General features: G+C 70.5%; 50 protein-coding genes and 2 pseudogenes (2 of these 52 only partly in view). 18 read left to right on the forward strand and 34 right to left on the reverse strand.

Annotation, left to right across the window (positions count from 1 at the left end):
- Positions 1 to 2457, reverse strand: partial view of an alpha-L-arabinofuranosidase C-terminal domain-containing protein gene (locus AQJ67_RS31040; protein ID WP_062722658.1) — the 5' portion only. 24 nt of this gene lie to the left of the window's left edge; 2457 of the gene's 2481 nt are visible here — the first part of the coding sequence; its start codon is at positions 2455 to 2457; its stop codon lies beyond the left edge, outside the window.
- A 126-nt stretch (positions 2458 to 2583) separates the two neighbouring features.
- On the opposite strand from AQJ67_RS31040, the gene AQJ67_RS31045 reads away from it, so the two are divergent.
- Positions 2584 to 3027: a DUF6314 family protein gene (locus AQJ67_RS31045; protein WP_062722659.1), complete on the forward strand. Its 444-nt coding sequence runs from the start codon at positions 2584 to 2586 to the stop codon at positions 3025 to 3027.
- Here the strand turns inward: AQJ67_RS31045 and AQJ67_RS31050 are convergent.
- From AQJ67_RS31050 to AQJ67_RS31060, 3 genes are all read right to left on the reverse strand, one after another.
- Positions 3009 to 3602 (reverse strand): histidine phosphatase family protein, encoded by a 594-nt coding sequence (locus AQJ67_RS31050; RefSeq protein ID WP_062722660.1) that lies wholly within the window; start codon positions 3600 to 3602, stop codon positions 3009 to 3011. The two genes, AQJ67_RS31045 and AQJ67_RS31050, sit on opposite strands and share 19 nt — an antisense overlap.
- Before the next feature lie 73 nt (positions 3603 to 3675).
- Positions 3676 to 4119 carry a GNAT family N-acetyltransferase gene (locus AQJ67_RS31055; RefSeq protein ID WP_062722661.1) on the reverse strand — a complete coding sequence of 148 codons (444 nt, stop codon included), beginning with the start codon at positions 4117 to 4119 and terminating at the stop codon, positions 3676 to 3678.
- A 128-nt stretch (positions 4120 to 4247) separates the two neighbouring features.
- Positions 4248 to 5681 carry an aminotransferase-like domain-containing protein gene (locus tag AQJ67_RS31060; protein ID WP_062722662.1) on the reverse strand — a complete coding sequence of 478 codons (1434 nt, stop codon included), beginning with the start codon at positions 5679 to 5681 and terminating at the stop codon, positions 4248 to 4250.
- Here AQJ67_RS31060 and AQJ67_RS31065 point away from each other — a divergent pair.
- Both AQJ67_RS31065 and AQJ67_RS31070 read left to right on the forward strand, forming a co-directional pair.
- A complete protein-coding gene (locus AQJ67_RS31065) occupies positions 5680 to 6594 on the forward strand; it encodes a DMT family transporter (protein WP_062722663.1) in 915 nt (304 codons plus the stop codon). The genes AQJ67_RS31060 and AQJ67_RS31065 overlap by 2 nt on opposite strands.
- A 94-nt stretch (positions 6595 to 6688) precedes the next feature.
- Positions 6689 to 6883 (forward strand): DUF1918 domain-containing protein, encoded by a 195-nt coding sequence (locus AQJ67_RS31070; RefSeq protein ID WP_048581170.1) that lies wholly within the window; start codon positions 6689 to 6691, stop codon positions 6881 to 6883.
- A gap of 13 nt (positions 6884 to 6896) precedes the next feature.
- Here AQJ67_RS31070 and AQJ67_RS31075 read toward each other — a convergent pair.
- Positions 6897 to 7220 (reverse strand): annotated as a pseudogene (locus tag AQJ67_RS31075) (hypothetical protein); the annotation flags it as partial.
- Positions 7221 to 7251: 31 nt separating this feature from the next.
- Between AQJ67_RS31075 and AQJ67_RS31080 the strand changes: the two are divergent.
- Entirely contained in the window at positions 7252 to 8820 is a 1569-nt protein-coding gene (locus AQJ67_RS31080) for a recombinase family protein (RefSeq protein ID WP_062722665.1), read from the forward strand.
- Positions 8821 to 9014: 194 nt separating this feature from the next.
- Here the strand turns inward: AQJ67_RS31080 and AQJ67_RS31085 are convergent, their stop codons facing one another.
- The 7 genes from AQJ67_RS31085 to AQJ67_RS31110 all read right to left on the reverse strand — a co-directional run bounded on the left by AQJ67_RS31085 (position 9015) and on the right by AQJ67_RS31110 (position 15665).
- Entirely contained in the window at positions 9015 to 10400 is a 1386-nt protein-coding gene (locus tag AQJ67_RS31085) for a replication initiator (RefSeq protein ID WP_062722785.1), read from the reverse strand.
- A 540-nt stretch (positions 10401 to 10940) separates the two neighbouring features.
- Positions 10941 to 11264, reverse strand: coding sequence for a hypothetical protein (locus AQJ67_RS31090; RefSeq protein ID WP_159058855.1), 324 nt, complete (start codon positions 11262 to 11264; stop codon positions 10941 to 10943).
- Between the two features lie 419 nt (positions 11265 to 11683).
- Positions 11684 to 12082: a hypothetical protein gene (locus AQJ67_RS31095; protein ID WP_244190636.1), complete on the reverse strand. Its 399-nt coding sequence runs from the start codon at positions 12080 to 12082 to the stop codon at positions 11684 to 11686.
- A gap of 11 nt (positions 12083 to 12093) precedes the next feature.
- Positions 12094 to 12318, reverse strand: a complete 225-nt coding sequence (locus tag AQJ67_RS50980) for a DUF7848 domain-containing protein (RefSeq protein ID WP_079056269.1) — start codon at positions 12316 to 12318, stop codon at positions 12094 to 12096.
- Entirely contained in the window at positions 12315 to 12569 is a 255-nt protein-coding gene (locus AQJ67_RS31100; RefSeq protein WP_062722668.1) for a hypothetical protein, read from the reverse strand. Before AQJ67_RS31100 ends, AQJ67_RS50980 begins: the two co-directional genes overlap by 4 nt.
- 376 nt (positions 12570 to 12945) lie before the next feature.
- Positions 12946 to 14115 carry a helix-turn-helix domain-containing protein gene (locus AQJ67_RS31105; RefSeq protein ID WP_062722669.1) on the reverse strand — a complete coding sequence of 390 codons (1170 nt, stop codon included), beginning with the start codon at positions 14113 to 14115 and terminating at the stop codon, positions 12946 to 12948.
- Between the two features lie 296 nt (positions 14116 to 14411).
- Complete coding sequence (locus tag AQJ67_RS31110) at positions 14412 to 15665, reverse strand: glycoside hydrolase family 10-like protein (RefSeq protein ID WP_062722786.1); 1254 nt, start codon at positions 15663 to 15665, stop codon at positions 14412 to 14414.
- A 217-nt stretch (positions 15666 to 15882) separates the two neighbouring features.
- On the opposite strand from AQJ67_RS31110, the gene AQJ67_RS31115 reads away from it, so the two are divergent.
- Complete coding sequence (locus AQJ67_RS31115) at positions 15883 to 16755, forward strand: 3-hydroxybutyryl-CoA dehydrogenase (RefSeq protein WP_079056271.1); 873 nt, start codon at positions 15883 to 15885, stop codon at positions 16753 to 16755.
- A gap of 193 nt (positions 16756 to 16948) precedes the next feature.
- Positions 16949 to 17206, forward strand: a complete 258-nt coding sequence (locus AQJ67_RS31120; RefSeq protein WP_062722671.1) for a hypothetical protein — start codon at positions 16949 to 16951, stop codon at positions 17204 to 17206.
- Here AQJ67_RS31120 and AQJ67_RS31125 read toward each other — a convergent pair.
- From AQJ67_RS31125 to infC, 10 genes and pseudogenes are all read right to left on the reverse strand, one after another.
- Complete coding sequence (locus tag AQJ67_RS31125) at positions 17203 to 17733, reverse strand: NUDIX hydrolase (RefSeq protein WP_079056272.1); 531 nt, start codon at positions 17731 to 17733, stop codon at positions 17203 to 17205. The two genes, AQJ67_RS31120 and AQJ67_RS31125, sit on opposite strands and share 4 nt — an antisense overlap.
- A 96-nt stretch (positions 17734 to 17829) precedes the next feature.
- A complete protein-coding gene (locus tag AQJ67_RS31130) occupies positions 17830 to 19170 on the reverse strand; it encodes an NsdA family TPR-like regulatory protein (RefSeq protein WP_062722673.1) in 1341 nt (446 codons plus the stop codon).
- A gap of 286 nt (positions 19171 to 19456) precedes the next feature.
- Positions 19457 to 20503 carry a PP2C family protein-serine/threonine phosphatase gene (locus AQJ67_RS31135; RefSeq protein ID WP_062722674.1) on the reverse strand — a complete coding sequence of 349 codons (1047 nt, stop codon included), beginning with the start codon at positions 20501 to 20503 and terminating at the stop codon, positions 19457 to 19459.
- A 217-nt stretch (positions 20504 to 20720) separates the two neighbouring features.
- Entirely contained in the window at positions 20721 to 23270 is a 2550-nt protein-coding gene (locus tag AQJ67_RS31140; protein WP_062722675.1) for a phenylalanine--tRNA ligase subunit beta, read from the reverse strand.
- Positions 23270 to 24391 (reverse strand): phenylalanine--tRNA ligase subunit alpha, encoded by a 1122-nt coding sequence (gene pheS / locus AQJ67_RS31145; RefSeq protein ID WP_062722676.1) that lies wholly within the window; start codon positions 24389 to 24391, stop codon positions 23270 to 23272. The genes AQJ67_RS31140 and pheS overlap by 1 nt, the downstream gene beginning before the upstream one ends.
- Positions 24392 to 24538: 147 nt before the next feature.
- Positions 24539 to 25675, reverse strand: a complete 1137-nt coding sequence (locus AQJ67_RS31150; protein WP_062722677.1) for a sensor histidine kinase — start codon at positions 25673 to 25675, stop codon at positions 24539 to 24541.
- 53 nt (positions 25676 to 25728) lie between these two features.
- On the reverse strand, positions 25729 to 26577 hold the full coding sequence (locus AQJ67_RS31155) for a TrmH family RNA methyltransferase (RefSeq protein WP_062722678.1): 849 nt from the start codon (positions 26575 to 26577) through the stop codon (positions 25729 to 25731).
- A gap of 228 nt (positions 26578 to 26805) precedes the next feature.
- The gene (rplT, locus tag AQJ67_RS31160; protein ID WP_006141703.1) at positions 26806 to 27189 is read right to left on the reverse strand and encodes a 50S ribosomal protein L20; all 384 of its coding nucleotides are present in this window, start codon (positions 27187 to 27189) and stop codon (positions 26806 to 26808) included.
- Positions 27190 to 27300: 111 nt separating this feature from the next.
- Positions 27301 to 27495: a 50S ribosomal protein L35 gene (gene rpmI / locus AQJ67_RS31165; protein WP_003977225.1), complete on the reverse strand. Its 195-nt coding sequence runs from the start codon at positions 27493 to 27495 to the stop codon at positions 27301 to 27303.
- A gap of 110 nt (positions 27496 to 27605) precedes the next feature.
- Positions 27606 to 28305: pseudogene (gene infC, locus AQJ67_RS31170) on the reverse strand (translation initiation factor IF-3).
- 335 nt (positions 28306 to 28640) lie between these two features.
- Between infC and AQJ67_RS31175 the strand changes: the two are divergent.
- Positions 28641 to 29015 carry a DUF1844 domain-containing protein gene (locus AQJ67_RS31175; protein WP_062722680.1) on the forward strand — a complete coding sequence of 125 codons (375 nt, stop codon included), beginning with the start codon at positions 28641 to 28643 and terminating at the stop codon, positions 29013 to 29015.
- Position 29016: 1 nt separating this feature from the next.
- On the opposite strand, the gene AQJ67_RS31180 is transcribed toward AQJ67_RS31175, so the two are convergent.
- Positions 29017 to 29748, reverse strand: coding sequence for an SseB family protein (locus AQJ67_RS31180; protein ID WP_062722787.1), 732 nt, complete (start codon positions 29746 to 29748; stop codon positions 29017 to 29019).
- 149 nt (positions 29749 to 29897) lie between these two features.
- Between AQJ67_RS31180 and AQJ67_RS31185 the strand changes: the two genes are divergently transcribed.
- Positions 29898 to 30896 (forward strand): serine hydrolase, encoded by a 999-nt coding sequence (locus tag AQJ67_RS31185; RefSeq protein ID WP_062722681.1) that lies wholly within the window; start codon positions 29898 to 29900, stop codon positions 30894 to 30896.
- Between the two features lie 146 nt (positions 30897 to 31042).
- On the opposite strand, the gene mycP is transcribed toward AQJ67_RS31185, so the two are convergent.
- Together mycP and AQJ67_RS49660 are read right to left on the reverse strand one after the other, a co-directional pair.
- Positions 31043 to 32206, reverse strand: coding sequence for a type VII secretion-associated serine protease mycosin (mycP, locus tag AQJ67_RS31190; RefSeq protein WP_062722788.1), 1164 nt, complete (start codon positions 32204 to 32206; stop codon positions 31043 to 31045).
- Between the two features lie 20 nt (positions 32207 to 32226).
- Positions 32227 to 33813, reverse strand: a complete 1587-nt coding sequence (locus tag AQJ67_RS49660; protein WP_244190637.1) for a hypothetical protein — start codon at positions 33811 to 33813, stop codon at positions 32227 to 32229.
- A 279-nt stretch (positions 33814 to 34092) separates the two neighbouring features.
- Here AQJ67_RS49660 and AQJ67_RS31200 point away from each other — a divergent pair, with 279 nt between their 5' ends.
- On the forward strand, positions 34093 to 35295 hold the full coding sequence (locus tag AQJ67_RS31200; protein ID WP_062722682.1) for an amino acid deaminase/aldolase: 1203 nt from the start codon (positions 34093 to 34095) through the stop codon (positions 35293 to 35295).
- 215 nt (positions 35296 to 35510) lie between these two features.
- Here the strand turns inward: AQJ67_RS31200 and AQJ67_RS31205 are convergent, their stop codons facing one another.
- From AQJ67_RS31205 to AQJ67_RS31215, 3 genes are read right to left on the reverse strand one after another with little or no spacing between them, the layout of a single operon-like run.
- Positions 35511 to 36293 carry a 3-oxoacyl-ACP reductase gene (locus AQJ67_RS31205; RefSeq protein WP_062722683.1) on the reverse strand — a complete coding sequence of 261 codons (783 nt, stop codon included), beginning with the start codon at positions 36291 to 36293 and terminating at the stop codon, positions 35511 to 35513.
- Positions 36290 to 37672 (reverse strand): aldehyde dehydrogenase family protein, encoded by a 1383-nt coding sequence (locus AQJ67_RS31210; protein ID WP_244190638.1) that lies wholly within the window; start codon positions 37670 to 37672, stop codon positions 36290 to 36292. The genes AQJ67_RS31205 and AQJ67_RS31210 overlap by 4 nt, the downstream gene beginning before the upstream one ends.
- Before the next feature lie 8 nt (positions 37673 to 37680).
- Positions 37681 to 39051 (reverse strand): glutamine synthetase family protein, encoded by a 1371-nt coding sequence (locus tag AQJ67_RS31215; RefSeq protein WP_062722684.1) that lies wholly within the window; start codon positions 39049 to 39051, stop codon positions 37681 to 37683.
- 86 nt (positions 39052 to 39137) lie between these two features.
- On the opposite strand from AQJ67_RS31215, the gene AQJ67_RS31220 reads away from it, so the two are divergent.
- The 3 genes from AQJ67_RS31220 to AQJ67_RS31230 all read left to right on the forward strand — a co-directional run bounded on the left by AQJ67_RS31220 (position 39138) and on the right by AQJ67_RS31230 (position 42296).
- A complete protein-coding gene (locus AQJ67_RS31220; RefSeq protein ID WP_244190639.1) occupies positions 39138 to 39929 on the forward strand; it encodes a FadR/GntR family transcriptional regulator in 792 nt (263 codons plus the stop codon).
- Between the two features lie 155 nt (positions 39930 to 40084).
- Entirely contained in the window at positions 40085 to 41572 is a 1488-nt protein-coding gene (eat, locus tag AQJ67_RS31225; protein WP_062722685.1) for an ethanolamine permease, read from the forward strand.
- A 52-nt stretch (positions 41573 to 41624) separates the two neighbouring features.
- The gene (locus AQJ67_RS31230; protein ID WP_208615077.1) at positions 41625 to 42296 is read left to right on the forward strand and encodes a gamma-glutamyl-gamma-aminobutyrate hydrolase family protein; all 672 of its coding nucleotides are present in this window, start codon (positions 41625 to 41627) and stop codon (positions 42294 to 42296) included.
- 317 nt (positions 42297 to 42613) lie between these two features.
- Here the strand turns inward: AQJ67_RS31230 and AQJ67_RS31235 are convergent, their stop codons facing one another.
- A complete protein-coding gene (locus AQJ67_RS31235) occupies positions 42614 to 43537 on the reverse strand; it encodes a LysR family transcriptional regulator (RefSeq protein ID WP_062722686.1) in 924 nt (307 codons plus the stop codon).
- A gap of 70 nt (positions 43538 to 43607) precedes the next feature.
- Between AQJ67_RS31235 and AQJ67_RS31240 the strand changes: the two genes are divergently transcribed.
- On the forward strand, positions 43608 to 44732 hold the full coding sequence (locus tag AQJ67_RS31240; RefSeq protein WP_062722687.1) for a TDT family transporter: 1125 nt from the start codon (positions 43608 to 43610) through the stop codon (positions 44730 to 44732).
- Here the strand turns inward: AQJ67_RS31240 and AQJ67_RS31245 are convergent.
- From AQJ67_RS31245 to AQJ67_RS31260, 4 genes are all read right to left on the reverse strand, one after another.
- Positions 44644 to 45363 (reverse strand): helical backbone metal receptor, encoded by a 720-nt coding sequence (locus AQJ67_RS31245; RefSeq protein WP_062722688.1) that lies wholly within the window; start codon positions 45361 to 45363, stop codon positions 44644 to 44646. The genes AQJ67_RS31240 and AQJ67_RS31245 overlap by 89 nt on opposite strands.
- On the reverse strand, positions 45363 to 45932 hold the full coding sequence (locus tag AQJ67_RS31250) for a helix-turn-helix domain-containing protein (protein ID WP_062722689.1): 570 nt from the start codon (positions 45930 to 45932) through the stop codon (positions 45363 to 45365). Before AQJ67_RS31250 ends, AQJ67_RS31245 begins: the two co-directional genes overlap by 1 nt.
- Before the next feature lie 525 nt (positions 45933 to 46457).
- Complete coding sequence (locus AQJ67_RS31255) at positions 46458 to 49082, reverse strand: ABC transporter permease/substrate binding protein (RefSeq protein WP_062722690.1); 2625 nt, start codon at positions 49080 to 49082, stop codon at positions 46458 to 46460.
- Entirely contained in the window at positions 49075 to 50163 is a 1089-nt protein-coding gene (locus tag AQJ67_RS31260; RefSeq protein WP_062722691.1) for a quaternary amine ABC transporter ATP-binding protein, read from the reverse strand. The genes AQJ67_RS31255 and AQJ67_RS31260 overlap by 8 nt, the downstream gene beginning before the upstream one ends.
- Positions 50164 to 50392: 229 nt before the next feature.
- Between AQJ67_RS31260 and AQJ67_RS31265 the strand changes: the two genes are divergently transcribed.
- From AQJ67_RS31265 to AQJ67_RS31285, 5 genes are all read left to right on the forward strand, one after another.
- Positions 50393 to 51322, forward strand: a complete 930-nt coding sequence (locus AQJ67_RS31265; RefSeq protein WP_062722793.1) for a 5'-3' exonuclease — start codon at positions 50393 to 50395, stop codon at positions 51320 to 51322.
- Positions 51323 to 51494: 172 nt separating this feature from the next.
- Positions 51495 to 52340, forward strand: coding sequence for a siderophore-interacting protein (locus AQJ67_RS31270; RefSeq protein WP_062722692.1), 846 nt, complete (start codon positions 51495 to 51497; stop codon positions 52338 to 52340).
- A 571-nt stretch (positions 52341 to 52911) separates the two neighbouring features.
- Positions 52912 to 53127, forward strand: coding sequence for a DUF6192 family protein (locus AQJ67_RS31275; protein ID WP_062722693.1), 216 nt, complete (start codon positions 52912 to 52914; stop codon positions 53125 to 53127).
- A gap of 199 nt (positions 53128 to 53326) precedes the next feature.
- Positions 53327 to 54400 carry a terpene synthase family protein gene (locus tag AQJ67_RS31280; RefSeq protein WP_159058856.1) on the forward strand — a complete coding sequence of 358 codons (1074 nt, stop codon included), beginning with the start codon at positions 53327 to 53329 and terminating at the stop codon, positions 54398 to 54400.
- A 53-nt stretch (positions 54401 to 54453) separates the two neighbouring features.
- The gene (locus AQJ67_RS31285) at positions 54454 to 55395 is read left to right on the forward strand and encodes an RluA family pseudouridine synthase (protein ID WP_062722794.1); all 942 of its coding nucleotides are present in this window, start codon (positions 54454 to 54456) and stop codon (positions 55393 to 55395) included.
- A gap of 18 nt (positions 55396 to 55413) precedes the next feature.
- On the opposite strand, the gene AQJ67_RS31290 is transcribed toward AQJ67_RS31285, so the two are convergent.
- Positions 55414 to 55731: the final stretch of a cytochrome P450 gene (locus AQJ67_RS31290; protein WP_062722695.1), read on the reverse strand. The gene runs 1164 nt beyond the window's last position; 318 of the gene's 1482 nt are visible here — the last part of the coding sequence; its start codon lies off the right edge, out of view; it ends in the stop codon at positions 55414 to 55416.

Genomic DNA, 55731 nt, shown 5'->3' on the forward strand with positions numbered 1-55731 from the left:
CGTGACGGAGTTCGCCGGGAAGGTGTACGTGAACTTGGCGGCCACGCCCCGGAAGGTGGACGTCACCGGGGTCACCGGCGTGTCCGTCTCGGTGTTCACGGCGTCCTGGTCGGCGGCCAGCGTGGTCACGCGGGCGGTGGAGGCGACCTTGGCGCCGCCGAGGTCGACGGCCGTACGGGCCTCGGCGGACTGGGCGTTGACGACCTTGACGATCAGGTCACCGGTCCTCGCGTCCTCGGTGACGACCTGGCGGAACGGCTCGGCCGGCTTGTCGTCGGTGAAGCTGCCCCACTCCTTGCCGTCGAGGAGCAGGGTGACCTGGCGGCCGCGCACCTTGATGTCGATGTCGTAGGCGCGGCCGGTCTCGATCGACCCGGGCTTCGTCATCAGGGTGCCCTTGCCGCCGTCGACGGCCTGCTCGATCGCGGACTGGGTGTTGTTCCAGCCGCCCAGGTTCCACCAGTAGTAGTTGCCGGTGTCCTTGACGCCGAAGGCGACGAGGAAGCCCTCCTTGCCGGACTTCTTGGTGGCCTTCACCTGCAGGTCGTAGTCCTTCCAGGCCGGGTCGCCCGCCGTGACCAGGGTGTTCTCGGCTGCGGCGTCGGTCTGCACGTACTGGCCGTCCTGGATGCTCCAGCTGCCCGCGCCACTGTGCGTCCACTTCGAGGCGTCACCGGAGAAGTCGTCGCTGAGCAGCGTCGAGCCGTCGGCCGAGGTGACCTTGACGTCGTCGTACGCGGCGCTGGTCGCCCATGTGGACAGGCCGACGGCGCCGGTGATGGGGCCGCTGACGTTCGGCGTCGTGGTGGCCTTCGAGGGGACGACACGGGCACCGACGTTGTTCATGAACAGCCTCTGGACCTCGTAGTTGGCCGAGTTCCAGGAGGCGCGGTTGTTGAACCAGATCATGTCCGGCCGCCACTGGACGTAATCCTCGTTGGCGAGCAGCGGGGCGTACGAGGCGAGCTTGACGACGTCCGCGTTGCGCTCCAGGCCGGTCATGAAGGCGGCTTCGGAGAGGCCGTTCTTCCAGGCGTTGCCCTGGGAGGCGTACTCGCCGAGGAAGACCTTGGGGCCGCTGCGGTCGTAGGAGTCGTAGCGGTCGTTGTTCTGGAGGAACCAGTTCGGGGTGTTGTAGTAGTGCTCGTCGACCATGTCGACGTTCGCCTCGCGGTTCAGCTTCCAGGCGGTGTCGAAGGTCGTGCCGGAGTCGTCGGGGCCGGAGTTGGAGACGACGGTGATGTCCGGGTACTTGGCCTTGATGGCGGCGCGGAACTGCTGGAACCGCGCGAAGAACTCGTTCGGGAGGTTCTCCTCGTTGCCGACCCCGAGGGTGGTCAGGTGGAAGGGCTTGGGGTGGCCCATCTGTGCGCGCACCTTGCCCCACTTGGAGGTCGCCGGGCCGTTGGCGAACTCGATGAGGTCGAGCGTGTCCTGGATGTGCCGCTTGAGCAGCGCCTCGTTGTCGGTGGCCTTGTTCTGGCCGCAGCCGGTCACCAGGGCGGGGACGACGGGCAGCGGCATGGCGCCGATGTCCTCGGAGAAGCGGAAGTACTCGTAGTAGCCGAGGCCGTAACTCTGGTTGTATCCCCAGAAGTTGGCGTTGGTGGCGCGCTGCTCGACCGGGCCGATGGTGTCCTTCCACTGGTAGCTGCGCTTGCGCTGCCAGCCGGAGGCCTCGCTGTAGTCCTCCATCGAGCCGGTGTTGACCAGGCAGCCGCCGGGGAAGCGCACGAAGCCCGGCTTCAGCGCGGCGATCTTCTCGGCGAGGTCCTTGCGCAGACCGTTCGGCTGGTTCTTGTAGGTGTCGCGCGGGAACAGCGACACCTCGTCGAACGCGGCGGCTCCGGTCGAGGCCACGGTGAGGCGGCCGCGGTTGCTGGTGCGGGTCGCGGTGAAGCTGGCCCTGTACTTGGCCCAGCCGCCCTTCACGGCCACCTGGCGGGCGGTGGCGAGCGTGCCGGCGGCGTCCTTCAGGGAGACGGTGAGCGTGGTGCCGCTCTCGGCGCGGGCCCATACGGAGAAGTCGTACTTCTTGCCCTGGTCGACCCGGATGCCGGTGTTGTATCCGGCGTTGGTGACGGCCGAACCGGCGCCCAGGGAGAGGTAGTTGCGGTTGCGTTCGTTGAGCCGGCCGGCGTCGTTCACGACCTGGGCCGTGCCGCCGACCGTCCAGGACGTCAGGGGCGTGTACGAGCCGTTGTCAGCGGTTGAGTACTCGAAGGACCGGTTCTGCACGAGCTCGGCGTACAGTCCGCCGTCCGCGGCCCGGTTGATGTCCTCGAAGAAGACGCCGTACATCGTGTCGTCGATCGTCGCGCCCTTGGCGGCCGGGTCGACGGTGATCGCGTAGTCGGTGACGTCCTCGGCGTGGGCGGGCGACGGGATGAGACCGGCTGCCACCAGGAAGGCGGTGGCTGCGAGGCCGAATCTCCAGCGGCTGGAATTGCGTGGCATGGATACTCCGCGGCTCGAAGTTCGAAATATCAAACGCTGATCAGCACTTCGAACGGCAAGATAGGGAGGGTGATCCGGAGCGTCAACGGGTCGCGCGGGAACGAAATTGCCGGAAGCGAGGAGCGGATGGGCGAGTTCTGGCCAGTACCGGATGCGCTGACGTATCTGGCCGGGGGCTGGCGGGTCGAGCGGTCGGTGCGGGATCTGGCGAGCGGGGAGGAGGGGGAGTTCTCCGGTACGACGGTTTTCGGCCCACTGGAGGACGGGGGCCTGCTGCACCACGAGTCAGGCACTTTCCGCTGGCGTGGAGTCCCGCGCCCCGCCGAGCGCACCCTGCGCTTCCTCCCGGGCGGCTCACCCGGCACGGCGGACGTCCACTTCGCCGACGGCCGCTTCTTCCACGACCTGAACCTGACGACCGGCTCTCACGTCACCGACCACCCGTGCTCGGCCGACCTCTACCGGGGCGAGTTCACCGTCCGGGACGAGAACCACTGGCGGACGGTGTGGCGGGTACGGGGGCCGGCGAAGGACCTCCTCCTCACCACGGACTACGCCCGCGAGGGCTGAGTGGGCGCCCCGTCGAGGCGGAGGTTCCAACGGCCCGCGTGGCCGGTCACGGTGGTGGTCGACAGGGGGCGTACGTCGATGTTCCAGTAGGTGGCGGGGGGTGCCTTCAGCGCGTAGACCAGGGCGGCCCGGATCACGGACGGCTCGGCCACGGCGACGATCCGGCCGCCGTCCTCCACGGGCCGCGTGTCGAGCCATCCGCCGACCCGGCCGATGAACGCGAGCAGGGACTCCCCGCCGTGCGGCGTGCCGCGCGGGTCGGCGAGCCAGGCGTCCACCGCGTCCGGTTCCCGGGCCATCGCCTCGCCCAGGGTGAGCCCGCGCCAGCGGCCCATGTCACAGTCGCGCAGGGCGAGTTGGACGAGCGGCGCGTAGCCGAGGGCGTCGCCGGTGGCGCGGCTGCGCGGGGTCGGCGAGCAGTAGCGCAGCTCGGCCGCCGCCAGCGGCAGCAGGTCGCGCGCGACGCGCTGGACCTCGTCCCAGCCGGCCTGGTCCAGCGGCCGGTCGTCCTCGAAGCGCTCGGCGAGCAGCGGGGAGCTGCGCGCGGCGGCGACGAACGTGACCCGAAGCGACATGCGGCGATGGTGTGTCGCGAAGGTGCGCAGGTCAAGAGGCGTTGTACAGGCGTGACCGAGGGTGGACGGAGCTTCACTGGAAGTAGAGCGCCATCCATTGGTCGGGGTTGTCCAGCCTTGCGAACCCGAGCTTCTCGTAGACCCCGTGCGCGTCCTGCGTCGCGAGCAGCATCCGCCGCAGGCCGTACGGCCGCAGATGCTCGCGCACCGCCGCGACGAGCGCCGTCCCGATGCCCTTGCCGCGCACCGACGGGTCGACGTACACGTCACACAGCCACGCGAACGTCACCCGGTCCGTGATGACCCGGGCATACGCCACCTGCTCCCCCGAAACCGCCTCGTACACCCCGAAGTTCAGCGACCCCTCGATCGCCCGGTCCTGCTTCTCCCGCGCCCGCCCCATCGCCCAGTACGCGTCGGTGGACAGCCACCGGTGCACTCGTTCGGCGTCGATGCGCCGGACGTCGGTCGAGATCTCGTAGCCGTCGGCGAGGGGCAGGGGCAGGGCGTCGGTCATGCGGCGAGATTCGCAGGCCGGGGCGGCGGGCGTCGAGCGGTTTTCACACCCGGTCGGGACGACGGCCGCGGACGTCGGCCGAGTTGCCCCGCAGCGCAGCCCTCGCCGCGCCCCGCCCCGCCCCGCGGCTAGCGCACCTCGTCCCACGCCCCCCGCAGTCGCCGCACCCCCTCCACGATCTCCCCGGCCCCGGCCACCGCCGCGAAGCTCAACCGCAGGTGCCCCGCCGGGGGCTCGGCGCTGAAGTACGGGCGGCCGGGGGTGATCGCGACGCCGGTGCGCAGGGCGGCCGAGGTCAGGGCGGGTTCGTCGGTGCCGTCGGGCAGGCGGAGCCAGAGGTGGTAGCCGCCGGACGGGATGTGCGGGAGGGAGAGCTCGGGCAGGTGCAGGCGCAGGCCCGCGGTCATGACGTCGCGGCGGGCCCGGAGTTCGGCCGACAGGGTCCGCAGATGGCGGGGCCAGGCGGGCGAGCCGACGAGTTCCAGGGCCGCCTCCTGGAGGGGGCGGGGCACGAAGAAGGTGTCGACGACCTGGATGGCCCGCAGCCGTTCCAGCACCGGTCCGCGCGCGGTGAGGGCACCGACCCGAAAGCTGGGCGAGGTGGCCTTGGTGAGCGAGCAGACATGGACGACGACGCCGTCGGGGTCGTCGGCGGCGAGCGGACGCGGCAGCGGACCCGCGTCCTCGTGCACCAGGCGCCGTACGAAGTCGTCCTCCACGACGAAGGCACCGGCCTCGCGCGCGATGCGCAGCACCTCCGGGCGGCGCTCGGGGGCGAGGACCGCGCCGGTCGGGTTCTGGAAGAGCGGCTGGCAGACGAAGACGCGGGCGCCGGTGGCGCGGAACGCGTCGGCGAGCAGGGCCGGCTTCACCCCGTCCGAGTCCACCGGTACGGGCACCGGGCGCAGTCCGGCCGCGCGGGCGATGGCCAGCATGCCGGGGTAGGTGGGCGACTCGACCAGTACCGGCGCGCCGGGCGGGGCGAGCGCACGCAGTGCGGTGGTCAGCGCGGACTGGCCGCCCGCGGCGATCAGCACCTCGGCGGCGGTGACGGTGCCGCCGATCTCGCGGGCGAACCACTCGCGCAGCTCGGGCAGTCCGTCCAGGGGCGGCCTGCCCCAGGCGCCGGGCCGGCGGCCGGCCCGGGACAGCGCCGCGGCCATGGCCTTCTCGGGCTGGAGCAACGGGTGGGGGTAGCCGCCGCTGAACTCGATCACTCCGGGCGGCGGCGTGGCGAGACAGACGGTGACGCCGGAGGCGTCCACGGTGCGCGGTACGACGTCGGCGGCACCGTCGGCGCTGAGGGCGACCTCCTGCCAGGAGGTGTCGCCCGCCGCCGCGAGCGGGGTGCGCGGCCGGGCGCGGAAGGCGCCGGCGCCGGGCCGGGTCACCACCAGCCCCTCGGCGGTGAGCTGCGCCAGGGCGCGCGAGACCGTCACCGGGCTCACCCGGAACCGCTCGACGAGCGACCGGCTCGACGGGAGCTTTCCACCGGGCGAGTAGCGGTCAAGTTCTCTTCGCAGCTGTTCCGCCAGGTCAGCCACGCTGCTACGCTCTTGCATGAGAACACAGAGTAGCGCTATCGCCCCGACTGGGATAGCGGTCAGCGGTCGCCCCGGCACCTCGTTCGGCACGCTCCAGGCCGCCCTCGGTGTCGCGGCCTTCTCCCTCACCTTCCCCGCCACCGCCTGGGGCCTGGAGGGCTTCGGCCCCTGGTCCCTCGTCGCGGTGCGCAGCGTGCTGGCCGCGCTCATCGCGGGCGGTTGTCTGCTGGCGCTGCGCGTACCGCTGCCCGCCCGCCGGCACTGGACGGGTCTCGCGGTGGTCGTCGCCGGTGTGGTCTTCGGCTTCCCGCTCCTCACCACGCTGGCGCTCCAGACGTCCACCACCGCGCACGCCGCGGTCGTGGTCGGCCTGCTCCCGCTCACCACCGCGCTGTTCTCGGCGCTGCGCGTCGGCACCCGCCCGTCACGCACCTTCTGGATCGCGGCCCTCGTCGGCGCCGCCGCGGTCGTCGCGTTCACCGTGCAGCAGAGCGGCGGCACCCTGACCACCGCCGACCTGTACCTCTTCGGGGCGCTGCTGGTCTGCGCCGCCGGCTACACCGAGGGCGGCCGGCTGGCCCGGGTCATGCCGGGCTGGCAGGTGGTCGGCTGGGCGCTGGTGCTGTGTCTGCCGCTGAGCGTGCCGGCCGCCGCGGTGGCGCTGTCGTACGAGCCCATCAAGCTGACCTGGCACGGCGTCACCGGACTGCTGTGGGTCGCGGCGGGTTCGCAGTTCCTCGGTCTGGTCGTCTGGTACCGGGGCATGGCGGCGATCGGCATTCCGAAGGCCAGCCAGTTGCAGTTGGCCCAGCCGCTGCTCACACTGGTGTGGTCGGTGCTGCTGCTGGGCGAGCACCTGACAGTGGCCGCCCCGCTGACGGCCGCGGCGGTGCTGGTGTGCATCGCCGTGACCCAGCGGGCGCGTGGCTGAGCGGGCCCTGACGACCCACTTCCAACCACCGCTCCACGCCGTAGACTCAAGGCCACGGACCGCTGCTCCCGCACCTGGTGAGGAGGACCGACAGATGCGTGCAACCGTGGGCGACCAGCTTGTCCAGCACGGCAGGGTGGTCGGGCAACACGACAAGGTCGGCGAGATCGTCGAAGTCATGGGCCAGGAGGGCAACCCTCCGTACCGCGTCCGCTTCGAGGACGGGCACGAGGGCCTGTGCTCCCCCGGCCCCGACACCGAGATCCGTCACAGGGACACGATCAAGTAGCTCGGCGCGCAGTTCAGCGCGGGGGAATCGCCGGCTGCGCGTAGTGGTCGGCGACGACCCGTGCCATGGCCCCGATCCGGTCGGTCGCGACGTCCTTCGCGGCGAAGTAGACGTGCCCGCAGACCTCCGCGTGCTCCTTGGTCAGCGTGAGGTGCCGGGACAGCTCGGCCGGTTCCTGCCAGGCGGCGGGCTGCGCCGGGTCACCGGCCTTGTACAGCGCCTCACCGACGTACAGCTTCGTCCTGCTGCCCCGCGCGACCTCCGACCACCAGGGCACGAGCTTGGCGTAGTCGGCGGCGGCGAAGCCGATGTTCCAGTACAGCTGTGGGCACGTGTATCCAGTGTGACAACGCCGTTAGGCTTGGCGCATGACGACAGCGACGGTGAGCCTTGAGCACGCATGGACCGACAGCGAGCTGTCCGACCTCGCGCACCTCAAGGCCGTAAACGAACAACTCCCGGAGGACTCTCCGCGCGCGCTGCTCTCAGTGCGCCTGTCCGTCCTGACCGATGACACCACGTCTCCGGTGCGCCAAGAGCTGGATCTATGGCGTAAGGCGAATGACGACAGGGTCAGGGTTGTGGGTGTCGCCAGGGACCTGAACGTCTCGGCTACGAAGGTCCCGCCGTGGAAACGCAAGGAACTGGGACGTTGGCTCAACGACCGGTCCCCGGAATTCGACGTCCTGATGTTCTGGAAGCTGGACCGTTTCGTCCGCCGCATCCTGGACCTACAAGTGATCATCAATTGGTGCCAGGAGTACGGGAAGAACCTCAAGTCACTTCATGATCCCATCGACCTCTCCAGCACTATGGGCAAGACAATCGTCTCGCTCATCGCTGGCATGGCGGAGATCGAGGCCGCGAACACCGGCGTTCGGGTTGCTTCCTTGTGGCAGCACGCCAAGACGCAAGACGCCTGGATTATTGGCCGACCCTCATATGGATATGTGACAGCAAAAGGCAAGGACGGGAAAGTTCGCCTCGCGATCGACCCTCTCGGCCATAAGGTTCTGCGGTGGGCGTACGGGGCGGCATTGCGCGGTGTCTCCGCATCGAAAATGGCCAAGGTCCTCAATCGCGCGGGAATCCCGGGAGCCAACGGCGGAAAATGGACCTCAACCACAATCTTGATTCAGCTTCGCAATCCAGCGATCAAGGGTGTGCGCGTTGAAGTCGACGGGAGGTCTGGACGGAATCGCTCGAAGGAGGTTCTCGACTCAAAGGGAAACCAGATCAAGGTCGCGAAACCCATCCTGGACCAGGAGGAGTTCAACAAGCTACAGCACGCCTTGGACCGCGCCAGCAGAACCAATGAGAATCCCTGGACTCCGGGGGCAACCAAGTTCCTCGGCGTCATCGTGTGCCGCAACTGCAAGGGCAACTACACCGTACGAACGTCCACCAGTCGCGGAGTTCGGTACAAGTACCTGCGCTGCCGCGTATGCGGGGGCAAGGGAACAAAACCGGAAGAGCTTTACGCGGCCCTCGTAGAGGCGGTACTGGAAGAACTTGGGAATCACCCCGTTGAATACAGGGAATATGCCCGAGGCGCAGAAAATCGGGATCAGCTCCGCCAAGTAGAAGCATCTATCAAGTACTACATGGAAGGACTCGCCCCAGGAGGGCGGTTCGACCGAGGAGGATTCGTCAAGGAAACCGCCGAGGAAACCCTTCAGTCACTGCTCAATCAGCTGGACGAAATCGACCCAGAGAGCACCAAGGACAGGTGGGTTCTCACTCATGGCGGTCGCACATATCAAGAGCAGTGGGAGACCGGCGGCATGGAAGCCATGTCTCACGATCTCGCGCGTGCCGGTATCAAGTTCGAGGTGGGATACAGCGAATCCAATGAGCTTGAGGCGGACCTGCTGATTCCCGAGGACGTGAGAGAGCGACTGGTAATCCGAGAGGACGCCTTTAAGACTGGTTTCTGAGAATTCAGAGAAACCCCGACCTCGGAGAGAAGTCGGGGTTTCTCCATATCAGGACGTCTTTACGCGGACAAGTGTCCGTGTTCCGTCCTCACTTACTCGGTACACACGTACCGTCACGTGTTCACGCCACTCGACGGCTCGCGGGGCTGAGATCTCATCGCCGGGCTGCGATTGCCTCCATTTCCTCGTGTCACTCACAGCCACTCCCCCCACTGCTGAGCGTCTTCCCATGCCTCTCTGGCCAGTTGGCGGTTCATGGCGTGGTCTTCGGCTATGCCGACGGCGAAGTCTGATTCGGCAGGGGTGTAGCCGGATCCGGCGAAGCGCCAGGCGGATTCCGTGACCGTGTCCGCTCCCGGCGGCGGGCCGCCCCGTCGGTGGTCGGCGCGGTCGGCACGCAGTGCGCCGTAGGTGGTGGAGTAGCGGCGGGATTTGGTGAGGATGTGGCCCCGGTAGCCGAGGCTGTGAGCCCACCTGCGCAGCCGAAGATGTTCCAGTTCGGCCAGGCTGCCCAGGCGCCAGCAGGTGGTCATTAGTGCCCGTATGTGGGCGGTGACGACGGCCGCGCGGATGTCGTCCGGGGTGGTGATGCGGTAGTCCAGCCCGGCGCCGGTTTCGGCCGCCCCCTTGGTGACGTACTTGGCCACATATCCGGCGACCGCCGACCCTGACGGCCCGTCACTATCGGGGGTGGGATGGATGGGTCGCGCGTCGAACTGTCCGCCCCAGCCGAGCTGTTCGGTGCCGTAGGCGTCCGACTCGGGGACCGTGACGAAGGTGGACGCCGCCGCACGTGTGACGGCATCGGTCAGCAGCTCTTCACTCGCCCAGGAGGCGGGGGCCGATGCGGGGCCGTCCGGGCCGTCGAGGCGCACCACGCCGTGGAAGTGGATCGCCGCGCGCTTCTGGTACTCGGCGACCTTGGCGAAGGACACCACCAGGTGCTCACGGAGCTTGGAGCGCGGCATGCCCCCGGCTGAGGCCAGGCGTCGCCGCACGGCGGTGGTGAACAGGTTCCACAGCCGCCCGGCGTGCGCGTGCCACAGCACATGGCCCACGTAGTCGTAGCAGTCCGGGCACAGCGGCAGCCCGACCAGGCGGTCATCCTCGCCGTGGATACGTCCGCAGCCCAGGGGCCTGCCGTGCTCGCACACCGGACCATCCCGGCGCGGGCGGCAGCGCGTGCCGTCGAGGGCGTGGTGCACCGGTCCGAACGAAGGGGCCGTCAGGGTCACGAAGAGACGGGGACGCTCCGTCACCGCGCCGGGCACGCCCTTGCCGCCCGAAAGGCCCGCACGCACCAGCTGATAGGTGTCCCCGGCGTGCAGGTATGAGCACGTCGGGCACACCGAGACGCGCCGGTTGCCACAGCGCACCGCCAGCCGCTCACCGGGCTCGTCGGCGGTCGAGTAGGAGGAGACCACCTCACCGGTTCCAGGGTTGAGGGTGAGCGTGGAGCCGGACAGATAGATGGGGTGCGCGCATCCCCCGATGGCCTTGATCTGTGCCAGCCAGCGCGAGAACTTCGGATCGTTGACGAGCCGGGTGAGGTCACGATCGGCGTCGGAGAGCAGCCGCAGGCTCCGTTCCCGCTCCGGGTCGGTGGAGCGGTTCTGCGGGGTGGTCACGTCGCGTGAGGGGTTGAGCACAGGCACCTCCAGAGCACAGACCCATCCACTTATCCGGATGAGTCGGGATGGAGATCGTCACCCATCGACGCCTCAAGGTCAACCACTTATCCGGATGAGCGTGCGCCCAGTCTGGATGCGGTGATCTCGCGTGAGCTGGGCAGCCGGTTGCGTCGCGGGCTGTGCTCTCATCGGGATGCGGAGCAGACGTAGGTGGGGAGCATGTGGCGTAAGTTGTCTTCACTTCTTTGAAGGCGCGCCTTCGGCGCGCCGCCGGGGCGGCTTGCCGCACCCCGGCCCGGCATGCGGCCTTCGGCCGGTCCGGTCCGGGGCGCCGCCGCCCCGGCGCGCGGACCAGGGCGACGCCATGAAGTGAGCCAACTTCCCCACAGCCCGCCTCACTCGCTCTGTTCCCGTGGACTCAGGCCCGTTGCTCACGGCTTCCAGCACCACGGCCACCGACCGGACCACGGCGCCCTCACCGGCCAGCACTCACCCCAGCTCCGGCCAGACATGCTCGCCCTCATGCCCCGCGAACAGGCCGCACGCATCGTCCATGTGGTCCTCATCCCCAGGCCGGTACACCGGGCACGTCTCACGCATCTCCACCCCGGAGCGCCACGACACCCAGGTCATACGGCCCGATTCATCCTGGGCCTCCACGATCCCCGCCGTATGGTCCGAACTCTCGTGTCCCGCCCGCAGTTCGCACCGCAACACCAACTTCAAGTCGATGTCCAACTCCACTCCCGCCAGGCGGCACGCCGAGGTCTGCATCTGCGGCGGGGGCGCGAACCAGTCATCACAACGCTTCATACACACCTCACTGAGCGAACGAACACAGCCATGCCCCACGCCGACGCGACGGGGGAAAGACACACCCTCTGGGCTGGGGGCCGACGGCCTACGAGGCTTTAGGCAGCCACCATGGAGCGAGCCTCTAAGAACAGGGGGCCGATCGGGCTATTGCGGGCAGGCTCCAAAAACCTGCCCGATCCGCTGGCGAGCGTAAGGCCCCCTGTTCACTCGCCCCATGGCAGCTCCCGCCCAAAGCCTCTACGGCCGGCGGCGTGCCCAAGCGCGGCATCACGGCACCACACGCACAGACAGCGAAGAGCCCGCCGCGCCCTACAAGGGAGGAGAGTTCCAGACGGGGCAGCTAATGCGCTGAGTTCTGTTTCGCCGTCGCCCAGCGCGCCGGGAGCATTGCTCAGGGACCACGAGCGCCAGGGCGCCTACTCTCGCTTCCGGGTGAGCCACGCGAGCAATCCGGCGTTCTCCGCGAGGACCCGTCGGCGCAACGACTCCATCTCGGGATCGACCACGTTCCACGAGTGGTCGCGGGAGTGGTCCCGGTAGAGCGTGCACGCGTCGCCGTCCGCTCCGCCCTCGGCCTCGCAGTGCGTCAGCGACTCGAACCGCATCGTTCCATCCGGTGTCCAGCGAGCCCACAAGGCGTCTGTCGGCTTGTGCTCCCAGTCCCACACGAAGGCGGCGTGTTCGTCTCCGTGCCACAGGCCGAGTTCACAACGGGCCGTCTCGGGTACGTCGACAAGTTCGCCGTCCGAGACCCGCCCCTGTCCGGCGAGAATCGCCAACAGTAGCGGACCGGAAGGCACTTCGGCCGTGGCCATGCACTGTCGCATCAGCCGTCCCGTACGACGCGAGCATGGTCGGTGAACACACGCCGGAAGGTGTCATGGCCAGTACGGCCGGTGTGGCGAAGGCACCACATCTGAACGGCGTCTTCGTCGCCAGCCCCGGAAACCTCATTGCACTCACCAGAGACGCAGAAGGCCTCACGACTCGACTCAAGATCTGGGGCATGCCTGATCGTGTGAGGCACGAACCGCAGCACCGCACGGCTCATCCCGTCACCTCCGCAGGCGCCGCCGAGCTGTCGTCTACGTCGCCCTTGACGAGAGCCAGGGACAGCGCGTTCGACAGCTTCACCGCCGAACCGACCGGAAGCGCCCCGATCCCCACATGCGCACGCCCCCCGATCACCAAGGCACGCACCCGCGCAGCCTCACATTCGGGAATTCCGGCGCGCTCCAGGGCCGCCCGCAATAACGCCACCGTGTGATCCGCCTCAGCACGCGTGCTCTTGTGCTTGACCATGGGGTTCACGGGCGCCGCCCCCTGCCCCTGTGCGGGTGGTTCCGGAGCTCGATGTTGCAGTCCGAGACCCTGGACATGTCGCCCTTGGCGCGTGCTTCCGAACGCTGTCTATCTAACGCCTGGCACACGTCGCAATCCGGCGCGGACTTCGGGGTGCCATCGAGCCTCAGCGGCAGTTCAACGGGCGGACTCGGGTACGTCCTGGGCGAGGTCACACGCTCACCTTCCACCCGCTTGCGCGCCTCGGTGTCGGCCTCTGTGTCTTGGTGGTCACCGTCGCTATCCCCTCATCTGGACGAGGGCACCACCATGAAACGGCGCACTACGCGGTGTCTGTGGCACTTCGACAATCCGTTAGCAGGAAGTGCCACGCGGGCTACAGCGGCAAGCCCACGGCGTCGGCCATCGTCCGCATCTCCGTTGTCAAGGTCCGGCGCCCACCGATCACCCGTCCGAGAACGTCACGGGCATAGCGCTGGTTGGGTAGCCACTCGGGACTGCCCGCCTTGATCTGCTCCAACTTCTCGAACGCGTCGGCACAGTTGCCCGTCTTGGCGTACGCGTCGGCGACGTCCAACAGATGACGGTTTCGATTGTTCGACGTGGGCTTGAGGCTGAACACTGGTACCCGCTCAGCGATGCGGAGCACCATGTCAGGCCGGTCGATCACACCAGCGTTCTCGGCGGCTTTGAGCTTGACGGTCGTCGGCCCGAAGGTACGGAGAAAATCGTTCTCCGGGGCATACTCCCGCCCCAGGGCGATAGCTGCCGCCGTGGCATACCTCAAGGCGTCCTCAGCCTCTCCAGGCTGCGAGTTACGGACGGCAGCAGCAGACACCCGCAACAGCATCCAACCCCACGTGGACAACTCGGCCGGGGTCGCGCGGGACATACGGGGTTCGGTCTCGTCGGCCCACTTCACGGCCAGGTCGTACGCCTTGCCCAACTCGCCCTGACGTAGCAGCAGCCAGCACAATGTGTTGACAGTGGCCGCGCCCTCCATACGGTCCGCCGCATCGTCCAAGGCTCGCTCCAGGGCCGTCTCAGCGGCCCCAAACTGCCGGGTCTGGACCATGAGCCATCCGGCAAGCTGCAAGAGTCGTACACGGACGCTTCGCCCCTCCGGCCCAAGCGCTTCGGCATCTCGCAGCAGCGGGGGCAGCAGCACGGCCAGCGCGGCGAACTGGTCGCCCGAGAACAGCGGCTCAGTCTCGCGCAGGGCGGCCCGTACGCCACTGACAGTCGGCACCTCATCGTCCAGCCCCAGCACAACGGGCGGACGCTCCAGGGCGTTCCTGACAGCCTCCCAACGGTCCACGGTCCCCGCGTCGGGGTCCTCCGGGTTGCGACCGTGAGCCAGGCGCATAGTCGGCACCCGTAGCGTGTGCGCCAGCTTGCGCAGCGTCTCAAGCCGTGCCGTCTCTCGCTCGCCCTGTTCAAGTTTCCGGATGGTCGAGAGTGACACGCCCGACGCGTCCGCCAACTCACGCTGAGACAGTCCGCGACGCTTGCGGACTTCCTTGACCCTCTGCCCGGCAGTACTCATGCACCGAGCGTACGACGCAAAGGCCCCTGCGGAAACGGAGGGGCCATTCGCATGCCTGTCACGGCTTCAGGACGGCTTTGACTCTTGCCTTCTCACAACAACCTTGATGGGAGCAGCCCCGGGTCTTCTCTGAGGCAACGGAGTAACCTCCCCCGGCTCTGCGCGTTCCTGCCTGGGAAATGCCTCAGCTCTGAACAGCGCCCCTCGTATGTGAGCCTGCTCCTGCTCGCTGTGCTGCTCAAGGAGCTTGGCTAACTCGATGTAGGGATCACCGAGTCCCGTGTTGCCGCCGTCCGTCATCTCGGCACCCTCGCTGGCTGCTGGTAGTGATCGGCGACTACGCGAGCCATCGCGCCGATCCGGTCCACCCCGACCTCCTTGGCAGCGAAGAAGACGTGCCCCCGCACCTCCGGACACTTTGCGGCCAGCGTGAGATGCCGGGAGAGTTCGGCCGGGTCCTGCCACTCCGCAGGCTGTGCCGGGTCCCCGGCCTTGTACAGCGCCTCACCGACGTACAGCTTCGTCCGGCTGCCCCGCGCCACCTCCGACCACCAGGGCACCAGGACCGAATAATTTGCCGGAACCTGCTGGTCAAGAGGGTGTGCCGACCAATACACCTGCGGGCAGATGTAGTCGATCCAGCCCTCGCGGACCCATGTGCGGGTGTCCGCGTACAGGTCGTCGTACGTCTGCACCCCGCCGCGGGTGTCGGAGCCGAGCGGGTCGGTGCCGGCGTTGCGCCACACGCCGAACGGGCTGATGCCGAACTCCGTGCTGGGCCGGATCTTGCGGATGCCGGCCGCCATCTCCGTGACGAGCTTGTCGATGTTGTCGCGCCGCCAGTCGGCCCGCGCCGAGAAGCCGCCGCCGTAGCGGTCGTAGGCCTCGTCGTCGTCGAAGGTCTGGCCGGCCACCGGATACGGGTAGAAGTAGTCGTCGAAGTGGACCGCGTCGATCTCGTACTTCTCCACCGCGTCGAGCATCGCCTTCCGCACGAACTCGCGGACCTCGGGCAGCCCCGGGTTGTAGTAGAGCTTGCCGCCGTACGTCACCACCCAGTCCTCGTGCTCCCGGGCGGGGTGGGACGCGGCCAGCTTGCCGAGGTCGGTGTGGTTGGCGATGCGGTACGGGTTGAACCAGGCGTGCAGCTGCAGATCGCGGGCGTGGGCCTCCTCGACGGCCGTGCCGAGCGGGTCCCAGCCGGGGTCCTCGCCCTGGGTGCCGGTGAGGACCTGCGACCAGGGCTCGTACGGCGAGGGCCACAGGGCGTCGGCCGTGGGCCGCACCTGGAAGACCACGGTGTTCAGGCGGGACTCCACCGCCGCGTCGAGGTGGGCGATCAGCTCGGCGCGCTGCTCGTCGGCGGTCAGGCCCTGCTTGGAGGGCCAGTCCCGGTTCGCCACGGTCGCGATCCACACGCCGCGCATCTCCCGCGTCGCGCGTCGCCGGTGGTGGTCCTTGCCGCCCGCCATGGCGGAACCGGCGGCCATCGCGCCGCCTGACGCCACGAGCGCCGACAGGGCGGTCACCGTGAACGCCCGTCGTGACATCCGGGACTTCCGGTGCAGCATCTTCTTCGTACCTCCGTGTGCCGTGGTCAATGGCCCACCCCATGACAGATCAGCGCGTTCCGGACCCGTCCGGCGACAGCCTTTCATGAGGCACCCGAACGATCGATCAAGCTTCGCCGAAGGTAACGTGCAGGTTTGGAGCAGGCGCCGAACAACGGCGGACCTGCCGCAGTCGTGGATCAGCGAAGGGGACGATGTGACCGGCATCTCCGGAGATATTGCACGCGTCGGCGTGGTGGGCTGCGGCCAGATGGGAGCGGGCATCGCCGAGGTGTGCGCCCGCGCCGGGCTGGACGTGAAGGTCGCCGAGACCACCGGCGAGGCCCTGGAGATCGGCCGCACCCGGCTGCTCAACTCCGTGGCCAAGGCCGCCGAGCGCGGCAAGATCAGCGAGGCGGAGCGGGACGAGACGCAGGCCCTGCTGTCCTTCACCACGGACCTCGGCGAGTTCGCCGACCGTGACCTGGTGATCGAGGCCGTCGTCGAGAACGAGCAGGTGAAGACGGAGATCTTCCAGGTCCTCGACCAGGTCGTGACCCGCCCGGACGCCATCCTGGCCTCCAACACCTCCTCGATCCCCCTGGTGAAGCTCGCGGTCGCCACCTCGCGCCCCGACCAGGTCATCGGCGTCCACTTCTTCAACCCGGCCCCGGTGCAGAAGCTCGTCGAGCTGATCCCCGCGCTCACCACCTCCGAGGGCACGATCGCCCGCGCCCAGACCTTCGCCGAGAAGCTGCTCGGCAAGCACGCGATCCGCGCCCAGGACCGCTCCGGCTTCGTCGTGAACGCGCTGCTGATCCCCTATCTCCTCTCCGCGATCCGGATGTTCGAGTCGGGCATCGCCAGCCGCGAGGACATCGACAACGGCATGGAACTCGGCTGCGCCCACCCGATGGGCCCGCTGAAGCTGTCCGACCTGATCGGCCTGGACACGGTCGCCTCGGTGGCGCAGAGCATGTACGACGAGTTCAAGGAGCCGCTGTACGCCGCTCCCCCGCTGCTGCTGCGCATGGTCGACGCCGGCCGGCTGGGCCGCAAGACGGGATCCGGCTTCTACACCTACGGCTGATTACAGACGGTCAGATTCCGGCCAACCGCACGGGCCCGGCACCGAGAAGGTGCCGGGCCCGCGTCATTCACACACCGTGTGCGCTCCGGGCTCGCATATGCCCCTCGCACACTCTCCCCATGCGTCCACCAGGCGAGTTCACTTTCCCTGCGCATGCAAGGGATGTCAGACCACTACGGAAAGGAGCGGACTCGTGACCGTCGATCCCGAGCATCCGGTCGTATCTGGAGAACTCGCAGAGTTACGACGTCGTCTCGACGTCGCCTACGCCCGTGTGGAGGGCGGGCTGGCTCTGCTCACGCACCGCACCGAGGAGACCGCCAAGGAACTGGACGAGCTGAACACCCGGATCAGCACACTGGAACACGCGCGCTGGCCGCTGCCCGCGGTCGCCGCCCTCACCGCCGTGGGTGCTCTCGTCGTGGCGATCTGGCAGGCCGTGGGGCACTAGCCCAGCCTGAGATGGTGCAGCAGCAGTAACGCGGCCGCCATGTTGGCGGCCGGGACCTCCCCACGGGCGACCATGTCGGGGACGAGCTTGAGCGGAACCCATTCCCGCCGGTCCGACTCGTAGTCGTCCACGGGATGTCCGACGTACTCGCCCTCGTCGGCCCAGTAGATGTGGTGCCGGGCGTCGGTGAGCCCGTTGGAGGGCTCCACGCTCATGAGGTGGTGCAGGGGTCCCGGCCGCCAGCCGGTCTCCTCCTCGAGTTCCCTGGCGGCCGCGCGGACGATGTCCTCGCCGTCCTCGACGACGCCCGCCGCGAGTTCCCACCCCCAGCTGTCGGTGATGAAACGGTGGCGCCACAGGAGGAGGACTTCATTGGCCTCGTTGACCACCGTGGCCACGGCGACCGGCCGCAGCCGTATGAGGAAGTGGTCCAGGTGCCTGCCGTCCGGCAGCTCCACGTCTGCCAGGTTGACGGTGAACCAGCGGTTTTCATACACAGTTTGTTCGTTCTGTTTCGTCCACTGCACGGTTCTGCCACCTTCCGTCGAGTAAGTGGCAATATCGCAGCAGGGACTATGAAGGTGTCGCTGTTCGAGTACCGGCCTGTACCGACTTGTACCGGCCTACAGCGGTACGCGCAGTGCGCCGTCGATGAGTTCGGCGGCCTCGGCCGTGCCGGCGCAGCCGCTGCGCACCAGGTGTTCGCGCACCGCCCGGAGTCTGTCGCGCAGGCGCTGGGACTCCATTCCCCGCGCCTGCTCGGCCATCTGCACCGCGATGGCCACCGCCTTGTCCGCGTTGCCCTGACGGAGCTCGATCGTGCTGAGCATGGCCAGCCGGTGCACCCGGCCCCGGTCGTGCGCCGGATTGTCGACGGCGGCCGCGGCGTGCTCCCCGGCGGCCACCAGCTCTCCGAGGCTGAGCAGCGCCTCCGCCACCTGCACGTTGACCAGCCCCGGCTGGACATAGCCGGTCTCGTCGGGTTCGTATCCGCGCCGGATGCGTTCGGCGGCCTGCTCGGCACGACGGATGCAGGACAGGGCGCTCGTGCCGTCGCCGAGGTGGGCGTACGCCTTCGCCTGCATCGCGTACAGGTCGGAGGCGAGGGCGGGGGTGATGTGCTTGCCGGCGGCCCGCAGCGCGGCCTCCGCGAAGGCGACGGCCTGCCGGAACTCCCGCATGAACAAGGCCTGGTTGACCAGCAGCGCGATCACATACGCACCGAGTCCCCGGTCCCCACTGGCCTTCGCGAGCCGCAGCGCCTGATGAAAGTAGCGCTGCGCCAGGCCGTGCGCGTCGGAGTCATAGGCGCAGATGCCCGCGATGGCCACCAACCCGCCTGTCGCCCGGTGGAGTTGACGTCCCGTGGCGTCGGTGTAGCTGCCGCGCAGCAGCGGAGCGGCCTCGGAGTTGAGGAAGCCGACGATCCGGGTGCGGGTCGCTATGCCGCCCGCCTTGCGGTACATCTGCTCGTAGTGGGTCCGGGCGGCGCGCAGCATCTCCAGGTCGGCGGGGGTGACCCGGTGCCGGCCCCCGCGTGAGACGTCGACGTCCTCGGGCGGGTTCTCCCACTCCCACACGGGCATGACCGCGGGCGTCCCGGTGACCGCCGGCGCGCCCAGGATGTGCGGCCGCTGCTGCTCGTCGGAGCGCCACAGCGCGGTGGCCCGCTCGACGAAGCCGGACAGCGAGGTGGTGTGCGGGGCGGACTGCTCACCGGGCACGCCGAGACCGATGTCGTCGAGCGTGACGGTACGGTGCAGTCGGCCCGCGAGGACCTCGCAGATCAGGTCGGGCACCTGGCCGCGTGGCCGCTGCCCCTTCAACCACCGCGCGACGGCGGTGTGTTCGTATCTGAGCGCGAGGCCGCGCGCCCGCCCTGCCTGGTTCACGTGTGCGGCCAGCCCCGCGTGCGAGATCCCCGCCTCGTCCAGGATCGCGTCGAGCAGAGTGTTGGGCTGCATGTATGCCCCCCGGGTGGCTCGGTGCCGTCAGAGTAGTGCGAACCGCTTCACACGGGGTGTGAACGGAGTGCTCGAATCCGCAGCGTGCGCGCGCTGTCGCGGAGAGTTTCCGACCGGTTGACTGAAATGCCTCGCAAGAGGCCGGCCGGGCCGCCGGCTCCCCCTCGTACAGTGCGGCGGCCCGCATCCGCGCCGTCCGCCCAGCTGCCTGCCCGACACTCCGCGGCGGGGCGGACGGCGACCCCGACGCCGCGCTGGCTACGCAGGGTGACCAAGGGCAGCTGCGCTAGAGGTAGTTGGTCGGCTGTGGGTTCGTGGTGGTTGGTCGCGCAGTTCCCCGCGCCCCTGACGGGGCGCTGCACTGGACCTGGGTTCTGTCGTTCCGTAGGACCAGTAGCGCTATGTCGTCCGACTGCCTGCCCTTCGTGTGGTGGAGGACGGCCGTGAAGAGGGTGCGCAGGATCGTCTGCGAGGTGATCGGGTGGTGGCGTACGGCTTCGACGAGGGCCGTCTGGAGCGTAAAGAACCGGCCTTTCGCGTCCCGTGCGTCCTCGACACCGTCCGTGTACAGGACGAGGGAGTCGCCGGGGAGCAGGGAGCCGCAGGGCAGCGGAACAAGTTCGGGCGGGAGCGGAAAGGGGCCCAGGGGCGGGAGGGGGTCGGTGCGGGCGAGGGGCTCGACCGTCGTGCCGCTCAGCAGATACGGCCAGGGATGACCGCAGTTGAGGGCAGCGATCTCGCCGTCCCGGCCGATCTCCAGCAGCAGGACGGTCACGAACTCCTCAAAGACCGGCTCGTCGCACGACCGCTCACGCAGGTGCCGAGCCAGAGCCCGGTCCAGTCTGCGCAGCACCCCGTCCAGGTGGGGCTCGTCATGCACGGCCTCGCGGAAACTGCCGAGGACCGCTGCGACCGTGCCGATGGCGGCGATGCCATGGCCGCGGACGTCGCCCATCACCGCCCGTACGCCGTGCTCGGTGGCGATGACCTCGTACAGGTCACCCCCGACACACGCGCTGCGATCGGCGGAGAGCTGCGCGGCGGCGACGTTCAGCCCGTCGACGCGCGAGGGCGGCGGCCGCAGCAGGGCACTCTGCGCGGCACCGGCGACCTTGCGGACCTGCCGCAGCTCACGCAGCAGCGCCTGCCGGACATGCACGATCAGCCCCGTGCCGACGGCGAAGAACACGGCGCTGGTGACGACCCGGGCCCCGAGGCTGTCCTCCCGCGCGAGCGGACAGGCCAGCTTGTACGAGATCGCCATCGCGCCCCATGCGGTGGGCAGCCCCCACGTGAGCACCTTGCGGGGAACCCGACCCTTGATGCGGAACATGCCGATGGCCCCCCAATAGGCCCTGACAACGCAGAACGGACCGACCCCGAAAGGCCGGTCCGATTCTGTCGAGGGATGCCCCGGAAGTACCGGATCACCCAGAGAAGTCACCCTATTGAGTGAGGTGACTACAACGCGCCCCTTTAGGGGCGCGGGGAACTGCGCGACCAGCCACAACGAGCCCGCAGCCGGCGAACCACGCAGTCCCCCACGGCGACTAGCCCCTCAGAACAGCACCCGTACGCTCCCCGGCAAGGGCAACCGCAGCGTCCCTGGCAGCCGAAGCCTCATCCACCGTCAACGTCCGGTCCCCCGCACGGAACCGCAACGCATACGCGAGCGACTTCTTGCCATCACCCAGCTGCTCGTCATTGACGTACACGTCGAACAGCCGGATCCCCTCAAGGAGTTCACCCGCCCCGTCCCGCAACGCCGCCTCGACCTCCGCGGCCGGCACCGGCTTGTCGACGACGAGGGCGACGTCCTGGGTGGCCACCGGGAACGTGGAGATGCTCGGCGCCTGCGGCGTACCGTCCCCGACCTGCTCCAGGGCGTCCAGGTCCAGCTCCATCGCACAGGTACGTCCAGGCAGACCCAGCGCCTTCAGGACGCGCGGGTGCAGCTCACCGGCGTGCCCGATGACCCGCTCGGCGCCGTCGACGGTGATCGCCAGCTCGGCGCACCGCCCCGGGTGCCAAGGCCCGTACTGCCCGGCCCGCACGACGAGTTCGGCCCCGGCCTCCCGCGCCACAGCGCGCGCCGTCTCGACCGCGTCGGCCCAGTCGGCCGGACGGCCCTTGCCCCACCAGCCGGCCTGCTCCAGCGCCCCGGCGAGCACGACGGCGACGTGGCGCGGCTGCTCGGGCAGCACGGCGTCCAGCGCGGCGATCTCCTCGTCGGTCGGGCGGCGGTCGACGGGCAGGTGCCCGGCGACGCGCTGCTCCTCGCGCGGCTGGAAGACCAGGCCGGTCTCGAACAGCGCCAGGTCGTGCGAGCCGCGCCCGTCGTTGCGGCGCAGCGCACCGAGCAGACCGGGCAGCAGCGACGTACGGAGCGCGGGCTCCTCGTCGTTGAGCGGGTTGACCAGCTTGACGACGCGGCGGGCCGGGTCGTCGGCGGCCAGGCCGAGCTGGTCGAAGACCTGCTCGCTGACGAAGGGGTAGTTCGGCGCCTCGACGTAGCCCGCGCCGGCCAGCACGCGGCCGACCCTGCGGTGCAGCCGCTGGCGGTGGGTGAGGCCACGGCCGGACGGCGGCTTGGGCAGGGTGGAGGGCAGATTCTCGTAGCCCTCCAGGCGGATGACCTCTTCGGCCAGGTCGTTCGGCTCCAGCAGGTCGGGCCGCCAGGACGGCACGGTGACGATCAGCTCGTCCTGCCCGTACACGTCGCAGCCGATCTGCTGGAGACGCCGTACGACGGTCTCGCGGCCGTACTCGACGCCCGCGACCTTGTCCGGGTGGTCGGCCGGGACGGTGATGGTGTGCGGCGCGGACGGCGCGACGACCTCGGTGACACCGGCCTCGGCGGTGCCGCCGGCGAGTAGCACCAGCAGGTCGACCGTGCGCTGGGCGGCAGCCGCGGCGGCCGCCGGGTCGACGCCGCGCTCGAAGCGGCGGGACGCCTCCGAGGACAGCTTGTGACGGCGGGCCGTACGCGCGATGGCGACCTGGTCGAAGTGGGCGGCCTCGATGACGACCTCGGTGGACGCGTTCTCCACGTCCATGGGGGTCCCCCCGGTCGAGTCCGTTCGAGACTGGGGGAGGTCGGCGATCTCCGTGTTGGCGCCGCCCATCACGCCCGCGAGGCCGATCGGGCCGCGCTCGTCGGTGATGACGAGGTCCTCGGCGTGCAGCTTGCGCTCCACGCCGTCGAGGGTGACGAGCTTCTCGCCCTCCTGGGCCCGGCGCACCCCGATGGTGCCCTGGACGAGGTTCCGGTCGTAGGCGTGCAGCGGCTGGCCGAGCTCCATCATCACGTAGTTGGTGACGTCGACGGCGAGCGAGATCGGGCGCATGCCGACCTTCTGCAGGCGGCGCTGCAGCCAGATCGGGGAGCGCGCCTCGGGGCTCAGGCCGGTCACCGTGCGGGCGGTGAAGCGGTCGCAGCCCATCGGGTCGGAGACCTGCACCGGGTAGCCGAAGGCGTTCGGGCCGGGCACGTCGAGGAGCGCCGGGTCGCGCAGCGGGAGGCCGTAGCCGATGGCGGTCTCGCGGGCGACGCCGCGGATGGACAGGCAGTCGCCGCGGTTGGCGGTGACGGCGATGTCCAGGACCTCGTCGACGAGCTCCAGGAGCTCGATGGCGTCCTTGCCGACCTCGGTCTCCGGGGGCAGCACGATGATGCCGTGGGTGCCGTCGTCGCCCATGCCCAGCTCGTTGCTGGAGCAGATCATGCCGTGGGAGGTGCGGCCATAGGTCTTGCGCGCGGCGATGGCGAAGCCGCCGGGCAGCACCGCGCCGGGGAGGACGACGACGACCTTGTCGCCGACCTGGAAGTTCCGGGCGCCGCAGATGAGCTCCTGGGGCTCGCCGGTGCCGTTGGCCTGGCCGACGTCGACGGTGCAGAAGCGGATCGGCTTCTTGAACTCCGTCAGCTCCTCGATGGTCAGCACCTGGCCGACGACGAGCGGGCCCTTGAGGCCGTCGCCGAGCTGCTCGACGGTCTCGACCTCCAGACCGGCGGAAATGAGCTTGGCCTGGACGTCACGGCCGGTCTCGGTGGCCGGCAGGTCGACGTACTCCCGCAGCCAAGAAAGCGGGACCCGCATCAGATCTCCATCCCGAACGGCCGGGTGAACCGGACGTCACCCTCGACCATGTCTCGCATGTCCTCGACGTTGTGGCGGAACATCAGCATCCGCTCGATGCCGAACCCGAAGGCGAAGCCGCTGTACTTCTCCGGGTCGACGCCGCAGGCGGTGAGCACCCGCGGGTTGACCATGCCGCAGCCGCCGAGCTCGATCCAGCCCTCGGAGGAGCAGGTACGGCAGGGCCGGTCGGGGTTGCCGACGGACTCGCCGCGGCAGACGTAGCAGACCATGTCCATCTCGGCGGACGGCTCGGTGAACGGGAAGAAGTTCGGCCGCAGCCGGGTCTTCATGCCCTCGCCGAACAGGGACTGGACCATGTGGTCCAGGGTGCCCTTGAGGTCGGCCATGGTCAGGCCCTCGTCCACCGCGAGCAGCTCGACCTGGTGGAAGACCGGGGTGTGCGTGGCGTCCAGCTCGTCGGTGCGGTACACGCGGCCGGGGCAGATCACGTACACCGGCAGCTCACGGTCGAGCAGGGAGCGGATCTGCACGGGCGAGGTGTGGGTGCGCAGCACGACACCGGACTCGGTGCCGCCGTCCGGGCCCTGCACGAAGAACGTGTCGGCCTCGCCGCGGGCCGGGTGGTCCGGGCCGATGTTCAGGGCGTCGAAGTTGAACCACTCGGCCTCGACCTGCGGGCCCTCGGCGACCTCGTAGCCCATGGCCACGAAGATGTCCTCGATGCGCTCGGACAGGGTGGTGAGCGGGTGGCGGGCGCCGGCCGGTACGCGGTCGTACGGCAGCGTGACGTCCACGGCCTCCTCGACCAGCACCCGCTGGTCGCGCTCGGCCTCCAGCTCCGCCTGGCGGGCGGCGAGGCCCTTGTTCACGGCGCCGCGGGCCTGGCCGACGCGCTTGCCCGCCTCGGCCTTGGCGTGCGGGGGCAGCGCGCCGATCTCCCGGTTGGCGAGCGCCAGCGGAGAGGTGCCGCCGGTGTGGGCGACCTTGGCCTCCTGGAGCGCGTCGAGGGAGTCCGCGGCGGCGAAGGCGGCGAGCGCCTCGTCCCGCATGCGCTCGATCTCTTCCGGTTTCAACGCCTCGACCTCGACAGGGTCGTACGACTTATTCGGTGCCGACATCTCTTCCCGTGCTTCCGATTGGCTGGCGGATGGTCCCCGTACCGACTCGTGGACAGACGCCCAAGGTTTTTGGGACACAAAGGTGCCAAAGGCCGAGTCTAACGGGGTTGAGGCAGGCGAATGCGCCCGTGGGGCTCGGTCCGGATCTCAGGTGAGATAAGCCGGGGCCGCCACGGGCAACGTAAATCGGAACTGTGCGCCGCCACCGGGGGCGCGGCCGACCTCGACGGCGCCGCCGTGTGCCTCGACGATGCCCTTGACGATGTAGAGCCCGAGGCCCGTGCCACCGCGCTTGCTGCCCCGCCAGAAGCGGGTGAAGACGCGGTTCATGGACTCCTCCGGGATGCCGGGCCCCTCGTCGCTCACCGTGACCGACGTGCCGGCGTCCTCCCCTTCGCGCGGGGACGCCGTGGCCGTGATGTCAATGGTGACCGTTCCGTCGCCGTGCCGCACGGCATTTTCGATGAGGTTGCTGAGCACCTGGTCGATCTTGTCGGGGTCGGCCCACAGATCGGGCAGCGGCTGCTCCAGACGCAGCAGGAACCGGTCGGCGGGCTGCCCGGCGGCGACGTAGGCCTGGATGTGCCGCCCGACGGCCGCGCCGATGTCGACGGGCTGGCGGCGCACCTCCAGGCGCCCGCTGTCGATCCGCGAGATGTCGAGCAGCTCGGCGATGAGCCGGGTGACCCGGTCGGCGTCGGCGTCGACGGTCTCCAGCATCAGCCGCTTCTGGTCGTCGGTGAACCGTGCCCACTTGGCCAGCAGCGTGGCGGTGAAGCCCTTGACGGAGGTGAGCGGGGAGCGCAGCTCGTGCGCGACGGTGGCGATCAGCTCGGCGTGACTGCGCTCGGTACGGCGGCGGGCCTCGGTGTCGCGCAGCGAGACGACGACCCGGTGGACGAGCCCGGTGGCCTCGGTCCTGACGTAGCGCACGGAGACGAGGACCTCACGTCCGCCGGGGAGCAGAAGGTTCCGCTCGGGCTGCCTGCGCCTGATCGCCAGCCCGCCGTACGGGTCGGTCACCTGCCACCAGCGCCGCCCCTCCAGGTCCTCTAACGGCAGCGCCTTCTCCAGCCGCTGCCCGAGGGCGTCGGCGGCACGGACGGCGGTGATGCGCTCGGCGGCGGCGTTGAAGCAGACGACGTGCCCCTGCTCGTCGGCGACGACGAGGCCGTCGGGCAGGTCGTCGGGATCGATCCCGAGCTCGGCGAGATCACCGGGCCGGGACGCGGACGGCCCCCGCGCCTCCCGTGCCCCCGGCGCGCCGCTCGTGCCGACACTCATCCCCGTACCCCACCTCCCACGACGGCTTTGGGGCCCCCGAGCTGGTCACCCTACTAGGCCTTGGTGACGGTGCGGCACCCTCCGGAGGCGCGCTGTGCACGGGCCGACGCATAGAGACATACGGCGGCGGCGGTGGCGAGGTTCAGGCTCTCGGCCTTCCCGTGGATCGGGACGCGCACGACGGCGTCGGCCAGCGCACGGGTCTCCTCCGGAAGCCCCCACGCCTCGTTCCCGAACACCCAGGCGGTCGGCCCGCCCATGGTGCCCTTGTCGAGCTCGTCGTCGAGGTCGTCGGTCCCGGCGCCGTCGGCGGCGAGGATCCGCACCCCGGCGTCCTTCAGCCCCGCCACGGCCCGCTCGACGGGCACGCCCACGGCGACGGGGAGGTGGAACAGGGAGCCCACGGAGGCCCGTACGGCCTTGGGGTTGTACAGGTCCACGGAAGCATCGGTGAGGACGACGGCCTCGGCCCCGGCGGCATCGGCGCACCGCAGCACGGTCCCGGCGTTCCCAGGGTCCCGCACATGCGCGAGTACGGCGACGAGCCTGGGCCGGGCGGCGAGGATCTCCTCGAACGGGGTGTCGATGAACCGGCAGACACCGACGAGCCCCTGTGGGGTGACGGTGGTGGAGATGTCGGCGATCACCTGCTCCGCGGCCAGGTGCACACGCGCCCCTGCCGCACGGGCCTCACCGATGATGTCGGCGTACCGCTCCGCGGCGTCGAGCGTGGCGAACAGCTCCACCAGGGTGTCCGCGTGCCCGGCCGCCTCGCGCACAGCCTGCGGTCCCTCGGCCAGAAACAGCCGCTCCTTGCCCCGGAAGTTCCGCTTACCGAGCCGCCGCGCGGCGGAGACGCGAGGGGAACGGGGGGAGATCAGCTCGGGGCTGGCCGGGGACATGTCTGTTCCTTCAGCAGTTCGGTTCGGCGATTCCGGGTCCCGCCAGGCCGACGGCCCAGCAGCTCCTTAGGGGCGCGGGGCTGTGGCATAGGCGGCTCCGCCGCCGGGGCGCGACCAGCCCCCACCGACCCGCGGCCATGGACGAAGGCTGGGGACCCCAACGACAGGACCCGCAAGCCGTGAAGCCTGCGGGTCCTTCAGTTACGTCGGCTCAGAGCCAGCGCAGCGTCACGCGGCCTTGGGCGCGTTGACGTCGCTCGGCAGCGCCTTCTGGGCGACCTCGACCAGCGCCGCGAAGGCGTTGGCGTCGTTGACGGCCAGCTCGGCCAGGATCTTGCGGTCGACCTCGACGTTCGCGGCCTTCAGACCCTGGATGAAGCGGTTGTACGTGATGCCGTTGGCGCGGGCAGCGGCGTTGATGCGCTGGATCCACAGCTGGCGGAAGTCACCCTTGCGCTTCTTGCGGTCGTTGTAGTTGTAGACCAGCGAGTGGGTGACCTGCTCCTTGGCCTTGCGGTACAGGCGCGAACGCTGACCGCGGTAGCCGGAGGCCTGCTCGAGGATCGCCCGGCGCTTCTTGTGGGCGTTCACTGCCCGCTTGACGCGTGCCACTTTTTAACTCCTTGTAGCGGGGCCGCGGTTGGACTCACACGGCCCGGTATCGATTGGGTCCCGGTCCAGACGTACGGCGCGGATCGATCCGAGGATCAGGCGCCGGGTACGTCACTTGCCGAGAAGCTTCTTGATCTTCGCGGCGTCGCCCGGGGCCATCTCGGCGTTGCCGGTCAGGCGGCGCGTCACGCGGGACGACTTGTGCTCGAGCAGGTGGCGCTTGCCGGCGCGCTCACGGAGCACCTTGCCGGAGCCGGTGATCTTGAAGCGCTTGCTGGCACCGCTGTGCGACTTGTTCTTCGGCATAGCGCCGTTCTCTCCTCGTCGGTGGCGTTCCGGTGCCCGGTCGTGAAACCGGGCACGGTGGAACGTCGCTCTTGTATCGATTACGTCCTGGGGACTCACGTCCCCCGGGATCACGCCTCGGCGGAAGCCTCGGCAGGTGCCTCGGTCTCCACGGCGTTCTCGGAGTCCGCGGCGTTCTCGGAGTCCGCGGCGTTCTGCGACTTGCCGGGGTTGGCCTTCGCGTCTGCCTTGCGGGCTTCCTGCGCCTGGCGGGCCTCGGCCATCGCCTCGGTCTTCTTCTTGTGCGGACCGAGAACCATGATCATGTTTCGGCCGTCCTGCTTCGGGTTCGACTCGACGAAACCGAGGTCCTGGACGTCCTCCGCGAGACGCTGCAGCAGTCGGTAGCCCAGCTCGGGCCGGGACTGCTCGCGACCACGGAACATGATCGTGATCTTGACCTTGTCGCCCTGCTTGAGGAACCGGACGACGTGACCCTTCTTGGTGTCATAGTCGTGCGGGTCGATCTTCGGCCGGAGCTTCATCTCCTTGATGACCGTGTGCGCCTGGTTCTTGCGCGCCTCACGGGCCTTCATGGCCGACTCGTACTTGAACTTCCCGTAGTCCATGAGCTTGCACACGGGCGGACGGGCGTTCGCCGCGACCTCGACCAGGTCCAGGTCGTACTCCTGCGCAAGCTCCAGTGCCTTAGCGAGCGGGACGATGCCCACCTGCTCGCCACTGGGACCGACAAGTCGCACCTCGGGAACGCGAATCCGGTCGTTGATGCGGGGCTCGGCGCTGATGGATCCTCCTCGGTTAGCACCACACGGCGGTCTGGCGGACAGCCGCGTATGTCTCTTTTCCGTAGACCTAACCGCGCCGAAGCACAAAAAATGCCCCGGACGATCACAGGCGGGGCTCCAAACACTGCCGGAGCACCGCCGCGATGACCGCGGGGCGCGATTTCGGGCGACTCCATCGTCCGTACGGAACGATGGTGGCCGCCTGACCGGGTGACCCGCCGTCCCGGAGGACGGTCAGGTGGGAAGTCGGAGCCTCCACTTGTGGGCTGGGCAGTAGCTGTCCAGCCGGTCGTTACACAAGGTTAGCAGGTAGCCGGGGGTGGTGCTAATCGGCTTACACCGGGGCCTATCGTGTGGGACATGAGTGACACCCCTGCCGAGTCCGCCGAATCTGCCGCGGGCCCCGACTTCGACGAGATGACCCGCGACATCGCCGAGGTCCCCGCCGTCGAGGTGATCGTGACGGTCGCCGTCAACCTGATGAGCGCCGCCGCCGTGAAGCTCGGTCTGACCGAGGAGGGCGACAAGCACAAGGACCTGGACGAGGCCCGCAAGCTGGTGCACGCCCTCGCCGGTCTGCTGGACGCCAGCACGACCGAGATCAGCTCGTTCCACGCGGCTCCGCTGCGCGACGGCCTGAAGTCGCTGCAGCTGGCCTTCCGCGAGGCGTCCATCGTCCCGGACGAGCCGGGCCAGGGCCCGGGCGAGAAGTACACCGGTCCGGTCTACGGCTAGTTCATCCGCGTACGTACAGGGGCTCGCCCGGCGGCGTCGCCTCGGCCGGCAGCAGTGCCAGGTCGAGGCCGCGCACCAGGCGGGCCCTCAGTGTTTCGTCGGCGGCGAGCCGCTCGGCGACCGAGCGGGCGGCCCGGGCGGGTGCGGCGGACCCGTCGAGTACGAGGGCGAGGGTGCCGTCGGCCTGTCCGGGCCCGAGGTGGGCGCTGAGCACGGCGGGCTCGGCGGCCACCGCTGCCCGCACGGCCTCCCGTACGGCCGGGTCGGCGAGCGGGTCGGTCGTGGTGCGGCCCTCGGCCAGCGCGAGCAGCGCGCGGCCGGTCAGCTCGTACGGCACCGGACCGGCCAGGTCCAGCACGACCGTGTCCGCCTTCTCGTGCGCGGCGGCCTGGAGGGCCTGGTGCAGGGGGACGGCGACGGGGCGGGCCGCCGGGTCCCAGCGGGCGAGTGAGTCGGTGGAGGTGAAGGCGGGCAGGGCGACGCGGTCGCCGGCCTTCAGGGTCGGTACGGCCATGTCGCTGCTCTTCTCGCGGCGCAGCCCGTTCTCGTCCTCCTCGACCTCGCCGAGCACGGCCACGACCGGGACGAGCAGCCGGGCCTCTTTGAGCGCCTCCAGGACCGGGCCCTCGGCGGTGCGGTCCGCGGCCCAGGCGGCGAGCGCGGCGCTCAGCCGGGGGGAGGCGGAGCCGTCGTCGTCGGAGAAGGGAGAGTCGGGAATGTTCTTGTTCGCCACGGTCACCGACCCTATCGGGGGGATGCTGCTGCGCTTGTGCGGGCCCGGAAACCGGGCTGTGACGCGTTTCACCGGAATCTCAGATTTCCCTGACGCACATCTAACGTCCGTCTAACGGCCCGCACAGTCACCGCCCCGACGATCGCGGCATGGAGTCCTCCAGAGCCCGCCGCGCTCGTCCGTCCGCAAGCCGCTCGCTGGTCTGCGGCGCCCTCGCCGCCGTCGCCGTTGTGGGTGCCACGGCCACCGGGGCCGTGTACGTCCAGGCGCGGGCGCACTCCGGGACGAGCGCCGTATCGTCGGCCGTGGTGACGCCGTCGGCGAGCGAGGAGGTTTCGGTGGAGTCCGTGGCGCGGCCGACGGTGGACCACGACGAGCTGCTGGCGACGGCCATGGCGGTGGTGGACGTCCCCGAGGGCGTCGAGGTGTCGGTGGCGGTGCTGGACCCGGCGTCCGGTGCGGGTGCCTCGTACGGGGACGGTGCCTTCGACACGGCGAGCATCGTCAAGGTCGACATCCTGGCGGTGCTGCTGCTTCAGGCGCAGGACGCGGGGCGGGAGCTGACGGCGGCGGAGAAGGCGTACGCGACCGCGATGATCGAGGACAGCGACAACGCCTCCGCGTCGGAGCTGTGGCGGGCGATCGGACGGGCGGAGGGGCTGGACGCCGCGAACGCGCGCCTCGGGCTCACGGGGACCGAGGGCGGTGACGGGATGCTGTGGGGGCTGACGCAGACCACCGCGGACGATCAACTCCGGCTGTTGCGGCAGGTGTTCGGGGAGGAGTCCGAGCTGACCGAGGATTCGCGGGCGTATCTGGGCGGGCTGATGGGGCGGATCGCGGCGGGTCAGCGGTGGGGGGTGTCGGCGGCGGGCGACGGGTCCGGGTGGGCGTTGAAGAACGGGTGGCTGCCGCGTACGGCGACAGGGCTGTGGGACATCAACAGTGTGGGGCGGGTGACGGTCGACGGCCGGGACTGGCTGGTGGCCGTGCTGTCGGACGGCAACGCGACGCAGGCGGAGGGGATCGCGCTGGTCGAGGCGGCGGCGGTGGCGGCGGTGTCGGTGTTCGCCGAGGGAGCGCCGTCCGCGACCGCGTCTGCCTCCTCGCCGGGTTCCTCGGCCGTGGCCGCCGCGGGGGCGTCGTAGGCGGTCCGGCCCCGGGCGCTGGAAATCGCGGCGGCGCGGCGGGGGTTCGCGCTGGTCGAGACGGCGGCGGTGGGCGGTGTTCGCCGAGCGAGCCCCGTCCGCGACCGCGTCTGCTCCGCGCGTCGTAGCCGATCCGGTCCCGTTCGCTAGAAGTCGTGGCGTTCGCGGCGGCCGCGCCACAGGAGGACCGCCCAGACCAGCAGGAGGGCGCCGGCGCCGCCCGCGAGCGGGGCGGTCCAACTCGTCGTGTCGTCGTCGGACTTGGCGGCGTCGGGGCCCGACCCGAAGTACTCCTCGCCGTACCCGGCGGGCTCCAGGTTCTCCCGTTTCATGTGGGAGGCCTTCTCGATGGCCGCGGCCGGGTCGATGAAGCCGTAGCCGCGGGAGTCGTCGCGGCCGTCGGCCGGCGCGTTGCGGGCCGTGTCCTCCAGGAGCTTCTTGATCTGGGCCGGGGTGAGGCCGGGGTGGGCGGCCTTGACCAGGGCCACCGCTCCGGAGACGAAGGCGGCCGCGGCGCTCGTGCCCCAGCCCTTGTAGTACTTGTGGTCCGGATCCGCGATGACGACGTCGACGCCGGGGGCGCTGACCGTGGCGTACCAGCGGCGGGTGGAGAAGGAGGCGCGGGTGCCGAACTTGTCGACGGCGGTCGCGGCGATGACGCCCGGGTAGGCGGCCGGGAAGGAGATGTGGTCGCCCTTCTCGCCGCCGTTTCCGGCCGAGGCGACGACGACGGCGCCCTTCTTCAGGGCGTACTGGACGGCCTCGTCCTCGCCGGCCTCGGGGTGGGCGGACTTGGAGTCGTCGCCGAGGGAGAGGTTGATGACGTCGGCGCCGTGGTCGGCGGCCCAGCGGATGCCCTCGGCGAGGGCGTTGCCGCGGGTGCTGCGGGCCCTGGCGCGGGAGCGGTCGCCGTCCTCGAGGATGACGCGGACGGGGAGGATCTTCGCCTCGGGGGCGATACCCATGACGCCCTCGTCGCCTCCGGCGCCGTGTCCGTGGCCGGCGATGATGCCGGCCATCGCGGTGCCGTGGCGGGCCCAGGCGCGGTCGCCGCGCTCGGCCCCGAAGCCGACCATGTCCTTGCCTTCGAGGACGTTGCCGACGAGGTCGGGGTGGTCGTCCTCGACGCCGGTGTCGAGGACGGCGACGGTGATGCCCTTGCCCTTGGTGGTCTGCCAGGCGTCCTCGGTGCGCATGGCGTCCAGGGTCCACTGCTGGGCGCGTATGGAGTCGGCGTGTGCGGCGGTGGACGGCAGGACGGCGAGGCAGGCGCCGAGGAGGACGGCGAGGGGGCCGGTCCGCCGGGTCATGAAGGTCTTCACAGCACTGGTCACGACGACTGCTCCGGGGACGGGCCGACGTTCTTGCGCAGGGCGCGTTCGACGCGGTCGGCGAGGCCCTGCGCCTCGTGGCCGAGGCCGGACTGGGCGACGGACGTGGTGGCGCCCGACTGCATGGCCTCCTCGGCGGGCTCGGGCTCGTCGACGGTGCGGCCGTCGGCCCAGCCGGAGACGGCGTAGACGACGACGGGGGCGTCGGTGAGGACGGAGACGGTCCAGGAGGCGCGCTGTTCGTCGCCGAATCCGGCGGCCAGGGTGCCCTTCGCCGCGTAGGGGCGGGGCATCAGGTCCGTACGGCGGTCGAGGCCCTGTTTGGTGAAAGCGGTGTCGAAGGACCGCATCGCGGCGGCGTCGGCGGTGGTGAAGAGCAGGCCGACGGTGGTGACGTAGCTGCGGGTGGCGTCGGTGTAGGTGGCGCGCAGGAGGCGCTGGCAGCCGACGGGGGCGAGGGCCTTGCGCAGCAGGGGGTCGAAGGCGTTCGCGCAGCCGGCGTCCGGGGCGACGGCGATCCGCGTCCAGATCCGGTCCGCGCCGCCGGGGCCCGCGCCCTGCCCGGTCACGGTGGGCGGGAACAGCCGGTCGACGGGGATTCTGTGCCACAGGCTTCCGGCCGCGGCGAAGGTGTCCTGCCCGTCACCGTCGCCCGAGTCGCCGATCAGCCAACTCCCGGTCACGGCCCCGCCGATGAGTCCCACCCCGAGCACGACACAGGCGGCCGCCGCGGCGAGCCGGGGGTGGATCCGCACGCCCAGCGACCGCGGGCGCGCCTGCTCGCCGTACCCCTCGGGCTCCCCGAACGACACGACGGGCCGCCCGGCCCCGGGGGCCCCACCCGGCGCCAACGGGGCGCTCCAGGAGAAGGACGGGTCCGGGGCGAACCCGGCGGGCCCGTGACCGTCGGTGGCGCGCTCGGTACGGCGGGAGGGGTCGGTGGAGGCCGGGGTGGCGTAGCCGCGGGATGTCGGGCCGTCTCCGGTGGAGGGGGCGGGCGTGGGGCGTTGTGGGGCGGAGGCGGGGGTGCCGGAGTGGTGGGGCGGCATGCCGACGGCGGGCTGGGGGGATCCGGTGGCCGGCTGCGGGGGCATGCCGGCAGAGCGCCGCGCGGGCCCGGAGCCCGACTGTCTGGGCTGGCCCGGGGAGGCTTGTGCCGGGCCCGAGCCCGGCCGCGGGGGTGTGCCCGACGGGCGGTTGCCGGGCTCGCGGGAGGGGGCCGCCTGGATGGGGCGCATACGGAAGGTGGTCTCCGCCGCGGTCTCGGCGGGGGCGCCCGGGCGGCGGGGCGGGGTGCCTGGTGGGGCGGGGGTCTCGCGGTGCGACGACCCGGCGCCTTCCGTGAAACCCGCGGTGGGCGGTCCGTCCGGGAAGCGTGCGGAGGCGCGGGGCGGGGGCGGGGCCGTGGGGGTGTTGTCCGCCGAGGCCGGGGCGTTCTGGTCGGGGAGCGGCTGCGCGGTGCCGTCGGCCGTCGGCGGGGCCGTGGGGCGCGGCGGTGTCGTCGGGCGGGGCGGGGTGGAAGGGGGCGGGGGCGGGGGTGTCGCCGGGCGTGGGGGGATGGGGGCGCGCCGCGCTTCCGTGCTCATGCACCCCCCGTTTCCTCATGTCCCGGGCCCGATCCCGTACGCGGGCCGTCGTTCCGTGTTCCCTGCCCCGGCCCGGCGCGGAACTCGTCCGACCAGGCACGCATACCCGCACGGGAGAGGCGTCATCCCGGCGACGGTGCGCCCGGGACCGTTCCCCACATGCGTGCGCGTCACTCTACGGGTTGATCCTGGGCGGACGGGAACCAGTCCGGGACCCCGTGCACATCTGCCCGGAACATCCCCCTACCCTGCGGTAATCCTGCATGGCAGGCTTCATTCATGACTGCGCGCGCCGCCGACCGGGCCCGTTACGACCGGGCCACCGCCCATCTCGAAGCCCCCCTCGCGATCGTGGACCTGGACGCCTTCGACGCCAACGCGGACGATCTGGTCCGCCGGGCCGGCGGGAAGCCGATCCGCGTCGCCAGCAAGTCCGTGCGCTGCCGGGCCCTGCTGGAACGGGTGCTCGCGAAGGACGGGTTCGCGGGGATCATGTCCTTCACCCTCGCCGAGTCCCTGTGGCTGGCGCGGTCCGGGTTCGACGACGTCCTGCTCGCCTACCCGACCGCCGACCGGGCCGGGTTCGCCGAGCTGACCAGTGATCCCAAGCTCGCCTCCGCCGTCACCGTGATGATCGACGACCCGGCGCAGCTCCGGCTCATCGACGAGGCCCGGGACGGCGGGCGGGAAGTGGTGCGGGTCTGCCTGGAGTTGGACACCTCGCTGAAGCTGCTCGGCGGGCGGGTGCGCGTCGGCGCCCGGCGTTCGCCGCTGCACTCCCCCGCGCAGGTCGCCGACATGGCCCGGTTCGTCGCCCGGCGGCCGGGGTTCGAGGTGGTCGGGATCATGGCGTACGAGGGTCACATCGCCGGGGTCGGGGACTCCGTGGCGGGGCGGCCGCTGCGGTCGCGTGCCGTGCGGCTGATGCAGGCCGCCGCCCGGCGGGAGCTCGCCGAGCGGCGGGCCGCGGTGGTGCGGGCCGTGCGGGCGGTGGCGCCGGGGCTGGAGTTCGTCAACGGCGGTGGGACGGGCAGTGTGCAGTTCACGGCCGCCGAGGACTGTGTGACGGAGATCGGGGCCGGGTCGGGGCTGTATGTGCCGCGGCTGTTCGACAACTACACGTCCTTCAGCGGGCGTCCGGCCGCGCTGTTCGCCCAGCCCGTCGTGCGCCGGCCGGGGGTGGGGGTGGTGACCGTTCTCGGGGGCGGGTATCCGGCCTCGGGTGCGGCGGGGGCGGACCGGCTGCCGGTGCCGTATCTGCCGGAGGGGCTTCGGTACGACGCGCAGGAAGGGCCCGGGGAGGTGCAGACGCCGCTGATGGGGTCACCGGCCGACGATCTGCTGCTCGGGGACAAGGTGTGGTTCCGGCATGCCAAGGCCGGTGAGCTGTGTGAGCGGTTCGACACGTTGCATCTTGTCGAGGGTGACGCGGTGACGGGGGCCGTGCCGACGTATCGGGGCGAGGGGCACACGTTTCTGTGACCCTCGCGTCGGGGTGAATTTCGCCCCCGCCGCCCCTACCCGTCCCATCCCTGGGGGCTGCGCCCCCAGACCCCCGCTGTCGGCCCTGCGGGCCTCGTCCTCAAACGCCGGACGGGCTGAAAGATCTAGCCTCTCCGGCGTTTGAGGAGCGGGGTCTGGGGCGGAGCCCCAGAAGGATGGGACGGGTAGGGGCGGCGGGGGCGACATACCCCCTGCTACAGCGGGGTGACGTAGGCCCCCGAGATTCCGCCGTCTACCAGGAAGTCGGTGGCGTTGACGAAGGAGGAGTCGTCGCTGGCCAGGAAGGCGACGGCGGCGGCGATCTCGTCGGCCTCGGCGAAGCGGCCGACCGGGATGTGGACCAGGCGGCGCGCGGCGCGCTCCGGGTCCTTGGCGAACAGTTCCTGGAGGAGGGGGGTGTTGACCGGTCCCGGGCACAGGGCGTTGACGCGGATGCCGTCGCGGGCGAACTGGACGCCGAGTTCGCGGGACATGGCGAGGACGCCGCCCTTGGAGGCGGTGTACGAGATCTGGGACGTGGCCGCGCCCATCCTGGCCACGAAGGACGCCGTGTTGATGATGGAGCCCTTGCCCTGCTGCCGCATGTAGGGGATGGCCGCCTTGCAGCACAGGTAGACGGAGGTCAGGTTGACCTCCTGGACACGCTTCCAGGCCTCCAGGCCGGTCTCCAGGATGGAGTCGTCGTCGGGCGGCGAGATGCCGGCGTTGTTGAAGGCGATGTCGACGCTGCCGTAGGTGTCGAAGGCGGTCTTGAAGAGGGCCTCGACCTGCTCGGGGTCGGTGACGTCGACCTTCACGAAGATCCCGCCGACGTCGTCGGCGGCGGCCTTGCCACGGGCCTCGTCGACGTCGCCGCAGACGACGTGGGCGCCCTCGGAGGCGAGGCGGCGGGCGGTGGCGAGGCCGATGCCGCTGCCGGCTCCGGTGATGACGGCCGTACGGCCGACGAGGCGACGGCACACGTTTGCTTCGGTCACTGTGCGGGGCCTTCCGTGCTTTCGGTGCTGATGAAGACGTTCTTGGTCTCGGTGAAGGCGGTCAGGGCGTCCGGGCCCAGCTCGCGGCCGATGCCGGACTGCTTGAAGCCACCGAAGGGGGTCCAGTAGCGGACGCTGGAGTGGGAGTTGACGGAGAGGTTGCCGGCCCGGACCGCCTGGGAGACGCGCAGGGCGCGGCCGACGTCACGGGTCCAGATGGAGCCGGAGAGGCCGTAGTCGGTGGCGTTGGCCAGCCGGATTGCGTCGGCCTCGTCGTCGAAGGGGAGGACCACGGCCACGGGGCCGAAGACCTCCTCGACGGCCACGCGCGCGTGTGCGTCGACGCCGGTGAGGACGGTCGGCGGGAACCAGAAGCCGGGGCCTTCGGGGGCCTTGCCGCGGATACCCTCGGCGCCCTGGTCGACGTACGAACGCACCCGTTCCAGCTGTGACCTGGAGATCAGCGGGCCCATGTCGGTGTTCTCGTCGGCCGGGTCGCCGACCGTCACCGCCTCGACGGCGGGGGCGAGCAGGTCGAGGAAGCGGTCGTAGGCGGAGCGCTGGACGAGGATGCGGGTGCGGGCGCAGCAGTCCTGGCCGGAGTTGTCGAGGAAGGACATGGGAGCGGCGGCCGCGGCGGCTTCGAGGTCGGCGTCGGCGAAGACGATGTTGGGGCTCTTGCCGCCGAGTTCGAGGGTGACGCGCTTGAGGAGCGCCGAGCCCTTCGCCAACACCTGTTTGCCCACGGCTGTTGACCCGGTGAAGACGATCTTCGCGACGCCCGGGTGCTCGACGAGAGCGTTGCCCGCGACGGGGCCGTGGCCGGGCAGCACCTGGAACAGGCCCTCCGGAAGCCCTGCCTCCAACGCCAGTTCCGCCAGCCGCAGAGCCGTCAGCGGGGTCGTCTCGGCGGGCTTGAGGAGGACCGCGTTGCCGGCCGCGAGCGCGGGGGCGGTGCCCCAGGCGGCGATCGGCATCGGGAAGTTCCAGGGCGCGATGACGCCGACGACGCCGAGGGGTTCGGGGATCGTGACGTTCAGGCCGCCCGGTACCGGGATCTGGTGGCCCGTCAGGCGTTCCACTCCCCCAGCCGCGTAGTCGAGCAGATCGCGGACGTTGCCCGCCTCCCAGCGGGCGTTGCCGATGGTGTGCCCGGCCTCGCGAACCTCCAACTGAGCGAGTTCTTCGAGGTGTTCGTCGACGGTCACGGCGAACCGGCGCAGCAGCCGGGCGCGTTCGCCGGGCGCGAGGGCGGCCCATGCGGACTGTGCCTTCGTGGCCCGTACGACGGCGGCGTCGACGTCGGCCGCGGTGGCGGCGGGGACGGTGGCGACGATTTCCTCGGTGGCCGGATTGAGTACCTGGAGCTGGTCGGACAAGAAGGGCCTCACATGCGTTCGAAGGAGCGGCGCAGCTCCCAGTCGGTCACCGCGGCGTCGAAGGCGTCCAGTTCGACGCGCGCCATGTTGCGGTAGTGGGCGACGACCTCGTCGCCGAAGGCGGCCTTGGCGATCGGGCTGTTCTCCCAGAGCTCGGCGGCCTCGCGGAGCGTGGTGGGGACGTGCTCGAAGTCGGCGGCGTAGGCGTTGCCGGGGCAGGGGTCGGGCAGCTCCAGCTTCTGCTCGATGCCGTACAGGCCCGCGGCGACCAGTCCGGCGACGGCGAGGTGTGGGTTGACGTCGCCGCCGGGGAGCCGGTTCTCGAAGCGCATCGAGCGGCCGTGGCCGACGACGCGCAGGGCGCAGGTGCGGTTGTCGTGGCCCCAGGCGACGGCGGTCGGGGCGAAGGAACCCGGCTGGAACCGTTTGTAGGAGTTGATGTTGGGGGCGTAGAGCAGGGAGAAGTCCCGCAGGGCGGCCAGCTGGCCCGCGAGGAAGTGCCGCATGACCTCGGACATGCCGCCGGGGTCGTCGGAGGTGCCCGCCATGACGCTGTTGCCGGTGGCGTCCGCGAGGGACAGATGGATGTGGCAGGAGTTGCCCTCGCGCTCGTTGTACTTGGCCATGAAGGTGATCGAGACGCCCTCCTGGGCGGCGATCTCCTTGGTGCCGGTCTTGTAGATGGCGTGCTGGTCGCAGGTGACCAGGGCGTCGTCGTACTTGAAGGCGATCTCGTGCTGGCCGGGGTTGCACTCGCCCTTGGCGGACTCGACGGTGAGGCCGGCGCCCGCCATCTCGTTGCGGATGCGGCGCAGCAGGGGCTCGATCCGGCCGGTTCCGAGCACCGAGTAGTCGATGTTGTACTGGTTGGCCGGGGTCAGCCCGCGGTAGTTGGCGTCCCAGGCCTGCTCGTAGGTGTCCTTGAAGACGATGAACTCCAGTTCCGTGCCGACCTTGGCCGTGTACCCGAGCTCGGCGAGGCGCTCCAGCTGGCGGCGCAGGATCTGGCGGGGCGCGGCGACGACGGGCGAGCCGTCCTCCCAGGCCAGGTCGGCGACGAGCATGGCCGTGCCGGCGTTCCAGGGGACGCGGCGGAGGGTGGCCAGGTCGGGGTGCATGGCGAAGTCGCCGTAGCCGCGGTCCCAGGAGGACATCTCGTAGCCGTCGACGGTGTTCATCTCGGTGTCGACGGCGAGGAGGTAGTTGCAGCCCTCGGTGCCGTGGTGGAGCACCTCGTCGAGGAAGAAGCGGGCGGCGAACCGCTTGCCCTGGAGCCGCCCTTGCATATCGGGGAAGGCCAGGACGACAGTGTCGATCTCACCGCTCGCGACGAGGGCGTGCAGCTCCTCGACGCTCAGCGGGGGTGTGCGGTCTGCCACGGGAGAGCCTCCATTCGGCTACTACGGTCAGCCGGGAGCCATAAGGTATGACTGATGACCATTGCTTGGGAAGGGGGTACGGCCATATGTCGCAGGCGGGCGCGGAACACGGGGCGGCCGGAACATCCGGAGCGCCGGGGACGCCGGGGACGCCAGGGGCGTCCGGGGACGACGACCGGCTGACGTCGGTCCTGCGGCCGGTGCGGGCCGGCAACGGTTTCGAGGAGGCCCTGGAGCAGATCCTCCAGGTCGTCCGGCTCGGCCTGGTGCCGGGCGGCGAGCGGCTCCCGGCCGAGCGCGAGCTGGCCGACCGGCTGGGGATCAGCCGGGTCACGCTGCGCGAGGTGCTGAAGGTGCTCCAGGACCAGGGACTGGTCGAGTCGCGGCGCGGACGCTACGGCGGCACCTTCGTGCTGCCGCGCCCCGAGACACCTGGCGAGGAGGAGCTGCGCCGCCGCCTGAAGGACGTCGACGTCGAGGACACGCTGCGCTTCCGCGAGGTGCTGGAGGTGGGGGCGGCCGGGCTGTGCGCCGCGCACGGGCTGGGCGAGGAACAGGCCGACCGGCTCCGCGAGGCCCTTGCGCGCACGCACGACGCCCCGCTCGCCGAGTACCGCCGCCTGGACACCCTGCTGCATCTCACGCTCGCCGAGCTGTCCGGCTCCCCCACGCTCACGGCCCAGTACGCGGCCGTACGGGCGACGGTCAACGACCTGCTCGACTGCATCCCGCTCCTCGTGCGCAACCTGGAGCACTCGCAGCGCCAGCACACCGCCCTCGTGGAAGCCGTCATCGAGGGCAACGCCGAGTGCGCGCGGGAGATCATGCGTGAGCACTGCGGGGGGACGGCGGCGCTGCTGCGGGGCTTCCTGGGCTGAGCGTGAGCACGGATTTACGGGCGATTAACGCACGGGTATTGCCTTCCCACCGCGGACCCCGCAAAGGTATGGATCCACTCCATTGCACCGGAGCTCGGTCGACCCCACCGTGCCCGGAAACAGCTCCTGTCCGCCGCCCCGTGGGGAGTCTGCCCATGTCGTTGGAATCCACCAGTTCACCCGGCACACCCGGCACACCCGGTACACCCGGTACACCCGGTACACCCGCCCCCGAGGGGGACGACTATCTGGAACGCAGGACCCTGCGCCGCGGCAGCGCCGGCTGGGTGCTGCTGACCGGTCTCGGTGTCGCCTACGTCGTCTCCGGGGACTACTCGGGCTGGAACTTCGGCCTGGCCGAAGGCGGCTTCGGGGGCCTGGCCATCGCCATGGTGCTCATGGGCGCGATGTACGCCTGCATGGTGTTCGCGCTCGCCGAGCTGTCCTCGATCCTGCCGACGGCGGGCGGCGGCTACGGCTTCGCCCGCCGGGCGCTCGGCCCGTGGGGCGGCTTCCTCACCGGTACGGCCATCCTCATCGAGTACGTCCTCGCGCCCGCCGCCATCGTCATCTTCATCGGCGACTACGTCGAGTCGCTCGGCCTGTTCGGCCTGGAGTCCGGCTGGCCGATGTACCTGGTCTGCTTCGCCATCTTCCTCGGCATCCATCTCTGGGGCGTCGGCGAGGCGCTGCGCTTCAGCTTCGTCGTCACCGGCATCGCGGTGGCGGCCCTGATCGTGTTCGCGCTGGCGGCGCTGCCGGACTTCTCCTTCGGGTCGCTGGACGACATCCCGGTCGACGCGTCGGCCGCGGGGTCGAACTCCTGGCTGCCCTTCGGCCTGCTCGGCATCTGGGCGGCGTTCCCGTTCGGCATGTGGTTCTTCCTGGGCGTGGAGGGTGTGCCGCTCGCCGCCGAGGAGACCAAGGAACCGGCCCGTACGCTGCCGAAGGCGATCCGCTGGTCGATGGCCATCCTGGTCGTCCTCGCGGTCGTCACGTTCTTCGCGGCGGCCGGGGCGCGCGGTTCCGCGGCGATCCAGGAGGCGGGCAACCCGCTGGTGGAGGCGCTCCAGCCGAACGGCGAGGCGACCACGCTGAGCCGGATCGTGAACTACGCGGGCCTGGCCGGCCTCGTGGCCTCCTTCTTCTCCCTGATCTACGCGGGCTCCCGTCAGCTGTTCGCCCTGTCCCGCGCGGGCTATCTGCCCCGCTTCCTCTCCCTCACCAGCAGCCGCAAGGCTCCGTACCTGGGCCTGCTGGTGCCCGGCACGATCGGCTTCCTGCTGGCCGCGGTGTCCGGCGACGGCGCCCGGATGCTGAACATCGCGGTGTTCGGCGCGACGATCTCCTACGCCCTGATGTCCCTCTCCCACATCGTGCTGCGCCGACGCGAGCCGGAGCTGCCGCGGCCGTACCGTACGCCCGGCGGGGTACTGACCTCCTCGATCGCCCTGGTGCTGGCCTGTGCGGCGCTCGTGGCGACGTTCCTGGTGGACGTGACGGCGGCACTGATCGCGCTGGCGGTGTACGTGGTCGCGCTCGCCTACTTCGGCCTCTACAGCCGTCGGCGCCTGGTGGCGAAGGCGCCGGAGGAGGAGTTCGCGGCGCTGGCGGCGGCCGAGGCAGAGTTGGCACGGGACTGAGGGAGCGAGCTGTGAGGGAGTCGCTGTGGCGGAGGTCGCTGTGGCCAGGCCGTTGATCGGTGTCAGCACCTATCTGGAGTCCGCTGTGCGGTGGGGGGTGTGGGAGCTGGACGCCGCGCTGCTGCCCGCCGGTTACCCGCGGCTCGTGCAGCGGGCCGGCGGTCTCGCCGCGATGCTTCCGCCGGACGATCCGACCCATGCCGCCGCCGCGGTCGCCCGGCTGGACGGGCTGGTCGTCGCGGGCGGGCCCGATGTGGAGCCGGTGCGCTACGGGGCGGAGCGTGAGCCGCGGACCGGGCCGCCCGCGCGGGCGCGGGACGCGTGGGAGCTGGCCCTGATCGAGGCGGCGCTGGCCGCGGGTCTGCCCCTCCTCGGTATCTGCCGTGGCATGCAGCTTCTCAACGTCGCCCTCGGCGGCACGCTCGTCCAGCACATCGACGGGCACGCCGAGGTCGTCGGCGCCTTCGGTACCCATACGGTCAAGCCGGTGCCGGGGAGTCTGTACGCCGGTCTCGTCCCGGAGGAGGCCTCCGTGCCGACGTACCACCATCAGGCCGTGGATCGGCTGGGTGCGGGTCTGGTCGCTTCTGCGTACGCGGGCGACGGGACGGTGGAGGCGGTGGAACTGGACTCCGGGGGGTGGGTGTTGGGGGTGCAGTGGCATCCGGAGATGGGGAGGGATGTGCGGGTGATGGGGGGTCTGGTCCGCGCGGCCGCCGACTGACGGACCATCCTCGCCCCCGCCGCCCCTACCCGTCCCATCCCCCAGGGGCTCCGCCCCTTCGACCCCGAGGTCGTCCTTCGACTGCGGCCCCGGTGGGGGCTGGTCGCGCCCACGCGGCGGAGCCGCAAATCGACACAGCCCCGAGCCCCTTCTGGGGCTCCGCCCCAGACCCCGCTCCTCAAACGCCGGAGAGGCTGAAATTGCCTGGATCTTTCAGCCCGTCCGGCGTTTGAGGACGAGGCCCGAAGGGCCGATCAGGGGGGTCTGGGGGCGCAGCCCCCAGGGATGGGACGGGTAGGGGCGGCGGGGGCGAGGAACTAGCCCCGCGTCAGCGACAGCAGGTCCCTGGCCGGGCCCACCGGACGGTGGCCCGTCGGCCACACCGCCCGCAGGTCCCGCGCCAGCGACACATCCGCGAGCGGCACTCTCACCAGCCGCCGCATCGACAACTCCTCCCCCACGGCGAGTTCACTCAGCACCGCCGGCCCCGCCCCACCCACCGCGGCCGCCTTCACCGCCGTGGTCGACGACAGCTCGATCAGCGGCCGCGCCAACCCACCCAGCGCCGCGTCCAGCACCTGCCGCGTACCCGACCCCTTCTCCCGAAGGATCAACGGAGTCACCGCCAGCTCCGACGCCTCCAACGGCCGCCGCCGCCGAGCCCAGACATGCCCCGGCGCGGTCACCACGATGAGGTTGTCGTGAGCGATGACCACGGAGTCCAGCCCCGAAGCCACACTCACGCCCTCCACGAACCCGAGGTCCGCCTCGTCCGCGAGCAACCGCTCCGCGACGGCCGCGGAGTTCCCGGCGAGCAGGGACACCGCGGTGTCCGGCCGCTGCGCGCGCAGCGCGAGCAGCCACCCCGGCAGCAGATACTCCGCGATCGTCATGCTCGCCGCCACCCGCAGCCGCGAGTCCCGCCGGTCCCGCAACGCCTGCGCCCCCACGTCGAACGCCTCCGCCGCCTCCACGACCCGCCGCGCCCAGTCCGTCACCAGCGCCCCGGCGTCCGTGAGCCGGGAACCCCGGGGCGAGCGGTCGACCAGCGCCACGCCCAACTGGCGTTCCATCGACCGGATCCGGCTGCTCGCCGCCGGCTGGGTGATCCCCAGCTCCCGCGCCGCCCCACCGAGACTGCCGAGCCGGGCCACCGCCAGCAACAGCTCCAGCGCGCCGAGATCGGGGACCCGATGTGCCAGGGATCCCGCGCGAAACTGCCCCTCCGCCGACTGAGTCATAAGCCCAGTTTATGTCGCCATAGAGGCAAACTCCCTGGTGGGAGATGACAGCCCCCACGACGCTGATCCCATGGTCACCGCCGTCCGTCATCTCGGACCCAACTGGTACGCCGCCGTCATGGGCACCGCCGCCGTCGCCACCGCCGGAGCCGGGCTGCCGGTGCACGTCCCCGGCCTGCGCACCGCCTGCACGGCCGTCTGGGCGCTCTCCCTGGTCCTGCTGCTCACCCTCCTCACCGCCCGTGCCCTGCACTGGACCCACCACCGCGACCAGGCCCGTGCCCACCTCCTCGACCCGGCCACGGCGCCGTTCTACGGCTGCCTGGCCATGGCGTTGCTGGCCGTCGGCGGCGGCGCGATCACCGTCGGCCGGGACTGGATCGGCGACGAGGCGGCGGTCGTACTCGACGCCGTGCTGTTCGGCGTGGGCACGGCCGTCGGGCTGGCGGCCGCCGTCGCCGTCCCGTACCTCATGGCCGTACGCCATCGCGCGGAACCGTCACAGGCCACGCCCGTGTGGCTGCTGCCGCTCGTCGCGCCCATGGTGTCCGCGGCGCTCGGCCCGCTCCTGGTGCCGCACCTGCCGCCCGGACAGGCCCAGGAGACGCTGCTGCTGGCGTGCTTCGCCATGTTCGGGCTCAGCCTGCTGGCCACGCTGCTGATGCTGCCGCTGGTCTTCGCCCGTCTGATCACTCAAGGACCGCTCCCGCTCGTCCTCACGCCGACCCTGTTCCTGGTGCTGGGCCCGCTCGGGCAGTCCACCACCGCGGTCGGCACGTTCGCGGACGTCGCCCCCGGAGTGCTCCCGCCGCCGTACAGCGAGGGCTTCGGCCTCCTGGCCGTCCTCTACGGCGTCCCCGTCATGGGTTTCGCCCTGCTCTGGTCCGGGCTCGCCACCGCCCACGTCCTGCGCGCCCGACGGCACGGCCTGGGCTTCGCGATGACGTGGTGGGCGTTCACCTTCCCGGTCGGCACCTGCGTCACCGGCGCCGGGGCCCTGGCCCGGCACACCGGACTCGTCGTCTACGAGATCCTCGCCATCGGCCTGTACGGCGTACTCGTCGCCGCCTGGACCGTCGCCGCCGTGCGCACCGCCCGGGGTCTGCTCAACGGCACGCTGCTCGCAGCGCCGCGCCCAGCACTCGCGGCGCCTCGGCCAGCGACGGCCCGTACCACGTCAGGTGCCGTCCGCTGACCAGCGCGCAGGGCAGGCCGGGGAACGCCTCGGGGCCGTCGGCGGCGGTGAAGCGGTACGGCTCGTCGGGGAGGACCACGACGTCCGGGGCCGCCGCCAGGAGGTCGTCGAGGGGGATGCGGGGGTAGCGGTCCTCGTGGGTCGCGTGCAGGTGGTCGACGCCGAGGCGGGCCAGGACGTCGCCCGCGAAGGTGTCGCGGCCCAGCACCATCCAGGGGCGGCGCCAGATCGGGACCACTGCCGTCGTCCGCCGGGCCGGGACCGGCAGCGACGACCAGGCCGCCTCCGCCTCCTCCAGCCAGCGCGGGCGGGCCGTCGCACCGCAGGCGTCCAGCACACGGGCCAGCTCTCGGAAGGCCTGCGGTACGTCCCGCACCTCGGTGACCAGGACCTCGACACCGGCCGCGCGGAGAGCGGCGAGGTCGGGTTCGCGGTTCTCCTCCTCGTTGGCGAGCACCAGGTCGGGGGCGAGGGCGAGGATCCGGTCGACCTTGGGGTTCTTCGTGCCGCCGACGCGCGTGACGTCCAGGTCGGCCGGGTGGCTGCACCAGTCCGTCGCCCCGACCAGGACACCGGGGGCCGACACGGCCACGGCCTCCGTCAGGGACGGCACGAGCGAGACGACCCGCATCAGCGCCCCGGCCGGTCCCGGACCGCCTCGATGTGCTCGGCCACCGCGACGACGACCACGCGCGTCTCCGGCACCGTCGCCCGCCAGCGGTGGCGCACCCCGCCGGTGAGGTACAGGGTGTCGCCCCGGCCCAGGCGGTAGGCGCGGCCCTCGGCCTCGATCTCCACGGCGCCGTCGGCGACGTACATCAACTGGTCGTTGCGGTACTGGAATTCACGGCCCGCGTCATGGTCGCCGGTGAACTCCGAGGCGTGCATCTGATGGTGACCCCGCACCAGGGAACGTGTCCGTGGTTCCGGCGCCGGCTCGGTGGTCTCGGCGCGGACCACGTCGACGCTGCACGCCGGGTCCGCGGCGGCGAGGAGTTCCACGGCGGTCGTACGCAGCGCGTCGGCGACCTTCTCGAGGGAGCTCCTGCTGGGCCGCGCCCGGTCGTTCTCGATCTGGCTCAGGAAGGGCACGGACAGGCCGCTGCGCTCGGACACGACGGCGAGGGTGAGGTCCAGCGCGCGGCGGCGTCGCCGCACGGCCGCGCCCACCCGAAGGGGCTGTTCTTTGTGGTCGCCCATCCCTCCGGCTCCCTCCATCGCTCGTCGGTCCGCTGTCCTCGCGCCCGTCGCCCGGCGCACACCTTCTGTTGAGTTCTCTGCACCCTACGCATGTTCGGCAAACCGTTTCATGCGCCCGTCACATCGACGACACGTCAGGGGGACTACGACCCATGGGTTCGCGCCAGCCGATCGGCTCCCGGGACGCGCACGCCGCCCCCGAGTCACCGCTGACCCCTGATCAGCACCATTATCTCGTGTTCATTTCAATGCTGCGTCGGCTTCCCGTGTTCCCTGGTGGGTGCGGGTGGAGTGCCCGGCCCGGGAGGAAGCGGCGGGCAGGGCCGGGGGCGAGGCGTAGCGCTCTGTGGTTGGCCGGATCCTTCCCGTGCACGCGGACAGGTGGCGGCACGGACGCGCATACGGAAACCGGGTGCGGGATTCACGTACGCATGAATCCCGCACCCGGTTGCTGTGTCACTGCCTGTGTCACTGCCTGTGTCACTGCCCGTGTCACTGCCTGTGGCTACGGCAACACCCGTCGAGCTATCCCGCGACGGGCGCCAGCTCGTCCTCGATCCCGGGGTGAGCGTCCATCCAACGGCGTGCCGACTCCTTCTCGTTTCCGGCGCCGCCCTTCTGGATCTCCACCTCCAGTGAGGCGAGTTGCTCCTCGGTCAGCTTGAAGTCCTTGAGCCAGCCACTGAGTTCGGGGAACTCCTGGCCGAAGCCCTTCTTGGCCACCGTGTGGATCTGTTCGCCCTTGCCCCAGGCGCCCTCGGGGTCCTTGAGCTTCTTCAGGTCGTACTTGCCGTACGCCCAGTGCGGCGACCACAGCGTCACCACCACGGGTTCCTTCTTCTTGATCGACCGGTCGAGCTCCGCGAGCATCGAGGACGTGCTGGACGAGACCACCTTGTACTCGCCGTCCAGGCCGTACGCCTTCAGCACCGACTTGTTCAACGTGCCCATCATCCCGGCACTCGCCTCGATACCGATGATCTTCCCGCCGAACTCCTTGCCCCGACCCTTCAGGTCGGCCAGCGAGTCGACGCCCTTCACATAGGACGGGACCGTCAGCTCCAGCGACGTCGGCCCGTACCAGGCGCCGAGGTCGTCCAGCTTGCCCTTGAAGCGGTCCATGTACTCCTTGTGCGTGGTCGGCAGCCAGCCGTCCAGCTGGACGTCCATCTGGCCTTGGGCGAGCGAGGTGTAGAGCGGCCCGGGGTCGAGCTGCTTGACGTTCGGCTTGTAGCCGCGGTCCTCCAGGATGTTCTGCCAGAGGTAGGTGGCGGCGATGGCCTCGTCCCACGGGAAGTAGCCCATGTCGACGGTCTTGCCCGCGTCCTTGCCCTGTGCCTTCGCGGCGCCGGCGACGGGGGCGAGCTTGTTCACCAGGCCGGGGTTCTTCTTCAGCCAGGCGCGGACACCGTCCTGCTCATGGCCTTCGCCGGCGGCGCGGATGTCGTTCTCCAGGCCGGTCAGCTGCTGCTCGGTGAGCTTGAAGTCCTTCAGCCACTTCGCGACGGTCGGGTCCTTCTCGGCGAAGCCCTTGTGCGCGACGGTGTGGATCTGTTCGCCCTTGCCCCAGGCGCCCTCCGGGTCCTTGAGCTTCTTCAGGTCGTACTTGCCATACGCCCAGTGCGGCGACCACAGCGTCACCACCACGGGTTCCTTCTTCTTGATCGACCGGTCCAGCTCCGCCAGCATCGAGGACGTACTGGACGAGACCACCTTGTACTCGCCGTCCAGGCCGTACGCCTTCAGCACCGACTCGTTCAGCGTGCCCATCATCCCGGCACTCGCCTCGATACCGATGATCTTCCCGCCGAACTCCTTGCCCCGACCCTTCAGGTCGGCCAGCGAGTCGACGCCCTTCACATAGGACGGGACCGTCAGCTCCAGCGACGTCGGCCCGTACCAGGCGCCCATGTCGTCGAGCTGGGAGCTGTACTTGTCCCAGTACGCCTTGTGCGTGGTCGGCAGCCAGGCGTCGGTCTGGAAGTCGATGTCGCCGCGGGCCACGCCCGAGTAGAGCGGGCCGGGGTCGAGCGGCTTGACGTCGGTCTCGTAGCCGCGCTGCTCCAGGAGCTCCTTCCACAGGTAGGTGGTGGCGGTGCCCTCGTCCCAGGGGATGTAGCCGAGGTTGATCTTCTTGCCCTGGCCGACGTCCGTACCGGCCCCGGCCTCCTTGCTGCTCCCGGAGCCGGCCAGGTTCATGCCGCCCGCGACGAGCGCGAGGATCACAACGCCGATGACCGCCACGGCGCCGCCCGGCTTGTAGTGGGCGAGCCGGAAGCGGCCCGCGGCGGCGACGGCCGCCTTGGCTGCGGCGCGCCGGCCGAGCGGGGAGACGCGCCGGCCCAGCGCTCCGGTCATCCGGTCCAGGTACATCGCGAGGATGACCACGGCGACCCCGCTCTCGGCAGCCAGGCCGACCTTGAGCTGGGTGATCGCGGAGTAGACCTGCTCGCCGAGGCCGCCGGCGCCGGCCATGCCGCCGATGACCACCATCGACAGGGCCAGCATGATGACCTGGTTGACCCCGGCCATGATCGTCGGCAGCGCGAGCGGCAGCTGGACGCGGGCCAGGGTGCTGCGCGGGCTGGTGCCGAAGGCTTCGGCGGCCTCGATCAGCTCGCCGTCCACCTGCCGGATGCCCAGCTCGGTCATCCGCACGCCCGGGGGCATGGCGAAGATGATCGTCGCGAGGAGGCCGGGGGTGGTGCCGACGCCGAAGAACATGACGCCGGGGATGAGGTAGATGAACGCCGGCATCGTCTGCATGACGTCGAGCACCGGCCGCAGCTGGGCACTGACCCGCTCGCTGCGGGCGGCCCAGATACCGAGCGGCACCGCGAACACGATGGTGATGACCGAGGCGACGAGGACGAGCGAGAGCGTGTCCATCGCGTCGTCCCACAGCCCGAGCGAATCGATCAGGGCGAGGCCGACGAAGGCCAGCGCGCCGGGCAGCAGACCGCGCAGCCAGCACGCGATCACCGCGAGGACCCCGGCCATGAGCAGCGGCTCGCCGCCACCGAGGACGGCGTTGACACCGTCGTACATGCCGCCGAGCACGGTGTTGACGAGGTCGAACAGCCAGGTCAGGTGGGACTGGAGCCAGCCCACCAGGTCTTCTATCCAGTCGCCGAAGTGGAGCCTAGGCATTGGCGATCACCTTCCCGTCGCGGGAGTCGCGCGGGTTGTCGCAGGGCGCGGGCTCGCCCTGCTGGTCGCCGAGGAGGCCGACGAGGCGTTGTCTGGGGACGCGTCCGACGAGTTTCCCGGCGGCGTCCAGGACCGCGACGGGGTGCGTCAGGCGGGCACTGATCGCGCAGAGTTCGGTGAACGGGGTGACGGTCGTCGCGGTCTCGCAGCCGCAGCTGACCTCGTCGCCGGCGATGTGCTCGTCCATGACGGCCGCCGCGGTCAGCACGCGGGAGCGGTCGACGTCCTGGATGAAGGAGGCGACGTAGTCGTTGGCGGGGCGCAGGAGGATGTCCTCCGCCGAGCCGGTCTGGACGATACGGCCGTCCCGCATGACCGCGATGCGGTCGCCGAGGCGCATGGCCTCGTTGAGGTCGTGGGTGATGAAGACGATGGTCTTCTTCAGGGTCTGCTGGAGCTGGAGCAGCTGGTCCTGCATGTCCCGGCGGATCAGCGGGTCGAGCGCGCTGAAGGACTCGTCCATGAGGAGCAGGTCGGCGTCGGTGGCGAGGGCGCGGGCGAGGCCCACGCGCTGCTGCATGCCGCCGGACAGCTCGTCGGGCCAGGACTTCTCCCAGCCGGCCAGTCCGCACAGGGCCAGCGCCTCGCCGGCGCGCTTCTCGCGCTCGGCGCGGGGCACGCCCTGCACGGCCAGACCGTAGGCGGCGTTCTCCAGCACACTGCGGTGCGGGAAGAGCGCGAAGTGCTGGAAGACCATGCTGATCTTGTTCGCGCGGACCTCGCGGAGCTCGCGGTCGCCGATCGCGGTCAGGTCCTGGCCGTCGAAGCGGACGTGACCGGCGGTCGGCTCCAGGAGCCCGTTGAGCATGCGCAGCAGGGTGGACTTGCCTGATCCGGACAGGCCCATGACGACGAAGATCTGGCCTGGTTCCACGGTGAAGGAGGCGTCGATCACGGCGGCGGTGGTGCCGTCGGCGCGCAACTCCTCCCGGTCGGCTCCTTGGCGGAGCCGTTCGACAGCCTCGTCCGGTCGTCTCCCGAACACCTTGTACAGGTGTTCGGCCTCAAGCCTGGATGCCACGGGTACCTCTTGTCTCGACGGCAAAGGAAGGGAGCGACGGGCACCGCGGCCGAGTGCGCGGGTGCGTCGCTCCGAGCGCGCGCCTGCCCTCGATCTCCGGGCACAAACGCACAAGTGGCGCAGCGCACAGGCCACGCGCATACCGCAACGCGTTGCGCAGCGGACCGCGCTGTCGGTGCCGTACGGCATGACGCGAGGCGTGACCTCGCTGTCAGTGCCGTACGGCATGATGCGAGGCGTGACCGGACGACTGATGCTCCTCGACACCGCCTCGCTCTACTTCCGCGCCTACTTCGGCGTCCCGGACTCCGTGAAGGCCCCGGACGGCACACCGGTGAACGCCGTGCGCGGGCTCCTCGACTTCATCGACCGCCTGGTCAAGGACCACCGCCCGGACGCGCTGGTGGCCTGTATGGACGCCGACTGGCGCCCCCAGTGGCGGGTCGACCTGATCCCGTCCTACAAGGCGCACCGCGTCGCCGAGGAGCACGAGGTGGGGCCGGACGAGGAGGAGGTCCCCGACACGCTGTCCCCGCAGGTGCCGGTCATCGAGGCGGTCCTGGACGCCCTCGGGATCGCGCGGGTGGGCGTCGAGGGGTACGAGGCGGACGACGTCATCGGCACCTTCACCGGGCGGGCGAAGGGCCCGGTCGACATCGTCACCGGCGACCGCGACCTGTACCAGCTGGTGGACGACGCGCGCGGGGTCCGGGTGCTGTACCCGCTCAAGGGCGTCGGCACCCTCCAGCTCACCGACGAGGCGTGGCTGCGCGAGAAGTACGGCGTCGACGGCCGTGGGTACGCGGATCTGGCGCTGCTGCGCGGCGACCCGAGCGACGGCCTCCCGGGCGTGCCCGGCATCGGGGAGAAGACGGCGGCGAAGCTGCTGGCCGAGTTCGGTGACCTGGCCGGGATCATGGCCGCGGTCGAGGACCCGAAGGCGAAGCTCACTCCCTCGCAGCGCAAGCGGCTGGACGAGTCACGGGCGTACGTCGCCGTCGCGCCGACGGTGGTGCGGGTCGCGGGCGATGTTCCGCTGCCCGACGTGGACACGACACTGCCGCGGACGCCCCGGGATCCGGCGGGGCTGGACGAGCTGGCGCTGCGGTGGGGACTTGGCGGGTCGCTCCAGCGTCTGCTGGGGACGCTGGGGGCGTGAAGGACCCGGGGGGCAGGCAGGGCGTGCGGGGCGGGTGAATGGGGATCGCGGCGCGGGGAATTCGGACCTTGCGCGCGCGACATGCGCCCTTTCATGAACGAGTCATAGCGGCATTCTCCAGGACGAGGTGCTAACTTAGGTAAACCTAAGCTTGGAACGAGGGAGGCCAGTGATGGCGCTACGCCCTGCCCGCAAGCCGCGGAAGCCCCACTCCGCGCAGGTCGTCCGTACCGAACGGCTGACCCCGCACATGCAGCGTGTGGTGCTCGGTGGCGAGGGGCTCGCCGACTTCGCGGCGGACACCTGCACGGACCACTACGTGAAGATGCTGTTCTCCCCCGAGGGCGTCAGCTATCCCGAGCCCTTCGACCTGGAGCGCATCCGCGAGGAGCTGCCGCGCGAGCAGTGGCCGGTGACGCGGACCTACACCGTGCGGGCATGGGACCCCGAGCACCGTGAGCTGACGCTGGACTTCGTCCTGCACGGCGACGAGGGCCTGGCCGGCCCGTGGGCGATGCGCGCCCAGCCCGGCGAGACCGTGCGCTTCATGGGTCCCGGCGGCGCCTACGCCCCCGACCCCGACGCCGACTGGCATCTGCTCGTCGGCGACGAGAGCGCGCTGCCCGCCATCGCCCGCTCCCTGGAGTCGCTGCCCGACGGTGCCACGGCGTACGCCTTCGTGGAGATCGCCGGCCCCGAGGAGGAGCAGAAGATCGACTCCGATGTCGAGGTGGTCTGGCTGCACCGCGGCTCCCGCCGCGTCGGCGAGGCGCTGGTGGAGGCCGTACGCGCGCTGGAGTTCCCGCAGGGCCGGGTACACGCGTTCGTGCACGGCGAGGCGCACTTCGTGAAGGAGCTGCGCCAGCTGCTGCGGGTCGAGCGCGGCGTGGCCCGCGAGGACCTGTCGATCTCCGGTTACTGGCGGCTCGGCCACGACGAGGACGGCTGGCAGGCCTCCAAGCGCGATTGGAACGCCCGGATCGAGGCGGAGCAGGAGGGCGCGGCACCGGCCGCGTAGCCCTGCGTCGACACGCGACAGGGGCGACACCCCGAACACCGTTCTGCTTGAACGCGGTTCGAGGTGCCGCCCCTTTTCCCATGCCCGGATGCCGCGACGAACGCCTCGTCCGGCCGCCACAAAGATGGCCGGTACAAGAGGCGCACCGAACCCAGGGGGCGTGAGACCGCGCGACCGGCGGCCCCGGAGTCCGCTCCGCGCGCCGGGAAGTACACCCTTTCCCACGGCCGGAAACCATCGCATGGTGCGAAGAGGTGGGCTGTCAGGGAGAGTTGACGGCATGAGGGTGTCGCACCCGGGGCCCGTGGGGGTGGTGTCCCGATGGCCGCGACGGTCGGCACTGCGACACGGGACCGCCACGCCGGGCAGGCTGAGCAGGGACGCGACGCATGCCCCCGGGTCTGCGGCGCCCTCCGCCGCCCCCGCGAGGCGGCCGCCGGACGCACGCCGACGCGGTCGGCAGCCCGCCGAGGTCGATCGTCCGGCGATGCGAATTCGTCCCGGAACGGTCACTCGCGTTCAGCTGTAACCAGCCTCGGACAGTTGACTAAACCGGTAGGCGCACTGGAAGGTGGACGAGATCAACGACCGCGTCGCCGACGCCGCGGTCGCGGCGGTGGTGACCACCGATTATCTGCGCCGTTCGGCGGTCGTCCTGAACACCACGACCGACGACACGTCCCGGCGCGCGGCTGACGAGGCCCCGCTCGACCGGTTCAGTCAGTGGGTCCCCTCCGTACACAAGTCAGCCACGCCGCAGTCGCAGCGTATGGAGCACAGCGCGTAGTTCATGGTTTTGGTCGACTCCGTCACCCGGAGGGCAACATGAAAGGCTCTGCTCCTGGTAAGTCGCCTGGGGCCTCCCCGTGGTCGAGCTCGCACCTGATGCGGTGCGCTTCGCCCCGACCGTCATATCCGCCCGCGCGCAAGACGCCGCCGACTGATCCACGTCATTCCAGCAACGAAGTCGATCAGGAGGTGCCTCGATGACTGTTGTGGACACCATGCCCGCGCCGCCGGAGGGTTTCCGGGTTCCTGCCCTCCACGGTCCGGTCGAGGTGCGGCTGCATCCCAAAGCCGACCGAGTGCAGGAGAGTCTCCTGCAGTGGGCGTCCTTACACGGACTGTTCAGGAATTCACGGCAGCGTGAGCGGTTCGCGCACAGCGGATTCGCCCGCTTCGCCGGCTACACCTACCCGCGGGTCGCCGCCCTGGAGACGGTGGCGTGGTGGCACGGTCACAACTGGCTGGTGGACGATTTCCTGGACGACCCTCGCACGGACGACGCACAGGCGGAGAGGCTTGTCGCCGATCTGCTGGCACAGTTGCCGGTTGATCTCAGGGACCGGCACAAGCCCAAGGATCCCTTGGCTGCTGCCGCCGCGGACCTGTGGCGGCGTACGGCTCCGGCGCGTTCGTCGGCCTGGCGCAGCCGCTACCGGGCCCACTACCGTGACTGGCTTGCCCTGTCCCTGCGAGCCCGACCGCACCGGCAGGGCCGCCGCGCCCCGTTGAGCGTGCCCAGTTACATACGGCGTCGGCGGCTGCACTCAGGCGCCGAGATGACCTTCGATCTCTTGGAGGTCGGTCACGACCGAGAACTGCCCGAGACCGTCGCCGGGAGTGATCTGTACCGGATGGTACGGTTTGCCGCGAACGACGCGATCAGCTGGACGAACGACCTGTATTCACTCCCCAAGGATCTCGCGGCAGGCGACTCGGACCATCTCACCGCCGTGGTCCGACAAGCCCGTGGTGGCACCTGGAGCGATGCCGCCCGCAAGGCGGCCCGTATGGTTCACGAAGCCACCGCGGACTTCCTGACCGCGTGCGACGACCTGCGGGCCATGCGAGGGCTCTACGAGGTCACCGACGCCCAGTGGGCGTTCGTCGACGACTCACTGGAGGACCTGGCCCTGTGGATCAGCGGCAGCCTTCACTGGCACGAGCACACGCCCCGTTACCGACTCTCGTCTGAGGCAGGATCGTTCGGCCTGCACCTCACGGATCATGACGAGGAGCTCCTCGACGACGCAGGTCACGGCGGTCGGCACAGCTGAGTGGTCCGCTCGTCGCGGGCCGACGGATCTACGGCGCCGTACCCTTGATCGTGATGCGACGCCGTACCCCGCCCCCGCCCTCCCCCCTGCCGCAGCGCGACGGGGTGGATGCCGTACGGGTGCGATTGCCGGCCGGGGACGCATGGGCGACCGTGCGGGATCATCTCGTGGCTCGGCTCGCGGCCGAGCCCGGGGTGATCGACGCCATGCTCGACGCGGGGCGCGTCGTGGACGCGGCCGGGCGTCCGGTACCACGGGACATGGCGTACGTACCGGGCATGTTCGTGTGGTTCCACCGGGAACTTCCCACTGAGGAACGTGTGCCGTACGAGGTCGACGTCGTCTATCGGGACGAGCACGTGGTGGTGGCCGACAAGCCGCACTTCCTGGCCACGACCCCGCGCGGCAGCCATGTCACCGAGACGGCTCTGGCCCGGCTGCGGCGGCAGCTGGGCATCCCCGCGCTGGGCGCGGCGCACCGGCTGGACCGGCTGACTGCCGGGCTGGTGCTGTTCACCGTGCGGCCGGAGGAGCGCGGGGCGTACCAGTCGCTGTTCCGCGACCGGCGGGTGGCGAAGGAGTACGAGGCGGTGGCCCCGTACAGCCCGACGCTGGCTCTCCCTCGTACCGTGCGCAGCCGGATCGTCAAGGAGCGCGGGGTCATGGCGGCCCGCGAGGTCACGGGTGAGCCGAACGCCGTGAGCAGGGTCGAGCTGCTGGAGCACCGAGACGGGCGTGCCCGGTACCGGCTGACACCGAGTACCGGGCAGACGCACCAACTACGGGTGCACATGAGCGCCTTGGGGGTGCCGATCCTCGGCGATCCCCTCTATCCGGTCGTAACCGGCCCCGTGCCGGCCGGTGACTTCCGCCGTCCGCTCCAACTGCTGGCGAAGGTGCTGGAGTTCACCGATCCGGTCACCGGGCGCGAGCACCGGTTCGTCAGCCCGCGTGTACTGCGGGCCTGGTCGTCGTACGAGGAGTGGGCCGGGTGACTCCCGTGCCCCGGCGGCTCACTCGCCGCGCCACCAGCGCAGAACCCGCTGGAACAGCCTCGGTCGGCGGACCGGTTCGGGCGTCGGGATCGGGGCGGAGCCCGGGACGCTGGGCGCAGCGGTCGGCTCCGGAGCCGGCGGCTGCGCCTGGGGCACACTGAACGACCGGTTGCCCAGGCGCTGCGCCGACAGCGGGTGCTGGGGGCCCATCGAGTCGTCCTGCTGGGGCTTGGGCGCGAACTGCACCGGCAGTTCCACCAGATGCCGGTTCGAGATGCTCTCCCGCCACTGCAGTTCCTCCTCGTCGCAGTCGAGCTCGACATCGGGAAGGCGGGT

Origin of the sequence: Streptomyces caeruleatus (assembly GCF_001514235.1) — a bacterium.
GTDB classification, from domain to species: domain Bacteria; phylum Actinomycetota; class Actinomycetes; order Streptomycetales; family Streptomycetaceae; genus Streptomyces; species Streptomyces caeruleatus.

What these genes read in the sequence shown, in the direction of transcription:
- AQJ67_RS31045 (WP_062722659.1), top strand. Translation starts at nt 2,584, where the DNA reads ATGGGCGAGTTCTGGCCAGTACCGGATGCGCTGACGTATCTGGCCGGG.
- AQJ67_RS31050 (WP_062722660.1), bottom strand. Translation starts at nt 3,602, where the DNA reads ATGTCGCTTCGGGTCACGTTCGTCGCCGCCGCGCGCAGCTCCCCGCTG.
- AQJ67_RS31055 (WP_062722661.1), bottom strand. Translation starts at nt 4,119, where the DNA reads ATGACCGACGCCCTGCCCCTGCCCCTCGCCGACGGCTACGAGATCTCG.
- AQJ67_RS31065 (WP_062722663.1), top strand. Translation starts at nt 5,680, where the DNA reads ATGAGAACACAGAGTAGCGCTATCGCCCCGACTGGGATAGCGGTCAGC.
- AQJ67_RS31060 (WP_062722662.1), bottom strand. Translation starts at nt 5,681, where the DNA reads ATGCAAGAGCGTAGCAGCGTGGCTGACCTGGCGGAACAGCTGCGAAGA.
- AQJ67_RS31070 (WP_048581170.1), top strand. Translation starts at nt 6,689, where the DNA reads ATGCGTGCAACCGTGGGCGACCAGCTTGTCCAGCACGGCAGGGTGGTC.
- AQJ67_RS31080 (WP_062722665.1), top strand. Translation starts at nt 7,252, where the DNA reads ATGACGACAGCGACGGTGAGCCTTGAGCACGCATGGACCGACAGCGAG.
- AQJ67_RS31090 (WP_159058855.1), bottom strand. Translation starts at nt 11,264, where the DNA reads ATGAAGCGTTGTGATGACTGGTTCGCGCCCCCGCCGCAGATGCAGACC.
- AQJ67_RS31095 (WP_244190636.1), bottom strand. Translation starts at nt 12,082, where the DNA reads ATGGCCACGGCCGAAGTGCCTTCCGGTCCGCTACTGTTGGCGATTCTC.
- AQJ67_RS50980 (WP_079056269.1), bottom strand. Translation starts at nt 12,318, where the DNA reads ATGAGCCGTGCGGTGCTGCGGTTCGTGCCTCACACGATCAGGCATGCC.
- AQJ67_RS31100 (WP_062722668.1), bottom strand. Translation starts at nt 12,569, where the DNA reads ATGGTCAAGCACAAGAGCACGCGTGCTGAGGCGGATCACACGGTGGCG.
- AQJ67_RS31105 (WP_062722669.1), bottom strand. Translation starts at nt 14,115, where the DNA reads ATGAGTACTGCCGGGCAGAGGGTCAAGGAAGTCCGCAAGCGTCGCGGA.
- AQJ67_RS31110 (WP_062722786.1), bottom strand. Translation starts at nt 15,665, where the DNA reads ATGTCACGACGGGCGTTCACGGTGACCGCCCTGTCGGCGCTCGTGGCG.
- AQJ67_RS31130 (WP_062722673.1), bottom strand. Translation starts at nt 19,170, where the DNA reads ATGCAGCCCAACACTCTGCTCGACGCGATCCTGGACGAGGCGGGGATC.
- AQJ67_RS31135 (WP_062722674.1), bottom strand. Translation starts at nt 20,503, where the DNA reads ATGTTCCGCATCAAGGGTCGGGTTCCCCGCAAGGTGCTCACGTGGGGG.
- AQJ67_RS31140 (WP_062722675.1), bottom strand. Translation starts at nt 23,270, where the DNA reads ATGCGGGTCCCGCTTTCTTGGCTGCGGGAGTACGTCGACCTGCCGGCC.
- pheS (WP_062722676.1), bottom strand. Translation starts at nt 24,391, where the DNA reads ATGTCGGCACCGAATAAGTCGTACGACCCTGTCGAGGTCGAGGCGTTG.
- AQJ67_RS31150 (WP_062722677.1), bottom strand. Translation starts at nt 25,675, where the DNA reads ATGAGTGTCGGCACGAGCGGCGCGCCGGGGGCACGGGAGGCGCGGGGG.
- AQJ67_RS31155 (WP_062722678.1), bottom strand. Translation starts at nt 26,577, where the DNA reads ATGTCCCCGGCCAGCCCCGAGCTGATCTCCCCCCGTTCCCCTCGCGTC.
- rpmI (WP_003977225.1), bottom strand. Translation starts at nt 27,495, where the DNA reads ATGCCGAAGAACAAGTCGCACAGCGGTGCCAGCAAGCGCTTCAAGATC.
- AQJ67_RS31175 (WP_062722680.1), top strand. Translation starts at nt 28,641, where the DNA reads ATGAGTGACACCCCTGCCGAGTCCGCCGAATCTGCCGCGGGCCCCGAC.
- AQJ67_RS31185 (WP_062722681.1), top strand. Translation starts at nt 29,898, where the DNA reads ATGGAGTCCTCCAGAGCCCGCCGCGCTCGTCCGTCCGCAAGCCGCTCG.
- mycP (WP_062722788.1), bottom strand. Translation starts at nt 32,206, where the DNA reads ATGACCCGGCGGACCGGCCCCCTCGCCGTCCTCCTCGGCGCCTGCCTC.
- AQJ67_RS49660 (WP_244190637.1), bottom strand. Translation starts at nt 33,813, where the DNA reads ATGAGCACGGAAGCGCGGCGCGCCCCCATCCCCCCACGCCCGGCGACA.
- AQJ67_RS31200 (WP_062722682.1), top strand. Translation starts at nt 34,093, where the DNA reads ATGACTGCGCGCGCCGCCGACCGGGCCCGTTACGACCGGGCCACCGCC.
- AQJ67_RS31220 (WP_244190639.1), top strand. Translation starts at nt 39,138, where the DNA reads ATGTCGCAGGCGGGCGCGGAACACGGGGCGGCCGGAACATCCGGAGCG.
- eat (WP_062722685.1), top strand. Translation starts at nt 40,085, where the DNA reads ATGTCGTTGGAATCCACCAGTTCACCCGGCACACCCGGCACACCCGGT.
- AQJ67_RS31235 (WP_062722686.1), bottom strand. Translation starts at nt 43,537, where the DNA reads ATGACTCAGTCGGCGGAGGGGCAGTTTCGCGCGGGATCCCTGGCACAT.
- AQJ67_RS31240 (WP_062722687.1), top strand. Translation starts at nt 43,608, where the DNA reads ATGGTCACCGCCGTCCGTCATCTCGGACCCAACTGGTACGCCGCCGTC.
- AQJ67_RS31245 (WP_062722688.1), bottom strand. Translation starts at nt 45,363, where the DNA reads ATGCGGGTCGTCTCGCTCGTGCCGTCCCTGACGGAGGCCGTGGCCGTG.
- AQJ67_RS31250 (WP_062722689.1), bottom strand. Translation starts at nt 45,932, where the DNA reads ATGGGCGACCACAAAGAACAGCCCCTTCGGGTGGGCGCGGCCGTGCGG.
- AQJ67_RS31255 (WP_062722690.1), bottom strand. Translation starts at nt 49,082, where the DNA reads ATGCCTAGGCTCCACTTCGGCGACTGGATAGAAGACCTGGTGGGCTGG.
- AQJ67_RS31265 (WP_062722793.1), top strand. Translation starts at nt 50,393, where the DNA reads ATGCGAGGCGTGACCGGACGACTGATGCTCCTCGACACCGCCTCGCTC.
- AQJ67_RS31270 (WP_062722692.1), top strand. Translation starts at nt 51,495, where the DNA reads ATGGCGCTACGCCCTGCCCGCAAGCCGCGGAAGCCCCACTCCGCGCAG.
- AQJ67_RS31280 (WP_159058856.1), top strand. Translation starts at nt 53,327, where the DNA reads ATGACTGTTGTGGACACCATGCCCGCGCCGCCGGAGGGTTTCCGGGTT.
- AQJ67_RS31285 (WP_062722794.1), top strand. Translation starts at nt 54,454, where the DNA reads ATGCGACGCCGTACCCCGCCCCCGCCCTCCCCCCTGCCGCAGCGCGAC.